Annotated in this window: 58 protein-coding genes (2 of these 58 only partly in view); 27 read left to right on the plus strand and 31 right to left on the minus strand. The window is 62.2% G+C overall.

Features of this window, described 5'->3' with window-relative positions:
* The 7 genes from ACF8O8_RS01895 to ACF8O8_RS01925 all read left to right on the plus strand — a co-directional run.
* Positions 1–2: a 2-nt sliver of a DoxX family protein gene (locus ACF8O8_RS01895; protein WP_392509174.1), read on the plus strand. The gene continues 466 nt to the left of window position 1, outside the view; a 2-nt sliver of its 468-nt coding sequence is all that appears in the window; its start codon lies beyond the left edge, outside the window; only part of the stop codon is in view: it crosses the left edge, with 2 bases visible at positions 1–2.
* Between the two features lie 303 nt (positions 3–305).
* Positions 306–689, plus strand: a complete 384-nt coding sequence (gene gcvH, locus ACF8O8_RS01900) for a glycine cleavage system protein GcvH (protein WP_003255087.1) — start codon at positions 306–308, stop codon at positions 687–689.
* Positions 690–700: 11 nt separating this feature from the next.
* Positions 701–3,556, plus strand: a complete 2,856-nt coding sequence (gcvP, locus tag ACF8O8_RS01905) for an aminomethyl-transferring glycine dehydrogenase (RefSeq protein ID WP_003255089.1) — start codon at positions 701–703, stop codon at positions 3,554–3,556.
* An 81-nt stretch (positions 3,557–3,637) separates the two neighbouring features.
* Positions 3,638–5,014, plus strand: coding sequence for an L-serine ammonia-lyase (locus tag ACF8O8_RS01910; RefSeq protein WP_010952174.1), 1,377 nt, complete (start codon positions 3,638–3,640; stop codon positions 5,012–5,014).
* 27 nt (positions 5,015–5,041) lie between these two features.
* Positions 5,042–6,163 (plus strand): glycine cleavage system aminomethyltransferase GcvT, encoded by a 1,122-nt coding sequence (gene gcvT / locus ACF8O8_RS01915; RefSeq protein WP_010952173.1) that lies wholly within the window; start codon positions 5,042–5,044, stop codon positions 6,161–6,163.
* A gap of 357 nt (positions 6,164–6,520) precedes the next feature.
* Complete coding sequence (locus ACF8O8_RS01920) at positions 6,521–6,730, plus strand: cold-shock protein (protein WP_014589840.1); 210 nt, start codon at positions 6,521–6,523, stop codon at positions 6,728–6,730.
* A gap of 89 nt (positions 6,731–6,819) precedes the next feature.
* A complete protein-coding gene (locus tag ACF8O8_RS01925; protein ID WP_003255094.1) occupies positions 6,820–7,308 on the plus strand; it encodes an RDD family protein in 489 nt (162 codons plus the stop codon).
* A gap of 131 nt (positions 7,309–7,439) precedes the next feature.
* Here ACF8O8_RS01925 and lptG read toward each other — a convergent pair whose 3' ends face one another.
* Together lptG and lptF are read right to left on the minus strand one after the other, a co-directional pair.
* On the minus strand, positions 7,440–8,501 hold the full coding sequence (lptG, locus tag ACF8O8_RS01930; protein WP_010952171.1) for an LPS export ABC transporter permease LptG: 1,062 nt from the start codon (positions 8,499–8,501) through the stop codon (positions 7,440–7,442).
* A complete protein-coding gene (gene lptF, locus ACF8O8_RS01935; protein ID WP_004575655.1) occupies positions 8,494–9,609 on the minus strand; it encodes an LPS export ABC transporter permease LptF in 1,116 nt (371 codons plus the stop codon). Before lptF ends, lptG begins: the two co-directional genes overlap by 8 nt.
* A 301-nt stretch (positions 9,610–9,910) precedes the next feature.
* On the opposite strand from lptF, the gene ACF8O8_RS01940 reads away from it, so the two are divergent.
* The 5 genes from ACF8O8_RS01940 to rlmF all read left to right on the plus strand — a co-directional run bounded on the left by ACF8O8_RS01940 (position 9,911) and on the right by rlmF (position 16,316).
* Complete coding sequence (locus tag ACF8O8_RS01940; RefSeq protein ID WP_010952169.1) at positions 9,911–11,404, plus strand: leucyl aminopeptidase; 1,494 nt, start codon at positions 9,911–9,913, stop codon at positions 11,402–11,404.
* Between the two features lie 50 nt (positions 11,405–11,454).
* Positions 11,455–11,883, plus strand: a complete 429-nt coding sequence (locus ACF8O8_RS01945) for a DNA polymerase III subunit chi (protein WP_010952168.1) — start codon at positions 11,455–11,457, stop codon at positions 11,881–11,883.
* Positions 11,884–11,888: 5 nt separating this feature from the next.
* Positions 11,889–12,254: a hypothetical protein gene (locus ACF8O8_RS01950; protein WP_010952167.1), complete on the plus strand. Its 366-nt coding sequence runs from the start codon at positions 11,889–11,891 to the stop codon at positions 12,252–12,254.
* A gap of 83 nt (positions 12,255–12,337) precedes the next feature.
* Complete coding sequence (locus ACF8O8_RS01955) at positions 12,338–15,184, plus strand: valine--tRNA ligase (RefSeq protein WP_350298259.1); 2,847 nt, start codon at positions 12,338–12,340, stop codon at positions 15,182–15,184.
* Between the two features lie 178 nt (positions 15,185–15,362).
* Positions 15,363–16,316, plus strand: coding sequence for a 23S rRNA (adenine(1618)-N(6))-methyltransferase RlmF (gene rlmF / locus ACF8O8_RS01960; protein WP_392509175.1), 954 nt, complete (start codon positions 15,363–15,365; stop codon positions 16,314–16,316).
* A gap of 47 nt (positions 16,317–16,363) precedes the next feature.
* Here the strand turns inward: rlmF and ACF8O8_RS01965 are convergent, their stop codons facing one another.
* Positions 16,364–16,645, minus strand: coding sequence for an HU family DNA-binding protein (locus ACF8O8_RS01965; RefSeq protein ID WP_003255106.1), 282 nt, complete (start codon positions 16,643–16,645; stop codon positions 16,364–16,366).
* Between the two features lie 369 nt (positions 16,646–17,014).
* On the opposite strand from ACF8O8_RS01965, the gene yejK reads away from it, so the two are divergent.
* A complete protein-coding gene (gene yejK, locus ACF8O8_RS01970; protein WP_010952163.1) occupies positions 17,015–18,022 on the plus strand; it encodes a nucleoid-associated protein YejK in 1,008 nt (335 codons plus the stop codon).
* Here yejK and ACF8O8_RS01975 read toward each other — a convergent pair.
* The 4 genes from ACF8O8_RS01975 to ACF8O8_RS01990 form a co-directional block, all read right to left on the minus strand.
* A complete protein-coding gene (locus tag ACF8O8_RS01975; protein ID WP_021781868.1) occupies positions 17,970–18,311 on the minus strand; it encodes a GIY-YIG nuclease family protein in 342 nt (113 codons plus the stop codon). The genes yejK and ACF8O8_RS01975 overlap by 53 nt on opposite strands.
* A complete protein-coding gene (locus tag ACF8O8_RS01980) occupies positions 18,304–18,780 on the minus strand; it encodes a nuclear transport factor 2 family protein (RefSeq protein WP_010952161.1) in 477 nt (158 codons plus the stop codon). Before ACF8O8_RS01980 ends, ACF8O8_RS01975 begins: the two co-directional genes overlap by 8 nt.
* 109 nt (positions 18,781–18,889) lie before the next feature.
* Positions 18,890–20,170, minus strand: a complete 1,281-nt coding sequence (locus tag ACF8O8_RS01985; protein ID WP_049586471.1) for an MFS transporter — start codon at positions 20,168–20,170, stop codon at positions 18,890–18,892.
* Between the two features lie 13 nt (positions 20,171–20,183).
* A complete protein-coding gene (locus ACF8O8_RS01990) occupies positions 20,184–20,834 on the minus strand; it encodes a FadR/GntR family transcriptional regulator (RefSeq protein ID WP_010952159.1) in 651 nt (216 codons plus the stop codon).
* Positions 20,835–20,973: 139 nt separating this feature from the next.
* On the opposite strand from ACF8O8_RS01990, the gene ACF8O8_RS01995 reads away from it, so the two are divergent.
* Positions 20,974–22,158, plus strand: coding sequence for an alkaline phosphatase family protein (locus tag ACF8O8_RS01995; RefSeq protein WP_392509176.1), 1,185 nt, complete (start codon positions 20,974–20,976; stop codon positions 22,156–22,158).
* Between the two features lie 115 nt (positions 22,159–22,273).
* On the opposite strand, the gene hisC is transcribed toward ACF8O8_RS01995, so the two are convergent.
* The 10 genes from hisC to ACF8O8_RS02045 all read right to left on the minus strand — a co-directional run bounded on the left by hisC (position 22,274) and on the right by ACF8O8_RS02045 (position 30,355).
* Entirely contained in the window at positions 22,274–23,320 is a 1,047-nt protein-coding gene (gene hisC / locus ACF8O8_RS02000; protein ID WP_392509177.1) for a histidinol-phosphate transaminase, read from the minus strand.
* A 2-nt stretch (positions 23,321–23,322) separates the two neighbouring features.
* Positions 23,323–24,648 carry a histidinol dehydrogenase gene (gene hisD, locus ACF8O8_RS02005; RefSeq protein WP_010952156.1) on the minus strand — a complete coding sequence of 442 codons (1,326 nt, stop codon included), beginning with the start codon at positions 24,646–24,648 and terminating at the stop codon, positions 23,323–23,325.
* Positions 24,649–24,934: 286 nt separating this feature from the next.
* Entirely contained in the window at positions 24,935–25,570 is a 636-nt protein-coding gene (gene hisG, locus ACF8O8_RS02010) for an ATP phosphoribosyltransferase (RefSeq protein WP_003255118.1), read from the minus strand.
* Between the two features lie 91 nt (positions 25,571–25,661).
* A complete protein-coding gene (gene murA / locus ACF8O8_RS02015; RefSeq protein WP_003255119.1) occupies positions 25,662–26,927 on the minus strand; it encodes a UDP-N-acetylglucosamine 1-carboxyvinyltransferase in 1,266 nt (421 codons plus the stop codon).
* Positions 26,928–26,950: 23 nt separating this feature from the next.
* On the minus strand, positions 26,951–27,190 hold the full coding sequence (locus ACF8O8_RS02020; RefSeq protein WP_003255121.1) for a BolA family protein: 240 nt from the start codon (positions 27,188–27,190) through the stop codon (positions 26,951–26,953).
* Positions 27,191–27,307: 117 nt separating this feature from the next.
* Positions 27,308–27,610, minus strand: a complete 303-nt coding sequence (locus ACF8O8_RS02025) for a lipid asymmetry maintenance protein MlaB (protein ID WP_003255122.1) — start codon at positions 27,608–27,610, stop codon at positions 27,308–27,310.
* Positions 27,607–28,254, minus strand: a complete 648-nt coding sequence (locus ACF8O8_RS02030; RefSeq protein WP_003255123.1) for a phospholipid-binding protein MlaC — start codon at positions 28,252–28,254, stop codon at positions 27,607–27,609. Before ACF8O8_RS02030 ends, ACF8O8_RS02025 begins: the two co-directional genes overlap by 4 nt.
* Before the next feature lie 9 nt (positions 28,255–28,263).
* Positions 28,264–28,749, minus strand: coding sequence for an outer membrane lipid asymmetry maintenance protein MlaD (gene mlaD / locus ACF8O8_RS02035; protein ID WP_014755441.1), 486 nt, complete (start codon positions 28,747–28,749; stop codon positions 28,264–28,266).
* A complete protein-coding gene (gene mlaE, locus ACF8O8_RS02040) occupies positions 28,749–29,546 on the minus strand; it encodes a lipid asymmetry maintenance ABC transporter permease subunit MlaE (RefSeq protein WP_003255125.1) in 798 nt (265 codons plus the stop codon). The genes mlaD and mlaE overlap by 1 nt, the downstream gene beginning before the upstream one ends.
* Positions 29,546–30,355: an ATP-binding cassette domain-containing protein gene (locus ACF8O8_RS02045; protein ID WP_003255127.1), complete on the minus strand. Its 810-nt coding sequence runs from the start codon at positions 30,353–30,355 to the stop codon at positions 29,546–29,548. Before ACF8O8_RS02045 ends, mlaE begins: the two co-directional genes overlap by 1 nt.
* A gap of 248 nt (positions 30,356–30,603) precedes the next feature.
* On the opposite strand from ACF8O8_RS02045, the gene ACF8O8_RS02050 reads away from it, so the two are divergent.
* From ACF8O8_RS02050 to ACF8O8_RS02095, 10 genes are all read left to right on the plus strand, one after another.
* Positions 30,604–31,578, plus strand: a complete 975-nt coding sequence (locus tag ACF8O8_RS02050; protein ID WP_392509178.1) for an SIS domain-containing protein — start codon at positions 30,604–30,606, stop codon at positions 31,576–31,578.
* Between the two features lie 12 nt (positions 31,579–31,590).
* The gene (locus ACF8O8_RS02055; RefSeq protein WP_161773543.1) at positions 31,591–32,115 is read left to right on the plus strand and encodes an HAD family hydrolase; all 525 of its coding nucleotides are present in this window, start codon (positions 31,591–31,593) and stop codon (positions 32,113–32,115) included.
* Positions 32,116–32,123: 8 nt separating this feature from the next.
* Positions 32,124–32,696, plus strand: a complete 573-nt coding sequence (gene lptC / locus ACF8O8_RS02060; protein WP_012051313.1) for an LPS export ABC transporter periplasmic protein LptC — start codon at positions 32,124–32,126, stop codon at positions 32,694–32,696.
* Entirely contained in the window at positions 32,683–33,207 is a 525-nt protein-coding gene (gene lptA, locus ACF8O8_RS02065) for a lipopolysaccharide transport periplasmic protein LptA (protein WP_003255131.1), read from the plus strand. The genes lptC and lptA overlap by 14 nt, the downstream gene beginning before the upstream one ends.
* Positions 33,208–33,933, plus strand: coding sequence for an LPS export ABC transporter ATP-binding protein (lptB, locus tag ACF8O8_RS02070; RefSeq protein WP_010952146.1), 726 nt, complete (start codon positions 33,208–33,210; stop codon positions 33,931–33,933). It begins immediately after the preceding gene.
* A gap of 175 nt (positions 33,934–34,108) precedes the next feature.
* Positions 34,109–35,602 carry an RNA polymerase factor sigma-54 gene (locus ACF8O8_RS02075; protein WP_003255133.1) on the plus strand — a complete coding sequence of 498 codons (1,494 nt, stop codon included), beginning with the start codon at positions 34,109–34,111 and terminating at the stop codon, positions 35,600–35,602.
* A 79-nt stretch (positions 35,603–35,681) separates the two neighbouring features.
* On the plus strand, positions 35,682–35,990 hold the full coding sequence (hpf, locus tag ACF8O8_RS02080) for a ribosome hibernation-promoting factor, HPF/YfiA family (RefSeq protein WP_003255135.1): 309 nt from the start codon (positions 35,682–35,684) through the stop codon (positions 35,988–35,990).
* A 12-nt stretch (positions 35,991–36,002) separates the two neighbouring features.
* The gene (gene ptsN / locus ACF8O8_RS02085) at positions 36,003–36,467 is read left to right on the plus strand and encodes a PTS IIA-like nitrogen regulatory protein PtsN (RefSeq protein ID WP_003255137.1); all 465 of its coding nucleotides are present in this window, start codon (positions 36,003–36,005) and stop codon (positions 36,465–36,467) included.
* Between the two features lie 2 nt (positions 36,468–36,469).
* The gene (gene rapZ / locus ACF8O8_RS02090; protein ID WP_010952145.1) at positions 36,470–37,324 is read left to right on the plus strand and encodes an RNase adapter RapZ; all 855 of its coding nucleotides are present in this window, start codon (positions 36,470–36,472) and stop codon (positions 37,322–37,324) included.
* A gap of 18 nt (positions 37,325–37,342) precedes the next feature.
* A complete protein-coding gene (locus ACF8O8_RS02095) occupies positions 37,343–37,615 on the plus strand; it encodes an HPr family phosphocarrier protein (protein WP_010952144.1) in 273 nt (90 codons plus the stop codon).
* 27 nt (positions 37,616–37,642) lie between these two features.
* Here the strand turns inward: ACF8O8_RS02095 and ACF8O8_RS02100 are convergent, their stop codons facing one another.
* The 6 genes from ACF8O8_RS02100 to pmbA form a co-directional block, all read right to left on the minus strand.
* Complete coding sequence (locus ACF8O8_RS02100; RefSeq protein ID WP_049586462.1) at positions 37,643–38,536, minus strand: ZIP family metal transporter; 894 nt, start codon at positions 38,534–38,536, stop codon at positions 37,643–37,645.
* Positions 38,537–38,547: 11 nt separating this feature from the next.
* Positions 38,548–39,159 carry a superoxide dismutase gene (locus ACF8O8_RS02105; RefSeq protein WP_014589823.1) on the minus strand — a complete coding sequence of 204 codons (612 nt, stop codon included), beginning with the start codon at positions 39,157–39,159 and terminating at the stop codon, positions 38,548–38,550.
* A 1-nt stretch (position 39,160) separates the two neighbouring features.
* Positions 39,161–39,622 carry a hypothetical protein gene (locus ACF8O8_RS02110; RefSeq protein WP_010952141.1) on the minus strand — a complete coding sequence of 154 codons (462 nt, stop codon included), beginning with the start codon at positions 39,620–39,622 and terminating at the stop codon, positions 39,161–39,163.
* A 27-nt stretch (positions 39,623–39,649) separates the two neighbouring features.
* The gene (locus ACF8O8_RS02115; RefSeq protein WP_104886642.1) at positions 39,650–41,026 is read right to left on the minus strand and encodes a lyase family protein; all 1,377 of its coding nucleotides are present in this window, start codon (positions 41,024–41,026) and stop codon (positions 39,650–39,652) included.
* Positions 41,019–41,420, minus strand: a complete 402-nt coding sequence (locus ACF8O8_RS02120) for a hypothetical protein (protein ID WP_012051310.1) — start codon at positions 41,418–41,420, stop codon at positions 41,019–41,021. Before ACF8O8_RS02120 ends, ACF8O8_RS02115 begins: the two co-directional genes overlap by 8 nt.
* A gap of 244 nt (positions 41,421–41,664) precedes the next feature.
* Complete coding sequence (pmbA, locus tag ACF8O8_RS02125; RefSeq protein ID WP_392509179.1) at positions 41,665–43,011, minus strand: metalloprotease PmbA; 1,347 nt, start codon at positions 43,009–43,011, stop codon at positions 41,665–41,667.
* Positions 43,012–43,120: 109 nt separating this feature from the next.
* On the opposite strand from pmbA, the gene yjgA reads away from it, so the two are divergent.
* On the plus strand, positions 43,121–43,642 hold the full coding sequence (yjgA, locus tag ACF8O8_RS02130; RefSeq protein ID WP_003255152.1) for a ribosome biogenesis factor YjgA: 522 nt from the start codon (positions 43,121–43,123) through the stop codon (positions 43,640–43,642).
* 57 nt (positions 43,643–43,699) lie between these two features.
* Here yjgA and tldD read toward each other — a convergent pair whose 3' ends face one another.
* The 8 genes from tldD to mreB form a co-directional block, all read right to left on the minus strand.
* Entirely contained in the window at positions 43,700–45,139 is a 1,440-nt protein-coding gene (tldD, locus tag ACF8O8_RS02135; protein WP_010952138.1) for a metalloprotease TldD, read from the minus strand.
* 2 nt (positions 45,140–45,141) lie between these two features.
* On the minus strand, positions 45,142–45,993 hold the full coding sequence (locus ACF8O8_RS02140) for a carbon-nitrogen hydrolase family protein (protein WP_010952137.1): 852 nt from the start codon (positions 45,991–45,993) through the stop codon (positions 45,142–45,144).
* An 8-nt stretch (positions 45,994–46,001) separates the two neighbouring features.
* Complete coding sequence (locus tag ACF8O8_RS02145; protein ID WP_392509180.1) at positions 46,002–49,823, minus strand: YhdP family protein; 3,822 nt, start codon at positions 49,821–49,823, stop codon at positions 46,002–46,004.
* Positions 49,824–49,905: 82 nt separating this feature from the next.
* The gene (rng, locus tag ACF8O8_RS02150) at positions 49,906–51,363 is read right to left on the minus strand and encodes a ribonuclease G (RefSeq protein ID WP_010952135.1); all 1,458 of its coding nucleotides are present in this window, start codon (positions 51,361–51,363) and stop codon (positions 49,906–49,908) included.
* Between the two features lie 53 nt (positions 51,364–51,416).
* Entirely contained in the window at positions 51,417–52,028 is a 612-nt protein-coding gene (locus ACF8O8_RS02155) for a nucleoside triphosphate pyrophosphatase (protein ID WP_010952134.1), read from the minus strand.
* A 32-nt stretch (positions 52,029–52,060) separates the two neighbouring features.
* Complete coding sequence (mreD, locus tag ACF8O8_RS02160; RefSeq protein WP_003255161.1) at positions 52,061–52,549, minus strand: rod shape-determining protein MreD; 489 nt, start codon at positions 52,547–52,549, stop codon at positions 52,061–52,063.
* Positions 52,549–53,601 (minus strand): rod shape-determining protein MreC, encoded by a 1,053-nt coding sequence (mreC, locus tag ACF8O8_RS02165; RefSeq protein ID WP_079732573.1) that lies wholly within the window; start codon positions 53,599–53,601, stop codon positions 52,549–52,551. Before mreC ends, mreD begins: the two co-directional genes overlap by 1 nt.
* 166 nt (positions 53,602–53,767) lie before the next feature.
* Positions 53,768–54,805, minus strand: a complete 1,038-nt coding sequence (gene mreB / locus ACF8O8_RS02170; RefSeq protein ID WP_003255163.1) for a rod shape-determining protein MreB — start codon at positions 54,803–54,805, stop codon at positions 53,768–53,770.
* A gap of 205 nt (positions 54,806–55,010) precedes the next feature.
* Between mreB and gatC the strand changes: the two genes are divergently transcribed.
* Together gatC and gatA are read left to right on the plus strand one after the other, a co-directional pair.
* Positions 55,011–55,298, plus strand: a complete 288-nt coding sequence (gene gatC, locus ACF8O8_RS02175) for an Asp-tRNA(Asn)/Glu-tRNA(Gln) amidotransferase subunit GatC (RefSeq protein ID WP_003255165.1) — start codon at positions 55,011–55,013, stop codon at positions 55,296–55,298.
* Positions 55,299–55,313: 15 nt separating this feature from the next.
* Positions 55,314–56,145, plus strand: partial view of an Asp-tRNA(Asn)/Glu-tRNA(Gln) amidotransferase subunit GatA gene (gatA, locus tag ACF8O8_RS02180; RefSeq protein ID WP_010952131.1) — the 5' portion only. 620 nt of this gene lie beyond the right edge of the window; 832 of the gene's 1,452 nt are visible here — the first part of the coding sequence; it begins with the start codon at positions 55,314–55,316; the stop codon falls past the right edge of the window.

Consider the following 56,145-nt stretch of genomic DNA (forward strand, 5'->3'; position numbering starts at 1 on the left):
GACCGAAGGCCATTGGCACCTCGCCAGTCCAGGCACCACATGTATCGTTTTCGCTACGTCGTAGCGAAAACGATACACAGCCTCCTCGCCGTCGGTGCACAAGGGTTTGATGCTCAAACCCTTTTCCTCTCAGAGGCACCTGTAACGATATCATTCCACACGATAAATACGGCTTCTCCGTAAATTTACGTAATCTATTGATAAATAAGAAATTTTATAGGTTGGCCGCATTATTGCTAAGGGAATCCTACCCTAAGAGCGCGGCGCCACCGCGCCCCCAACGCCCTGCTTCCCGAGGATTCCCCATGAGCGAGTTGCGTTTCACTGAAGATCACGAATGGCTGCGCGTCGAAGCCGATGGCAGCGTCACCGTGGGCATCACCGCCTACGCCCAGAATGCCCTTGGCGACGTGGTTTTCGTGCAACTGCCAGAGTTGCAGCAGTATGAGAAAGGCAGCGAAGCGTCCACCGTCGAATCGGTCAAGGCCGCCAGCGGCGTGTACATGCCACTGACGGGTGAAGTGGTCGAGGTCAACGGCCAGCTCGAAGACAGCCCTGAACTGGTCAACGAAGACCCGATGGGCGAAGGCTGGTTCTTCCGCTTCATCCCTGCCGATGCAGAAGCCGTAACCGCTCTGCTCGACCAGGACGCCTACGACCGCCTGCTCAAAGCCAACGACGACGCCTGAGGAATCCCGCCATGACCATCAACCTCGGCACCGCCAACGAATTCATCGCCCGTCACATAGGCCCGCGCGCCGCTGACGAACAGGCCATGCTCACTGCACTGGGCTTCGACTCGCTGGACGCCATGACCGCTGCGGTCATCCCCGACAGCATCAAAGGTACCAGCGTGCTTGGCTCGCACGACGGCCAGAGCGAGGCCGACGCGCTCGCTGCGCTCAAGGCCATCGCTGGCAAGAACCAGCTGTTCAAAAGCTACATCGGCCAGGGCTACTACAACACCCACACTCCGGCACCGATCCTGCGCAACCTGCTGGAAAACCCGGCCTGGTACACCGCCTACACCCCGTATCAGCCAGAAATTTCCCAAGGCCGCCTGGAAGCACTGCTGAACTTCCAGACCCTGATCAGCGACCTCACCGGCCTGCCGATCGCCAACGCCTCCTTGCTCGACGAAGCCACTGCTGCGGCCGAGGCCATGACCTTCTGCAAGCGCCTGTCGAAGAACAAGTCCAGCCATGCCTTCTTCGCCTCCGTGCACTGTCACCCGCAAACCCTCGACGTGCTGCGCACCCGTGCCGAGCCGCTGGGTATCGAGGTTGTGGTTGGCGACGAGCGCGAGCTGGGCGATGTCAGCGCCTTCTTCGGCGCCCTGCTGCAATACCCGGCCAGCAACGGTGAAGTGTTCGACTACCGCGAGGTCGTGCAGCGCTTCCACGCTGCCAACGCTCTGGTCGCCGTAGCGGCAGACCTGCTGGCCCTGACCCTGCTGACCCCACCGGGCGAATTCGACGCCGACGTGGCCATCGGCAGCGCCCAGCGCTTCGGCGTGCCACTGGGCTTCGGTGGCCCGCACGCGGCTTACTTCGCCACCCGCGACGCGTTCAAGCGCGACATGCCTGGCCGCCTGGTCGGCGTGTCGATCGACCGCTTCGGCAAAACCGCCCTGCGTCTGGCCATGCAGACCCGCGAGCAGCACATCCGCCGCGAAAAGGCCACCAGCAACATCTGCACCGCCCAGGTGCTGCTGGCCAACATCGCCAGCATGTTCGCCGTGTACCACGGCCCTGCCGGCCTCAAGCGCATTGCCGAGCGCACCCACGCCCTGACCGCGATCCTCGCCGCCGGCCTGAAGGCGCTGGGCGTACAAGTGGTGGGCGCCAGCGCCTTCGATACCCTGACCCTGGCCACCGGCACTGCCACCGCCAGCCTGCATGACAAGGCACGCGCCCAGGGCATCAACCTGCGCCAGATCGATGCCGCCCATGTGGGCTTGTCTCTGGACGAAACCAGCACTCAGGCTGACGTCGAGTCGCTGTGGCAGCTGTTGGGTGGCGAGCAGGCACAGCCTGATTTCACCGCACTGGCCGCCAGCACCGGTTCCCTGCTGCCTGCCGCCCTGCTGCGCCAGTCGGCCATCCTCGAACACCCGGTGTTCAACCGCTACCACAGCGAAACCGAGCTGATGCGCTACCTGCGCCGCCTGGCCGACAAGGACCTGGCGCTGGACCGCAGCATGATTCCGCTGGGCTCGTGCACCATGAAGCTGAACGCCGCCAGCGAGATGATCCCGGTCACCTGGGCCGAGTTCGGCAACCTGCACCCATTCGCCCCGGCCGAGCAGAGCCAGGGCTACCTGCAGATGACCACCGAACTGGAGGCCATGCTGTGCGCGGCCACTGGCTATGATGCCGTGTCGCTGCAGCCCAACGCCGGCTCGCAGGGCGAATACGCCGGGCTGTTGGCGATCCGCGCCTACCACCGCAGCCGGGGTGAAGGCCACCGCGATATCTGCCTGATCCCGTCGTCGGCCCATGGCACCAACCCGGCCACCGCACACATGGCTGGCATGCGTGTCGTGGTTACCGCCTGTGACGCCCGTGGCAACGTCGATGTCGAGGACCTGCGCGCCAAAGCCATCGAGCACCGCGAGCGCCTGGCTGCAATCATGATCACCTACCCGTCGACCCACGGCGTGTTCGAGGAAGCGATCGGCGAAATCTGCGCGATCATCCACGACAACGGTGGCCAGGTGTACATCGACGGCGCCAACATGAACGCCATGGTCGGACTGTGCGCACCCGGCAAGTTCGGTGGCGACGTTTCCCACCTGAACCTGCACAAGACCTTCTGCATCCCGCACGGTGGTGGTGGCCCGGGCGTAGGCCCGATTGGCGTCAAGTCGCACCTGGCGCCGTTCCTGCCAGGCCATGCACAGCTGGAAAACACCCAGGGCGCGGTATGCGCTGCGCCGTTCGGTAGCGCCAGCATCCTGCCCATCACATGGATGTATATCCGCATGATGGGCGGTGCCGGCCTCAAACGTGCCTCGCAGATGGCAATCCTCAACGCCAACTACATCGCCCGCCGCCTGGAAGAGCACTATCCTGTTCTGTATACCGGCGGTAACGGCCTGGTGGCTCACGAGTGCATTCTCGACCTGCGCCCACTGAAGGACACCAGCGGCATCAGTGTCGACGACGTGGCCAAGCGGTTGATCGACTTCGGCTTCCACGCCCCGACCATGTCCTTCCCGGTGGCTGGCACGCTGATGATCGAACCGACCGAAAGCGAGTCCAAAGAAGAACTGGACCGCTTCTGCAACGCAATGATCCAGATCCGCGAAGAAATCCGCGCGGTGGAGGACGGTAGCCTGGACAAGGACGACAACCCGCTGAAAAACGCACCGCACACTGCGGCTGAGCTGGTTGGCGAATGGACCCATGGCTACAGCCGCGAGCAGGCGGTATACCCCCTGGCGAGCCTGGTGGAAGGCAAGTACTGGCCGCCGGTCGGCCGGGTCGACAACGTGTTCGGCGACCGCAACCTGGTGTGCGCCTGCCCGTCGATCGAGAGCTATCAGGACGCCTGATAGCCCCTCCCCGCCACCTGGCTTGGGTGGCGGGCTCCTACAGGGCTCAATGTCCACCCAACAACCTGGCAGGAGGTCCACATGTCACTGAGCGTCTTCGACCTGTTCAAGATCGGCATCGGACCCTCCAGCTCCCACACGGTCGGCCCGATGCGCGCCGCTGCGCGGTTTGCCGAAGGGTTGCGCCGTGACGGCCTGCTGGCCCGCACCGCCAGCGTCAAAGCCGAGCTGTATGGCTCACTGGGCGCTACAGGCAAAGGCCACGGCAGTGACAAAGCCGTGCTGCTGGGCCTTGAAGGCGAACACCCGGACATTATCGACACCGACAGCATTCCCGCCCGCCTGCAGGTCATCCGCGACAGCGGACACATCAACCTGCTGGGCGAACACAGCATTGCGTTCATCGAAAAGCAGCACCTGGCGATGATCCGCAAGCCGTTGGACTACCACCCCAACGGCATGATATTCCGCGCCTTCGACGACGCAGGCCTGCAAATCCGAAGCCGCGAGTACTACTCGGTAGGCGGTGGTTTCGTGGTCGACGAGGACGCTGCCGGCCATGACCGCATCGTCGAAGACACCACGGTGCTGGCCTATCCGTTCAAGACCGCCAAGGCGCTCCTCGGCCACTGCACCGCGCATGACCTGTCGGTGAGCCAGGTGATGCTGGCCAATGAGTCCGCCTGGCGCCCAGAAGCAGAAACCCGGGCCGGGCTGCTGCGCATCTGGCAGGTGATGCAAGATTGCGTCGCGGCAGGTTGCCAGCATGAGGGCATATTACCGGGAGGGCTCAAGGTCAAGCGCCGCGCGCCGGCCCTGTACCGCCAACTGAGCGGCCACCCGGAAGCCAGCCTGCGTGACGCCCTGTCCGTGCTCGACTGGGTCAACCTCTACGCCTTGGCGGTGAACGAGGAAAACGCCTACGGCGGTCGTGTGGTCACCGCCCCTACCAACGGCGCAGCGGGCATCGTCCCGGCAGTCCTTCACTACTACATGCGATTCGTCCCGGGGGCCAGCGAGGATGGGGTGGTGCGCTTTCTGCTCACCGCCGCAGCCATCGGCATCCTGTACAAGGAAAACGCCTCCATCTCCGGCGCCGAAGTGGGCTGCCAGGGCGAGGTCGGCGTCGCCTGCTCGATGGCCGCCGGGGCGCTGTGCGAAGTGATGGGCGGCAGCGTGCAGCAGGTGGAGAACGCCGCCGAAATAGGCATGGAACACAACCTGGGCCTGACCTGCGACCCGATCGGCGGCCTCGTACAGGTGCCCTGTATCGAGCGCAATGCGATGGGCTCGGTGAAGGCCATCAACGCGGTACGCATGGCCCTGCGCGGCGACGGGCAGCACTACGTGTCGCTGGACAAGGTCATCCGCACCATGCGCCAGACCGGCGCCGACATGAAAAGCAAATACAAAGAGACCGCCCGTGGCGGCCTGGCCGTCAACATCATCGAATGTTGACCCGACAATGACAGTAAGGAGTCATCGATGTCCGAAACACTGCTCAAGACCCCACTGCATGCCCTGCATCTGGAACTGGGTGCACGCATGGTGCCGTTCGCCGGCTACGACATGCCGGTGCAGTACCCGCTGGGCGTGCTCAAGGAACACCTGCACACCCGCGAGCAGGCCGGCCTGTTCGACGTCTCGCACATGGGCCAGATCATTCTGCGTGGCGCTGACGCCGCCAAGGCGCTGGAAAGCCTGGTACCGGTGGACATCATCGACCTGCCAGTGGGTATGCAGCGCTATGCCATGTTCACCAATGAGCAAGGCGGCATTCTCGACGACCTGATGGTTGCCAACCTGGGCGAGGACACCCTGTTCCTGGTCGTCAACGCCGCCTGCAAGGAGCAGGACCTGGCTCACCTGCAAACCCACATCGGCAGCCGTTGCGAGGTGCAGCCGCTGTTCGAGGAGCGTGCCCTGCTCGCCCTGCAAGGCCCGGCTGCAGTCAAGGTGCTGGAACGCCTGGCTCCAGAAGTGGCCGGCATGACCTTCATGCAGTTCCGCCGGGTAAAACTGCTGGGTGTGGACTGCTTCGTCAGCCGCTCGGGCTACACCGGCGAAGACGGCTACGAGATCTCGGTACCGGTCAACGCTGCCGACGCCTTGGCCCGCCGCCTGATGGCCGAGCCGGAAGTACAGCCGATCGGCTTGGGCGCACGCGACTCGCTGCGCCTGGAAGCTGGCCTGTGCCTGTATGGCCACGACATGAACAGCGAGACTACGCCGATCGAAGCCAGCCTGCTGTGGGCAATTTCCAAGGTGCGCCGTGCCGACGGTGCACGTGCTGCCGGCTTCCCGGGTGCCGAGGCGATCTTCGCCCACGTGCGCGATGGTGTTGCGCGCAAACGTGTCGGCCTGCTGCCGCAGGAGCGTACGCCTGTTCGTGAAGGTGCGGACATTGTCGACGCAAACGATAAACCGGTGGGTAAAGTGTGCAGCGGGGGCTTTGGCCCGACACTCGCTGCCCCTGTCGCCATGGGTTATATCGATAGTGAACATGCTGCACTCGACACCGCACTGTTTGCCGTGGTGCGTGGAAAGAAGGTGGCCTTGAAAGTCAGCAAAATGCCTTTCGTGACACCACGTTACTACCGTGGCTGAAACGGCTTTGTGAAGGTTTTGGGCAGCATAGACATATTCGTTTTCGAACCTGCCCAATAACTTTTGAACATGGCGCCAGGCCAGGCGCCATGCCGTTTCCGACAAATCGGTCGGTTATCGGCAAGCCGCCAGTTTTCCATACGACCAAGGGCTTGTTTTTCGCTCGAGAGTTGGCGTAGAGTCACTGCACTGTGTTTGCATGGGTCGCAACAGTTCGTGACCTGGGCCAGTAGCCGAGATTTGCTACAACCCGTTCGACGTCTCTTACTTCCTGCAACCCAGCCCAGTAATCTTTCGCTTACAAAAAAGTGCGAAAGTAACTGTCATCAAAATTTAAGTTTCATAGGAAATAAGACAATGGCTGAGCGTCAGAAGGGTACCGTCAAGTGGTTCAATGACGAAAAAGGTTACGGCTTCATCACCCCAGAAAGCGGTCCGGATCTCTTCGTTCACTTCCGCGCTATCGAAGGCAACGGCTTCAAGAGCCTGAAAGAAGGCCAGCAAGTCACCTTCGAAGCAGTCCAAGGCCAGAAAGGCATGCAGGCTGACAAGGTTCAACCTGTCTGATCCAGCGCCAGACTTTGAAAAGCCCCTGCCAAGTGCAGGGGCTTTTTTTTGCCCGTAGAATAGTGGGCTCGTCTTTTGGAGCGTCCTGCATGTCCAAGCCTCTACTCACTCCCCAAGGGGATTTTCCACCGGTCGGCCTGGGCCGGCGCCTGGCAGCGATGTTCTATGACTTTTTACTGTGCACCGCACTGCTGATCGTGACCGCCGGCGCCTACAAGATGATTCAGATGTCGATCATCGGCGAAGCACGCATGCGCGAGCTGACCGAGGCCGGCGCACTGGATGGCGACCCATTGCTGTCTACGGTATTGCTGTTTGCCCTGTTCGGCTTCTTTGCCAAGTTCTGGACCCACGGCGGGCAGACGCTGGGTATGCAGGTATGGGGCGTTCGGGTGCAGAATGCCGATGGCTCGGCCATCAGCCTGTGGCAGGCGCTGTTGCGGTTCGTCGTGTCGATCGCCTCGTGGCTGTGCCTGGGGCTGGGTTTTTTCTGGGTGCTGATCGACAAGCGCAAGCGCGGTTGGCATGACATCTATTCGGAAAGCCAGCTGGTGCGGGTGCCGAAACAGAAGAAATAAGCCAGAGGATTGGAGTTGCCTTCGGGCCCTTTCCTCATGCCTGCGCGGTACCTGTAGCGAAGAGGTCGGGCCAGATTAATACCCATGAAAAAGCCGACCCTGAGGTCGGCTTTCTTGTGCAGCTCAGGCTATTAACCTGCCCGGCGCAACAACCACACACCGGCCAAGGCACAGATGCCCGCCGGTATCACCACCGCCAGCAGCGGCGGGAAGCCGAATACCTGGCTCGACGGCCCAAGCAGGTCCTGACCAATGCGAAACACGAAGCCTACCAGCACACCCGTGAACACGCGCTGACCAAGGGTAACCGAACGCAGCGGGCCAAAGATGAACGAGATCGCCATCAGCACCAGGGCCGCCGTTACCATCGGCTGCAGCACCTTGGTCCAGAACGCCAGCCAGTAGCGGGAGTTGTTCAGGCCCTGATCAGACAAGTAGTGGATGTAATCCCACAACCCGGTAATCGAAAGCGACTCTGGCGCGAGGATCACGGTATTGAGCAGTTCTGGCGTGAGCGAAACATCCCAGCGCTCCTCCGGCGCGTTGACCACCTCGGTGTGGTCGCCGCGGAAGTAGGTGGTACGCACATCGGCGAGCAGCCAGTGGTCGTTCTGGTACTGCGCACGGCGGGCAAAGCTCGAGGTGACAATCTTGCGCTCGCTGTCGAAGCGGTAGCGGGTCACGCCCAGCAGCAGGCCATCGGGCTGTACGGCGTTGATGTGCACGTACTCCTCGCCCTGGCGGTGCCACATGCCACGTTTGGAGCTTTGTGCTTCACCACCACCCTGGGCCAGGGAACGGTCGGCCTGGGCCTTGTTCTCGGTCACCGGTGCCACATATTCGCCAATCAGCAGCCCCACCAGCATCAGCACCAGCATCGGCTTCATCACCGCCCAGACGATACGGCCAATGGACACGCCGGCCGCACGCATGATGGTCAGCTCGCTGCTGCTGGCCAGACTGCCCAGGCCGATCAGGCAACCGATCAAGGCGGCCATTGGCAGCATTTCATACAGCCGCCGAGGTGCGGTAAGCAGAACAAAGTTACCCGCTTCCATCACCGTGTAGGTGTCGCTCAGGTCGCCCATTTCATCGATGAAGGCGAAAAGCGAAGCCAGGCCGAGGATGATCCCCAGCACGGCCAGGATGGCCAGCAGCACGCTCTGGCCGATGTAGCGATCGAGCTTAGCCATGGGCCACCTCCGCACGGCGGGCGGCACGTTTGAGGCGCAGCGGCTCCCAGTACATCAGGCCAAGGCCGATCAGCAGGAACAGGCCGTGGACCCACCACATGCCCAGGGCGATCGGCAGTTTGCCCTTCTCGAGGGCGCCGCGTACGGAAATCAGCATTGTCAGGTAGGCCATGTACAGAAGAATTGCCGGCAGCAGCTTGAGGAAGCGGCCCTGGCGCGGGTTGACCCGCGACAGTGGCACCGCCAGCAGGGTGACGACGAACACCAGGATCGGCAGCGACAACCGCCATTGCAGCTCGGCGCGCTCACGCAGGCCCTCCTTGCCGATCAGTTCGGAGGTGGGAAGCGCTTCGCGCTCGGTCACTTCCTCGGCGACTTCCGGCTTGGGCAGCAGCACGCCGTAGGTGTCGTACTTGATGGCGCGGTAGTCGGCCTGGCCCGGGTTGCCGTCGTAGCGGTAACCGTTTTCCAGCACCAGGTAGCGGTTGCCGTCGGCCTGGATTTCCTGGTGGCCTTTCTCGGCGACCAGCACCGACGGGGCGCGGTCCTTGGTCTTGTCCTGGTTGAAGCGCTTCTCGGAGATGAACACCCCGCCCAGGTTGATGCGGTCATCCGACAGTTGCTCGGTATAGGTTACCCGCGAGCCATCACGCAAGGTCTGGAAGCGGCCCGGCACCAAGGTGTCGAACTCGGTCAGGGCATCCTGCTGGCTGATGATCTGCTGCACCTGGGCCACGCCCAGCGGGGCCAGGCTCAGGCTCAGCCAGGCCACCAGCAGGGCAACCAGGGCAGCCGGCGCCATGGTCATGCCCAGCAGGCGCTGCTGGCTCATGCCAGTGGCCGACAGCACGGTCATCTCGCTTTCCAGGTACAGGCGCCCGTAAGCCAGGAGGATGCCGAGGAACAGCCCCAGAGGCAGAATCAGTTGCAGGAAGCCTGGCAAGCGGAAGCCCATGATCAGGAACAACACGCCCGGGTCGAGCACGCCCTGGGCAGCCTGGGCCAGGTACTTGATGAAGCGCCCGCTCATGATGATCACCAACAGCACAGCGCTGACGGCGCTCAAGGTGACCAGGACCTCGCGGGACAGATAACGAAAGACGATCAAACCAGACACTCCTGGGTTGTCAGGGCGGACTGCCATGCAATGGCGCCAAACAATGACTTAGTACATCCAAGACCAATGCCGGTTCGCCAAAGGCGAACCTCCATGTAAAGTGCGCGCATTATCCTGTGATTGACCGCCCCTGTCACTTGGCCGCGTACGAAGGCGCACATCGGGGTTGTCAGCACGCTTGCCACAGGCTCAAACTGGCAGCTTTTCCGCTGGTGCGCGACGACGCGGCCAGGCCCGTCCAGAGCGCTGGAACACACAGCGCCATTCGTATCGATCATTCGGGGATCCTGACATGGAACTGGTTGTAAAAAGCGTAGCTGCTGCATCCGTAAAAACCGCCACACTGGTCCTTCCGGTAGGTGAAAACCGCAAGCTCGGCACTGTTGCCCAGGCTGTCGACCAGGCCTGCGAAGGCGCCATCAGCGCCGTGCTCAAGCGCGGCGACCTGGCCGGCAAGCCGGGCCAGACCCTGCTGCTACAGAACCTTTCGGGCCTGAAAGCCGAGCGCGTGCTGCTGGTGGGCAGCGGCAAGGAAGAAGCCCTGGGCGACCGCGCCTGGCGCAAACTGGTGGCCAGTGTCGCTGGCGTGCTCAAGGGCCTGAACGGCGCTGATGCAGTACTGGCCCTGGACGATATCGCGGTCAGCAACCGCGACGCCCATTACGGCAAGTACCGCCTGCTGGCCGAAACCCTGCTGGACGGCGAATATGTGTTCGACCGTTTCAAGAGCCAGAAAGCCGAGCCGCGCGCGCTGAAAAAGGTCACCCTGCTGGCCGACAAAGCCGGCCAGGCCGAAGTCGAGCGTGCGGTCAAGCATGCCAGCGCCATCGCCAGCGGCATGGCCTTCACCCGCGACCTCGGCAACCTGCCGCCCAACCTTTGCCACCCAAGCTACCTGGCCGAACAGGCGAAGGAGCTGGGCAAGGCACACAAGGCCCTCAAGGTTGAAGTGCTGGACGAGAAAAAGATCAAGGACCTGGGCATGGGCGCGTTCTACGCCGTGGGCCAGGGCAGCGACCAGCCGCCACGCCTGATCGTGCTCAATTACCAGGGCGGTAAAAAGGCCGACAAGCCATTCGTGCTGGTGGGTAAAGGCATTACCTTCGACACCGGCGGCATCAGCCTCAAGCCAGGCGCCGGCATGGATGAAATGAAGTACGACATGTGCGGCGCCGCCAGCGTGTTCGGCACCCTGCGTGCAGTGCTCGAGCTGCAACTGCCGATCAACCTGGTGTGCCTGCTGGCCTGCGCCGAGAACATGCCAAGCGGCGGCGCCACCCGCCCAGGTGACATCGTCACCACCATGAGCGGCCAGACCGTGGAAATCCTCAACACCGACGCTGAAGGCCGCCTGGTGCTGTGCGACACCCTGACCTACGCCGAGCGCTTCAAGCCGCAGGCGGTCATCGACATCGCCACCCTGACCGGCGCCTGCATCGTCGCCCTGGGCAGCCACACCTCCGGCCTGATGGGCAATAACGACGACCTGGTCGGGCAGTTGCTCGATGCCGGCAAGCGCGCCGACGACCGTGCCTGGCAGTTGCCGCTGTTCGAGGAATACCAGGAGCAACTGGACAGCCCGTTCGCCGACATGGGCAACATCGGTGGGCCGAAGGCCGGTACGATCACCGCGGGTTGCTTCCTGTCGCGCTTCGCCAAAGCCTACAACTGGGCGCACATGGACATTGCCGGTACCGCCTGGGTCAGTGGCGGCAAGGACAAAGGCGCCACTGGCCGCCCGGTACCTCTGCTGACCCAGTACCTGCTGGACCGCGCTGGCGCCTGAAGCCGTGAAGCCGGTGGTGCCTTGCGCGCCACCGGCCGGCGATTCCCACCATGAGCAAAGTCGACTTCTACATTCTGCCCACCGACTCGCTGTCGGCGCGGCTCGATTTCGCCTGCAAACTGTGCGAGAAAGCTTGGCGCCTCGGCCACCGGGTCTATCTGCACTGCCAGGATGCCGAACAGCGCAGTGAACTGGACCAGCGCTTGTGGCGCTTCAAGGGCGAGGCCTTCGTGCCCCACGACCTCGCCGAGGTGCATGCCGATGCTGACGTGGTTCTGGGCCTGGCTGACAACGCCGGCGAGCACCACGGTCTGCTGATCAACCTCGGCGCCAGCGTGCCGGGCTTTGTCGGGCAGTTCGAGCGGGTGGCCGAAATCGTTGTTGAAGAGCCGGCTATCCGCCAATCAGCCCGTGAGCGATTCCGTTTCTACCGCGAACAGGGCTATGCTCTGCAAGACCACCGCTTACAGCGACTTTGACGACGATGGACAAGCCCTCCTCTTTGCCCGATTCCGCCCATCTGCTCGATGACCTCGAGTCGATCCGTCAGCTGCTTGGCGACGCCGACCTGCAACCGCCACTGCTCACCGAGACGGTAGAGCAGATTCCGTTGCTGCTGGACGAAGCCGCCAGCGATCCCGCGGCGCCCGCAGAACCGGTAGCTGCCGAGCCCGAGGACGACCCGCAGACCCGCCGCCAGGACACCCTGCTGCACCTGGAAAGCGAGCTGCGCGCCGCAGCGCAGATGATCATGCAGGACGTGATCAACGACTTTACCCCGCATATCGAGAACGAAATCAAGCGCCGGCTGGATGCGCGGATCGAGCGGCTGATCAAGCGTTCCGAGTAGAACCGGCAACGGTGTCGCCTGCGGCCCCCAGCTTGGTTATACTTCCCGGCTTTCCCGAATAAATGCACAGGGTCCCGCCGCGCATGGATAAGACCTACCAGCCGCACGCAATCGAAACTTCCTGGTACAACACCTGGGAGTCCGAGAACTATTTCGCTCCACAAGGTGCAGGCGAGTCCTACACCATCATGATCCCGCCGCCGAACGTAACCGGCAGCCTGCACATGGGCCACGGGTTCAACAACGCGATCATGGACGCCCTGATCCGTTTCCGCCGCATGCAAGGCCGCGACACCCTGTGGCAGCCAGGCACCGATCACGCGGGTATCGCCACGCAGATGCTGGTCGAGCGCCAACTTGAAGCCAAAGGCCAGAACCGTCATGACCTGGGCCGCGAAAAGTTCCTGGAAAAAGTCTGGGAATGGAAGGATCAGTCCGGTGGCAACATCAGCCGCCAGATTCGCCGCCTGGGCTCGTCGGTAGACTGGAGCCGCGAGCGCTTCACCATGGACGACGGCCTCTCCGAAGCGGTAAAAGAAGCGTTCGTGCGCCTGCATGAAGACGGCCTTATCTACCGCGGCAAGCGCCTGGTCAACTGGGACACCAAGCTGCACACGGCCATCTCCGACCTCGAAGTGGAAAACCACGACGAGAAAGGCCACCTGTGGAACCTGCGCTACCCACTGGCCGACGGCGCCAAGACCGCCGAAGGCCAGGACTACCTGGTAGTTGCCACCACGCGTCCGGAAACCCTGCTGGGTGACGCTGCCGTGGCCGTCAACCCGAACGACGAACGCTATCAGGCACTGATCGGCAAATTCGTCGAACTGCCATTGGTCGGCCGCCGCATCCCGATCATCGCCGATGACTACTGCGACCCCGAGTTCGGTACCGGTTGCGTGAAGATCACACCGGCCCACGACTTCAACGACTACGAAGTCGGCAAGCGTCATAACCTGCCGCTGCTGAACATCTTCGACAAGAACGCCTTCGTGCTGTCCAGCGCCCAGGCCTTCAACCTCGACGGCAGCGTTAACGAGCAGGTCGACACCCAGCTGCCGGCCCAGTACGCCAACCTTGACCGCTTTGTCGCGCGCAAGCAGATCGTCGCCGACCTGGACGCCCAGGGCCTGCTGGTCAGCATCGACGACCACGCCCTGAAAGTGCCGAAAGGCGACCGCTCCGGCACGGTCATCGAGCCGTGGCTGACCGACCAGTGGTACGTTTCCACCAAGCCGCTGGCAGAGCCTGCCATCGCCGCCGTGGAAGATGGCCGCATCCAGTTCGTGCCCAAGCAATACGAGAACATGTACTTCTCCTGGATGCGCGATATCCAGGACTGGTGCATCAGCCGCCAGCTGTGGTGGGGCCATCGCATTCCTGCGTGGTACGACGAGGCAGGCCAGGTCTACGTTGGCCGCAACGAGGAAGAAGTGCGCGCCAAGCACAAGCTGGGCGCCGACGTGGTCCTGCGTCAGGATGACGACGTACTCGACACCTGGTTCAGCTCGGGCCTGTGGACATTCTCCACCCTGGGCTGGCCGGAGCAGACCGAATTCCTCAAGAAGTTCCACTCCACCGACGTGCTGGTGACTGGCTTCGACATCATCTTCTTCTGGGTTGCGCGCATGATCATGCTGACCATGCACCTGATCAAGAACGAAGACGGCACCCCGCAGGTACCGTTCAAGACCGTGTACGTGCACGGCCTGGTACGGGACGGCCAGGGCCAGAAGATGTCCAAGTCCAAGGGCAACGTGCTGGACCCGCTGGACATCGTCGACGGCATCACCCTCGACGCCCTGCTGGAAAAACGCACCAGCGGCATGATGCAGCCCAAGCTTGCCGAGAAAATCGCCAAGCAGACCAAGGCCGAGTTCCCCGAAGGTATTGCCAGCTACGGCACCGACGCCCTGCGCTTCACTTTCTGCTCGCTGGCCTCGACCGGCCGCGACATCAAGTTCGACATGGGCCGCGTCGAAGGCTACCGCAACTTCTGCAACAAGATCTGGAACGCTGCCCGCTACGTCCTGGACAAGGGCGAAGACTGCGGCCAGAACGGCGAAGCCTACGAGCTGTCGCTGGCCGACCGCTGGATCATCTCGCAGCTTCAGCGTACCGAAGCCGAAGTAACCCGCCAGCTGGAGCAGTTCCGCTTCGACCTGGCCAGCCAGGCGTTGTACGAGTTCATCTGGAACCAGTACTGCGACTGGTACCTGGAGCTGTCCAAACCGGTACTGTGGGACGAAAACGCCCCGGTAGAGCGCGCTCGCGGCACTCGCCGCACCTTGGTGCGCGTGCTGGAAGTGGCACTGCGTCTTGCGCATCCGTTCATGCCGTTCATCACCGAAGAAATCTGGCAGCGCATCGCGCCGCTGGCCGGCATCGACGGCAAGACCATCATGCTGCAGCCATGGCCAGTGGCCAACGAAGCACGTATTGACGCCGCTGCCGAAGGCGACATCGAGTGGCTGAAAGAGTTGATGGTCGGCCTGCGCAATATCCGCGCCGAAATGAACATCGGCCCCGGCAAGCCGCTGCCGCTGTTCCTGAAGAACGCCAACGCCGACGACCAGCGCCGTCTGCAGGAAAACGAAGCGCTGCTGAAGAAGCTGGCCAAGGTCGAGTCGTTCACCGTACTGGGTGATGCCGACGAAGCGCCGCTGTCCGCTACCGCCCTGGTAGGTGACCTGCAAGTGCTGGTGCCAATGGCCGGGCTGATCGACAAGGATGCCGAGCTGGCGCGCCTGAACAAGGAAATCCAGCGTCTGCAAGGTGAAGTGCAACGTGTTGGCGGCAAGCTGTCCAACGCAGCCTTCGTCGACAAGGCCCCGCCTGCGGTGATCGAGAAGGAACGCGCCAAGCTGGCCGAGTCCGAACAGGCCCTGGCCAACTTCACCGAGCAGCATGCGCGGATTGCAGCGCTGTAATCACTAGAGAGACCGTTGGGGCCACTGTACGGCCCTTTCGCGACACAAGGCCGCTCCCACAGGACGGCGCCAACCTTCAAGGCGCCACCCTCCTGTGGGAGCGGCCTTGTGTCGCAAAAGGGCTGCGCAGCAGCCCCAGGTTCTTCAAGCCACCGCTCGTATAGGGCTGGACACTGCCATGACCCCGAACAAACCCACCCTGCACCCGCGCAACCGCCACCAGGGTCGCTACGACTTCCCCAGCCTGATCAAGGCCCACCCTGATCTGGCCCGTTTCACCATCACCAACCCCCACGGCAAGCCCAGCATCGACTTTGCCAACCCCGAAGCCGTCCGCGTGTTCAACCGTGCACTGCTCAAGGCCCAGTACGGCATCCAGCACTGGGACATCCCAGCCGATTACCTGTGCCCGCCCATTCCTGGCCGTGCCGACTACATCCACGTAGCCGCCGATCTGTTGGCCGATGACAATGCCGGCGACGTCCCAAGGGGTGCCCAAGTGCGCGCGCTGGACATCGGCGTGGGGGCCAACTGCATCTATCCACTGCTGGGCTACAGTGACTACCGCTGGCGCTTCCTCGGCTCGGACATCGACCCGGTGGCGCTGGCCTCGGCCAAGGCTATCGTCCAGGCCAATGGCCTGGGCAAAGCCATTACCCTGCGCCAGCAGGCCAACCGAGCGCACATCCTCAGCGGCCTGCTGCAGGAGGGCGAACGCTTCGACCTGACCCTGTGCAACCCGCCCTTCCATGCCTCACGCGACGAAGCCACCCGCGGCAGCCAGCGCAAATGGAAGAACCTCGGCAAACAGGCCCCCAAACGCAAGCTGCCCGTGCTGAACTTCGGTGGCCAGAACAATGAACTGTGGTGCGAGGGTGGCGAAATCCGCTTTGTCACCCAGCTGATCGGCGAAAGCGTGCAGTACGCCGAACGGGTACTTTGGTTCACCAGCCTGGTGTCCAAGGCCAGCAACCTGCCGGGCATCGAAGCCGCGTTGAAGAAGTCCGGCGCCAAGGCCGTACGCATCATTGAGATGGGCCAGGGGCAGAAACAGAGCCGCATGGTCGCCTGGAGCTTCCTTGACGACGCCGCACGCCAAGCCTGGCACGCCCAGCGTAAATCACAGGCATGAAAAAACCGCGCCCGGGCAAGCCGGGCGCGGTTTCGTCAAAGCAACAATTACTTGTTGATGGCGTCGGTCAGCACTTTGGCTGGAACGAACTTGACGACTTTCTTGGCAGCGATTTCGATGGCAGCGCCAGTCGAAGGGTTGCGGCCGGTACGGGCAGGACGCTCGGAGACTTTCAGCTTGCCGATGCCTGGCAGAGTGATTTCAGCGCCGTTTTCCAGTTGGTCAGCAACGATCTGGCCCAGTTGCTCCAGAGCGTTCTTGGCGGTGGCTTTTGGCGCGGCGATCGATTCGGCGATGTCGGCAATCAGTTGGTCTTTGGTCAATGCCATGGTGGTGTTCCTTCCCTATCAAATTCGATGGTTAAGCAGCGGACTACGACGTTATCGGGCCAGCCCCTTGAAATGGAGGGCCGCGCCAATTGCGTATGTAGATACGAAAATCGGCGTTTGGTTCGACACGACGAAAGCTTGCTGCCAGCAATGCGCACACGAGGGGCGCAAGACCGCGCAAAACTACCACATGAATGGATAAATATCCGCTTCGCACTTTGATTAAATGCAGGTTTTTCGGGGGTTTCAGCTGAAAACACAGAAAATTGAACAAAAAACGAACAACCGACATATCTGCCAACATACGGCCACTGCATCACCTCAGGTCTAGGTTAAACTTGGCAACTTTTGCAGCTCGCCGAGAATTCCATGCCAATCCGTCATTGCATCGTTCACCTGATCGACAAAAAGCCCGATGGCAGCCCCGCCGTGCTGCATGCTCGCGACTCCGAACTGGCTGCCTCCGATGCCATCGAAAACCTCCTGGCCGACCTCAATGACAGCTACAACGCCAAGCAAGGCAAGGCCTGGGGCTTTTTCCACGGCGAATCGGGCGCCTACCCGCTGAGCGGCTGGCTGAAGCAGTACCTGGATGAAGAAAAAGACTTCACCGCCTTCAGCCGCGTAGCTGTCGAGCATCTGCAGAAGCTGATGGAAGAGTCCAACCTGTCCACCGGCGGCCACATCCTGTTTGCCCACTATCAGCAAGGCATGACCGAGTACCTGGCGATCGCCCTGCTGCACCATAGCGAAGGCGTGGCGGTGAATGCCCAGCTCGACGTGACCCCTTCCCGTCACCTCGACCTTGGCCAGTTGCACCTGGCAGCACGCATCAACCTGTCGGAGTGGAAGAACAACCAGAACTCCAGGCAGTATATTTCGTTCATCAAGGGCAAGAACGGCAAGAAGGTGTCGGATTACTTCCGCGACTTCATAGGCTGCCAGGAAGGCGTCGACGGCCCGGGCGAAACCCGCACCCTGCTCAAGGCCTTCAGCGATTTCGTCGAAAGCGAAGACCTGCCGGAAGAATCCGCCCGCGAAAAGACCCAGACCCTGGTCGAGTACGCCACCACCCAGACCAAGCTGGGCGAGCCGGTGACGCTCGAAGAGCTGTCCAGCCTGATCGACGAGGACCGCCCCAAAGCGTTCTACGACCACATCCGCAACAAGGACTACGGCCTGTCGCCGGAAATTCCTGCTGACAAACGCACCCTCAACCAGTTCCGCCGTTTCACCGGGCGTGCCGAGGGGCTGTCGATCAGCTTCGAGGCGCATCTGCTGGGGGACAAGGTGGAGTATGACGAAGCAGCGGGGACCTTGATCATCAAGGGGCTGCCGACAACCTTGGTGGATCAGCTGAAGCGCCGCAAGGACTGATTTCCCCCAAGCCGCCAAAGGAGGCCACCAGTGCCTCCTTCGCCGACTTGCGCAGCCGTTTCACCAACCGCTCCTGGCGCAGCGCCGCGCTCTTGTCCGGCCACTGCTCCACATACACCAGCGCCTGGGCCGGGCTGGTCTTGAAATAGCGGGCGCCCTGCCCTTTCTGATGCGCGGCGAACCGACGCTGCGGGTCATCGCTGATGCCGCAATACAACGAGCCATTGGCAGCCCTTACCAGATAGACAAACCAGGGCTTACCAACGGCAGGTTCGACGACTTCACTCACCCTGGGCCTGCTGGAATGCGCGCAACCCCTTGAATGCCTGCAGGCGGACCTTGTTCTGCATCAGCGGCGACCACCCCAGCAGCATTCCAGGAACACCCAACGCTTGCCGCGACCAGCGCCACAGGTCAAAGGTGTCGTCATGCTGGCAAATCAGCCCATCACGAATGACAAAGCGTGCCTGGATATCGTTGACCACAACACGGCCGGTCTGGCTGAACAGGTAGGTAGCCACCCAGTGCGCGCTGCCACTGTGCTCATCTGCGCGTATGCTGTCGAATGTCAGGGTGAAGTTCTTGGCGCGGGTGGTGAGCATCCGCCACATATCGCCTGCGTCCTTGCCGCGCAGGGTGCCGAACACCGGGTCGCTGAAAACGATATCATCGCTGTAGCAGGCCAGCATGGCGTCGGCATCCAGGCGCTGGAAAGCCTGGTAGAAACGGGTGATCAGGGCGCGGTTGGCATCACTCATTGGGGGCTGGTCCGTCCTAGGTTCGAAAACTGCACGATAATCTGCCCCGGTGGCTTATGCCAGTCCCGCCCTCTTGGCAGGCACGAGGACGGGACTGCTAAAACAGGCCTCAGACTTTTTCGCAGGTCACCTGCACATGCAGCGCCCGCCCGGCACCCAGCCCGAACACCACGGCGCCAACGCCCAGCACCGCAAAAATCCAACCCAGTGCCGTCCAGCCGCCGGTCAGGTCATGCACCAGCCCCACCGCAAAAGGCCCCATCGAGGCCAGGGTATAACCCACCCCTTGGGCCATGCTCGACAAGTTCGCCGCCACGTGGGCGTCCTTCGACCGCAGCACGATCAAGGTCAGCGCCAGGGCAAAGGTACCGCCCTGCCCCAGGCCCAGCACAATGGCCCACCCCCACAGTCCGGAAAGTGGCGCATACAGGCAACCGAACAGCCCCGCCAGCGTGCCCGACATGACCACCACGATTGCCAGCCGCTGGTCCTTGCCGCGGGTGGCCAGCCAGGGGGCGCTGAGCGAACTGATCAACTGCACGATTACCGACCCTGACAGCACCAAACCTGCCTCGGTAGGGGTGAGGCCGCGGCCGATCAGGATCGATGGCAACCAACCGAACACGATGTAAGCCAGTGATGACTGCAGGCCCATATACAGGGTCACCTGCCAGGCCAGTGGGTCACGCCACAAGCCTCGCACGCGATAGGCCACCTTGTGCAGCCCATGCCCCTGACGGGCCTGTGGCAGCCACACCAGCATGGCCAGCAAAGCCGGCAGCACCCAGAAGCCCAACCCCAGTGCCCAGCTGCCGTCGAAATGCTGGGCCAAAGGTACGGTGGCACCTGCGGCCATGGCCGCGCCCAGGCATAACGCCATGGTGTATACACCGGTCAGCGTGCCAGCGTGCTGTGGAAAGTCGCGCTTGACGATACCGGGTAACAATACGCCGATAATGCCGATGCTGGCCCCCGCCATCAGGCTGCCGAGGAACACCCCGATTGCCCCAAAGGTACTTCGTACCACGAGGCCAAGTGCCAGGGTGAGGAGGATGCCAAGAATCACCCGCTCGCTGCCAAAGCGCCGCGCCAGCACCGGCGCCAAGGGAGCAAACAGGCCCAGGCAGAGCACCGGCAAGGTGGTCAGCAAGCCAGCCTGCGAAGCATTCAGCCCCAAGCCTTCAGATACTTGGCCCAGCACCGGCGCCATGCTCGACAATGCCGGGCGCAGGTTCAAGGCCACCAGCACCAGGCCCAGCAGCAACAGCCAGGGCCGCCGCAACACCACAGCCTGCTGCTGGACCTGTTCGTCGTCAGCTTCAGCGTCGATCAGCAGCTCATCGAGATCCCGCTCGTTCGACGGGGAATTACGGGTGATGGATTCAGCCATGGCCTTCTCGGTCTCAGGATTCAATGAGGATACGGGTCAGGCGCTTGGCCCGTTCAGCGTCACGTTGCTCGATGGCGTCGAGGATCTGCCCATGCAAGTCGAACGTGGCCTGGCAGCGCGGAACGGTGGCCATATTGTGTTGCAGAGCGGCAGCCACGACCCCGGAAAAGTAACGGTACAGCTCGCTTAATGCCGGGTTGTGGGCGGCATCGACCAGCCGCTGGTGGAACACCAGGTCGCAGGCCACATAGGCATCGACATCGCCGTGAAAATGCCCGGCACTGCCTTCCAGGGCATCCCGTAGCGCTTGCAGGTCGGCATCGGTACGGCGCAAGGCCGCCAGCCCGACGGCCTCCGCCTCGAGAATATGGCGGGTTTCACGGGCCTGCTCGGGCGTACACCGGGACATCGCGTGCACCGCCTGCAGCGGGTCCTGGGCAGTGCGCAGGTAGCTGCCGTCGCCCTGGCGAATTTCCACCAGGCCACTGAACGCCAGCACGCGCATGGCCTCACGCACGGTGTTGCGGCTGATGCCCAGCTGCAAGGCAAGCTCTGGCTCGGTAGGCAGGCGCTGACCGACCTGCCAATCGCCCAACACGATGCATTCGCGCATGCGCTCTACCGCCAACTCCACCAGGGAGCGCTTGGTCAGCTCTGTATTCATGCCACTCAACCAATCATCCGACGAATTGAGGCAGCTTACTGGATTGCAGGCAAAGAGGTAAACCACCTGGTATTTCTGCCAGTTGTGGGCATGCCACTTTGTTGCAACGCTCGTTGCGTGCTTTCAAGGATGCGACCCCATGCGACTGGCAAGTTTGCTGTTATTGCTGTTCCTGGCCCTGCAGCCGGGCTGTGACCCGGCCCGGCACCCGAGCCGCCCTAAAACCTTGCTCATCGGCCTTGACGGCGTGCAATTGCAGCAGTACCTGCAATTGGGCGATGCGACCAACCTGAAACAGCGGCTGCACTACGGCAAGGCTTACGCCGGGGGGATCAATGGTAAAGCCAGCGAGCAACCCACCTTGAGCGGCCCAGGCTGGATCACTTTGCTGACCGGCGTGTGGAGCGACAAGCATGGCGTTGAATCGGACGACGACTCGCAACGGATAAACCCGGCGTTTCCTAGCCTGTTCAAGCGGCTACGCCTGGCCTACCCCAATGCCTACCTCTCCAGCATCGTCAACTGGTCGCCCATCAACACGGCATTTCTGCTGGAGGACGCCCATGGCGCCGATGTACGCGAAAGTGGCTTGCCAGATGAACAGGTGATCGAACGAACGTTGCGGATCCTCGGCGACACACCCGCTGATTTCACGTTCATTCAACTGGACGAACCTGACCAGATTGGCCATCACAGGGGTTATGGTGAGCGCTATGCGCAGGCGTTGCGCAAGGCCGACAGCGAGATCGGACGGCTATTGGACAAGGTAGACCAGCGGCGTCGCATGTTCCCACAGGAAGACTGGCTGGTACTCGTCAGTACCAACCATGGCCGGGACTATTGGGGCAAAGGCCATGGCGGCGCTTCGGAGCAGGAAAAGAGCATTTTCATCGCCAGCAACAAACCGTTGAATCAGGAACTGACCGAGCTGAGCATTCCTGTGGAAATGCCTGGGCCCGGCGGTCTGTACGGGCTTCCCGCGCAGACCTCGGTAGCGCCCACGGTGCTGCGCCACATGGGCCTCAAGCTGCAGCCGGAATGGCTATTGGACGGCACGCCTTTACTGGGTGATACCGGCGTGCGCAAGGCGCGGGCAGATGAAAACAAAGGACGGCTACGCTGGAACAGTAACGCCAAGGGTTATCTGACCATTATCAAGAACGGCCATGTGGTTGCCCAGGTTGCGGCCAGAGACGAGCAATGGACCGATCCGGAGGGGATGGACAAGCAGAACGATTATGCACTGGTACTGGATGGTACACCGGCGGCAGTGCGCAACAGGCCGGCAGCCAAGCCGTTTGTAATCGAAGACCGCCGCTATTGAGCCCCCCGGTAGGAGCGGGTTCACCCGCGAATGGGCCGGGCCTGCTGGCCAATTTCCACCGGCCGTTCGCCGCTGCCGCCGCTACCGTATTCGCGGGTAAACCCGCTCCTACACGTCAGCTCAACGCATCCAGCAGTGCCTGGTTCATTTCCGGCGTACCGATGGTAATCCGCAGGAACTGGGCAATACGCGGCTGCTTGAAGTGACGCACGATCACGCCCTGCTCGCGCAAGCGTGCCGCCAGCTCGCCGGCATCCTGCTGCGGGTGGCGGGCGAAGATGAAGTTGGCAGCCGACGGCAGCACCTCAAAACCCTTGGCCTGCAGCTGACCGACCAACTCCTCGCGGCTGTTTATTACCTTGCGGCAGGTTTCCTCGAAGTACTCACGGTCTTCGAACGCCACCGCCGCGCCGACGATAGCTGCACGGTCCAGTGGATAGGAGTTGAAGCTGTTCTTGATCCGCTCCAACGCCTCGATCAGGTCCGGGTGCCCCACCGCCAGGCCCACTCGCAGCCCCGCAAGCGAGCGCGACTTCGACAGCGTCTGGGTAACCAGCAGGTTATCGTAGCGGTCCACCAGGCTGATCGCCGTTTCACCACCGAAATCGATGTAAGCCTCATCCACCACCACCACCGAATCACGGTTGGCCTGCAGCAACTCCTCCACCGCCTGCAACGGCATCAGGCAACCGGTCGGCGCGTTGGGGTTGGGGAAGATGATGCCAGCGTTGGGCTTTTTGTAGTCCTCAATGCGGATCTGGAACTGCTCATCCAGCGCCACCTGTTCGAAGGCAATGCCGTACAGGCCACAGTAGACCGGGTAGAAGCTGTAGCTGATGTCCGGGAACAGCAGCGGCGCATCGTGCTGGAACAGGCCGTGGAAGATGTGCGCCAGCACCTCGTCCGAGCCGTTGCCGACAAACACCTGCGCCGGGGTCACGCCGTAGTACTCGGCCACCGCTTGCTTGAGACGGTCACCGTTCGGGTCCGGGTACAGGCGCAGGTTATCGTTCAGCTCGCCGCGCATGGCCTCCAGCGCCTTGGGCGACGGGCCATAGGGGTTTTCGTTGGTGTTCAGCTTGACCAGGCGGGCCAGCTTGGGTTGCTCGCCCGGCACGTAAGGCACCAGGTCCTTGACGAAGGGGCTCCAGAATCGACTCATGCTCAGTTCCCCTTCTCTTGGGTCAAAATACGGTATTCAGCGCTGCGGGCGTGGGCGGTCAGCGACTCGCCACGGGCCAGGACCGAGGCAGTGTGGCCCAGTTCGGACGCGCCCTGTTCGGAGCAGAAGATGATCGACGAACGCTTCTGGAAGTCATACACCCCCAGCGGCGACGAAAAACGCGCGGTACCTGAAGTGGGCAGCACGTGGTTAGGGCCAGCGCAGTAATCGCCCAGCGCTTCGCTGGTGTGGCGGCCCATGAAGATCGCGCCAGCGTGACGAATGTGTGGCAGCCAGGCTTGAGGGTCGGCCACCGACAGCTCCAGGTGCTCCGGTGCGATGCGGTTGGCCACGTCCATGGCCTGCTGCATGTCACGCACCTGGATCAGCGCACCACGGCCATTGATCGACTTCTCGATGATATCGGCACGTTCCATGGTCGGCATCAGCTTGTCGATGCTGGCAGCCACGCGATCGAGGAAAGCAGCATCCGGGCTGACCAGGATGGCCTGGGCGTCTTCGTCGTGCTCGGCCTGGGAGAACAGGTCCATGGCGATCCAGTCCGGGTCGGTCTGGCCGTCGCACACCACGAGAATTTCCGAGGGGCCGGCGATCATGTCAATGCCTACCTGGCCGAACACGTGGCGCTTGGCGGTGGCAACGTAGATGTTGCCCGGGCCGACGATCTTGTCCACCTGCGGCACGCTTTCAGTCCCGTAGGCCAGCGCAGCCACGGCCTGGGCGCCACCGACGGTGAACACCCGGTCGACACCAGCGATGCAGGCAGCCGCCAGTACCAGCTCGTTGACCTCACCCCGCGGGGTCGGCACCACCATCACCACTTCAGTCACGCCGGCAACCTTGGCCGGGATGGCGTTCATCAGCACCGACGACGGGTACGACGCCTTGCCGCCCGGCACATACAGGCCAGCACGGTCCAGCGGGGTGACCTTCTGGCCGAGCACGGTGCCGTCGGCCTCGGTGTACTGCCAGGAATCCTGCTTCTGCCGCTCGTGATAAATGCGCACACGGTTGGCGGCCTTTTCCAGGGCCTCGCGCTGGACCGGGGTAATACGGGTCAGCGCCAGTTCCAGGCGCGCGCGATCGAGGATCAGGTCGTCAATCGACTTGGCGTCAACACCATCGAAACGCTGGGTGAATTCCACCAGCGCCGCATCACCGCGTTCACGCACGGCCTTGATGATGTCGAGCACGCGCTGATTGACCGCGTCATCGGACACACTTTCCCAGCTCAGCAGATGATCCAGATGTCGGGCGAAATCCGGATCAGCGGCGTTGAGACGGGCAATTGCAGTGGACACGGTCATGGCGAGGGCCTCGTAATATTAGCGAATGCTCAGGCGCCCTAGGGGATTGTGCGAAAAGTGCCTGCGCGACGATCATGCTACGTTAAAAACAGGCTCGGTATGCTCATTTGCAACCAGCAAAGTCGGGCGCGACCCCGGCCGTTCCTCGCCTGTTTTCGTTCTTGCATGATCGCCGCTCGGCGACTTTTCGCACTATCCCAAGCTACCAGTCCATCCGCGCGGGCACCCGAGAAAAATGGCTATGACGCGGATAGACGGGCGCGACAGCGAAGGTCGCGCGCAGGAGTCAACCGCGGTGTCGCGATTCGACCGCTTGACGCAGCGTGTCGATCAGGCTCTGGATACGGGCGTGCTGCATTTTCATGGAGGCTTTGTTGACCACCAGGCGCGAGCTGATCGTGGCGATCAGTTCCTGGGGTTCCAGGCCGTTGGCACGCAGGGTGTTGCCGGTGTCGACCACGTCGATGATCTTGTCGGCAAGGTTGATCAGCGGCGCCAGCTCCATCGAGCCATACAGCTTGATGATGTCGACCTGGCGACCTTGTTCGGCATAGTAACGCTTGGCTACGTTGACGAACTTGGTGGCCACACGCAGGCGCCCCTTGGGCTCGGCTGCGCCGACTACGCCCGCGGTCATCAGCTTGCATTGGGCAATCTGCAGGTCCAGGGGCTCATACAGGCCCTGGCCGCCGTACTCCATCAGCACGTCCTTGCCGGCCACACCCAGGTCGGCAGCGCCATGCTCGACATAGGTCGGCACGTCGGTGGCACGCACGATCAGCAGGCGTACATCGTCCTGCGTGGTGGGGATGATCAGTTTGCGGCTCTTGTCCGGGTTTTCGGTCGGCACGATGCCGGCCTCGGCGAGCAACGGCAAGGTATCGTCGAGAATACGGCCTTTGGAAAGCGCGATGGTCAACATTGGAACGTCGGTCCTTAAGCGGCTGCTGCCGGCCAGGTCATCGACCTGGCCGCATTCAATTCAAAAGGTGCGTCCTTGCACCCGCGGGGTACTAGCCCGGTACGCGGCGGATTTTCGCGCCGAGCATCTGCAGTTTTTCCTCGATGCACTCGTAACCACGGTCGATGTGGTAGATGCGATCGATCAGGGTATCGCCTTCGGCAACCAGCGCCGACAGCACCAGGCTGGCGGAAGCACGCAGGTCGGTGGCCATGACCGGGGCACCCTTCAGCGCCTTGACGCCAGTGACGATGGCGGTGTTGCCTTCAACCTGGATCTGCGCGCCCATGCGGTGCATTTCGTAAACATGCATGAAGCGGTTTTCGAAGATGGTCTCGATTACCGCGCCAGTGCCTTCGGCAATGGCATTCAGCGAGATGAACTGCGCCTGCATGTCGGTCGGGAACGCCGGATACGGGGCAGTACGCAGGTTCACGGCTTTCGGCCGCTTGCCATGCATGTCCAGTTCGATCCAGTCCTCGCCGGTGTTGATGTCGGCACCCGCTTCCTTGAGTTTTTCAAGCACGGCTTCAAGGATGGTAGGGTCGGTGTCCTTGACCTTGACGCGGCCACCGGTCACGGCAGCGGCAACCAGGTAGGTACCGGTCTCGATGCGGTCCGGCATCACGCGGTAGTTGGCCGAATCCAGTCGTTCGACACCATCGATGGTGATGGTGTCGGTACCGGCGCCCTGAATGTTCCCGCCCATGGCGTTGATGAAGTTGGCCAGATCGACCACTTCAGGCTCACGCGCGGCGTTCTGCAACACGCTGCGGCCCTTGGCCAAGGCAGCGGCCATCATGATGTTCTCGGTACCGGTCACGCTGACGGTGTCGAAGAAGAAGTGCGCGCCACGCAGGCCACCTTCAGGCGCCTTGGCCTTGATGTAGCCGCCCTCCACTTCGATCTTCGCCCCCATGGCCTCAAGGCCACGGATGTGCAGATCGACCGGGCGCGAGCCAATGGCGCAACCGCCAGGCAGGGCCACTTCGGCTTCGCCGAAACGGGCAACCATCGGGCCCAGCACCAGGATCGAGGCGCGCATGGTCTTGACCAGCTCGTACGGCGCGACCAGGGTCTTGATGGTGCGTGGATCGATCTCCACCGACAGCTTTTCGTCGATCACAGGCTCGATGCCCATGCGCCCGAACAGCTCGATCATGGTGGTGATGTCGTGCAGGTGCGGCAGGTTGCCCACGGTGACCGGGCCATCGGCCAGCAGGGTCGCTGCCAGAATCGGCAGGGCTGCGTTTTTCGCGCCCGAAATGCGGATCTCGCCGTCAAGGCGAGCGCCGCCAGTAATAATCAGTTTGTCCATTGGAGTCTCGCCGCCAAGTTGGCTCAGGTGCGCTCAGCCCAGGCTGCGCTGCTGAAAAATTTCATGGTTACCGCATGGATGCTGCCATTGGCGATCCACGGATTCAGGTGAGCATAGATCGCCTGCTGGCGTTTGACCGGACTCAGGCCAGCCAACTCGTCGCTGATCACGTTCAACTGGAAGTTGCAGCCTTCGCCTTCAACTTCGACCCGGGAACCCGGCAATTTCTCTTCAAGGAAGCTTTTAACTTCTACGGCCTGCATGCTCAACCTCAATCGGCGCCCGATGCGCACGGGTCGGCCATCATACAAAAAAGCCCCTCGCCTGCGAAGCCCAACGAAGGCTTCGCTGACCGAGGGGCCATCATCCGTGCCGGGCCACTAGCTTGCCAGCACTTCATCGAGATCATAGACCTCGGCAATTTCCCGCATGTCGTCAGGCATGCCACGCACTTCGCACGCCTTGCCAGTGGCCTGAGCATCACGCATGTACGCAAGCAATAACGACAAGCCGACACTCGACGACTTCTCGACAGCCGAGCAATCAAGCACCAGTCGCGGCTCGCGCGAGCCATCGATCAGCACCTTGCCTTGCTTGCGCAAGGCCGGGCCGCTGCGGTAATCCAGCACGCCAGCCAGACGCAGCACGCCCGGCTCTGCCATGCTTACAGCGGCCTCGCTCATTTGACGGTCTTCTCTGGCGAGTTGTCGGCAGCCTGCTTGGCCTTGGCCACTTCGCCAGCCCAGCCGTCGATGGTCTTGTCCAGGTCATTGCCGTTGCGCTGCATGGCATCGGCGAACTGGTCACGGAACAGCTTGCCGATGTTGATGCCGTTGACGATCACGTTACGCACCTTCCACTCGCCGCCAATGTTCTCCAGGGTGTACTGCACGGGGTACACGGCACCGTTGTTGCCGGTAACCTTCATGCCGACACTGGCGCGCTTGCCGTCATCGGCTTTAGCCGGGTCGACAGTGATGCCCTGGTTGTTGTACTCGAGCAAGGCATTGCCATAGAACTGCATCAGGCTGCGCTTGAAGTTTTCCTGGAAGCGCTGCATCTGCTCCGGGGTCGCCTTGCGCGAGTACTTCACGGTCATGATGCTACGCGAGATACCGTCGGCATCCACCACCGGGCCGAGAATGCGGTTGAGCGAGTCATAGAAGGCGTTGGGGTTGGACTTGTACTGTTCCTTGTTGGCCTTGAGGTCGCCGAGCAGTTCATTGGTGGTGCTTTGAACCACTTCGTGCGGTGTCTGCACAGCCAGGGCCAGCAGGGGGAAGGCCGCCAGCAGCACCAGCAAGCCACGTCGCAGGATCGAAATCATGGGTACTCCTTAATTAGCCGGTTGCGCTTCTTTCGGTTCCTTGCCAACAGAGTTGAGCAGGAACTTGCCAATCAGATCCTCCAGCACCAGTGCCGACTGAGTGTCATGGATGGTTGCACCATCCTTGAGAACGTCGTCTTCACCGCCAACGCTGATGCCGATGTACTTCTCACCAAGCAAACCGGCGGTCAGGATCGAGGCAGTGGAGTCGGTCGGCAGGTTATCGACCGACTTGTCCAGCTGCAACGTCACCCGACCGGTGTAGGAATCACGGTCCAGATCGATGGCGGTGACCTTGCCGATGGTCACACCGGCCATGGTCACTTTAGCTCTGACCGTCAAACCGGCGATATTGTCGAAGTAAGCATAAACTTTATAGGTATCGCTGCTCGGGCTGGCCGACAGCCCGCTGACACGCAGGGCCAGCAGCAGCAGCGCCAGGATCCCGGCCAGGAGGAACAGGCCGACACCGATTTCCAGGGTGCGGTTTTGCATCAGAAATCTCCAAACATCAAGGCGGTCAGAATAAAGTCCAGACCCAGCACTGCCAACGAGGCATAGACCACGGTCTTGGTGGTTGCACGACTGATCCCTTCTGAGGTGGGCTCACAGTCGTACCCCTGGAATACGGCGATCCAGGTCGAGACGAAAGCAAACACCAGGCTCTTGACCAGCCCGTTGAGCACGTCGTCAGTGAAAGAAACACTGTTCTGCATGTTGGCCCAGAACGAGCCCTCGTAGACACCCAGCCAGTCCACCGCCACCCACGAGCCACCCCAGATACCGACCACGCTGAAGATCAGCGCCAACAGCGGCAGCGAGATGAAACCGGCCCACAGGCGTGGCGCAACGATGTACTTGAGCGGGTCGACACCGATCATTTCCAGGCTCGACAACTGCTCGGTGGACTTCATGTTGCCGATTTCGGCGGTCAACGCGGAACCGGCACGCCCGGCAAACAGCAACGCCGTTACCACCGGGCCAAGTTCACGCAGCAGGGTCAGGGCGACCATCTGCCCTACCGCCTGCTCCGAGCCGTACTTGGTCAGGATGCTGTAGCCCTGCAGCGCCAGCACCATGCCGATGAACACACCGGACACGACGACGATCGCCAGCGACAGCACACCCACCGAGTACAACTGCTTGGTCAGCAGCTGGAAGCCGCCGCCAATACCACCGCGACCGACCAGCGCATGGAACAGGAACAGGCACGAACGCCCGAGCACGGCCAGCACGTCGATTGCCGAGCGGCCCAGCAGGCGGACACGTTCGAGTAAGGATTTTCTGCGCATCAACGCGCCCCCAGCAGGTCGGCGCGGTAGTCAGGCGCGGGAAAGTGGAAGGGAACCGGGCCATCCGGGTCGCCTTTCATGAATTGGCGGATCCGTGGATTGTCCGAACCCATCAGCTCATCAGGCGTCCCCTGGCCCAGCACTTGGCCGTCACCTACCACGTAAATGTAGTCGGCGATGCTGGCGGTTTCTGCCAGGTCATGGGAAACCACGATGCTGGTGATGCCCAGGGCATCGTTGAGCAGGCGAATCAGGCGCACCAGTACCCCCATGGCGATCGGGTCCTGGCCGACGAACGGTTCGTCGTACATGAGGATCTGCGGGTCCAGGGCAATCGCCCGGGCCAGTGCCACACGGCGCTTCATGCCACCGGACAACTCGTCGGGCATCAGGTCGATGGCACCGCGCAGGCCCACGGCCTGCAGCTTCATCAACACGATGTCACGGATCATTTCGTCCGACAGCTGAGTATGCACGCGCAGCGGGAACGCGACGTTCTCGAACACATCGAGGTCGGTGAACAACGCGCCGCTCTGGAACAGCACGCCCATCTGCTTGCGGGCGTCGAACAGGTCGCTGCGCGACAGCGTCGGCAGGTTCTGCCCGGCAACCCATACCTCACCGCTCGCGGGGCGCAACTGTGCACCCATCAGGCGGAGCAACGTGGTCTTGCCGCACCCCGATGGCCCCATGATGCCGGTGACCTTGCCGCGCGGGATGCTGATGTCCACGTTGCTGAAAATGCTGCGCGAACCACGTTTGAAGGTTACACCCTTCAACTCGACCGCGTAGGCGCTATCCACACTCATCTAGACTCCTTGCTAATGCAGCCTCGTCCTAATGGACGCCGGCCTCCATCTGGAAGGCACACGCACCCCTGACAGGCCGAATAGCGGCGAACTATAGCACCGCTGACAGCCCCGCCCCAAGGCCGGGCAAGCAGTCGTTCAGCCCAGGGACAGGCTTTGGTGGTATTCACTGCAGCAATCGAGGAGGTGAGGGTTTTCATCATTGCGCGTATAATCGTCGCCCTTTCATCAGGCATTGCTTTTTCGACATGAGCCAATCCAGCGAGCTGATCCAATCCGCCCAACGCACTCTGCGCCTGGAACTCGAGGCCGTAGAGGCCCTTTTGGCGCGCATCGACGACAATTTCGTCAAAGCCTGCGAACTGATTCTGACCAGCAAGGGCCGGGTCGTCGTGGTCGGCATGGGCAAGTCCGGGCACATCGGCAACAAGATCGCCGCGACCCTGGCCAGCACCGGCACACCGGCGTTTTTCGTGCATCCGGCCGAAGCCAGCCATGGCGACATGGGCATGATCACCCGGGATGATGTCATCGTTGCGCTGTCAAACTCCGGCAGCACCGCCGAAATCGTCACCCTGCTGCCGTTCATCAAACGCCTTGGCATCAAGCTGATCAGCCTGACCGGCAACCCGGACTCGCCGCTGGCCCAGGCCGCCGAGGTCAACCTTGACGCACGTGTCGCACAAGAGGCCTGCCCGCTGAACCTGGCCCCCACCTCCTCCACCACGGCAGCGCTGGTACTGGGCGACGCCTTGGCCATCGCCTTGCTCGAAGCCCGCGGCTTCACCGCCGAGGACTTCGCCTTCTCGCACCCGGGAGGCGCGCTGGGCCGCCGCCTGCTGCTGAAGGTCGAGAACGTGATGCACGCCGGCGACGATCTGCCTCAAGTTCCACGCGGCACCCTGCTCAAGGACGCGCTGCTGGAAATGTCCCACAAAGGTTTGGGCATGACCGTGATCGTCGAAGCCGATGGCAAACTGGCCGGGATCTTCACCGACGGTGACCTGCGCCGCAGCCTGGACCGCAATATCGATGTGCACACCACCCTGATCGACCAGGTCATGACCGTTCATGGCAAGACTGCGCGTGCCGACATGCTCGCCGCCGAAGCCCTGAAGATAATGGAAGACCACAAGATCAACGCCCTGGTGGTGGTGGACCGTGAAGACCGCCCGACTGGCGCCCTGAACATGCATGACCTGCTGCGCGCCGGCGTAATGTAAAGGAGCGATGGAATGAACCAGGACCTCATGCAACGCGGCAAAGGCATCAAGCTGGCAGTCTTCGACGTGGACGGCGTGCTCACCGACGGGCGCCTGTACTTCCTCGAGGATGGCAGCGAATTCAAGACGTTCAATACCCTCGACGGCCAGGGCATCAAGATGCTCATGGCCTCGGGCGTGACCACCGCGATCATCAGCGGGCGCAAGACCCCAGTGGTCGAACGCCGGGCCAGTAACCTCGGCATCCCGCACCTCTACCAAGGCCGGGAGGACAAATTGGTGGTGCTTGACGGCCTGCTCGCCGAACTGGGCCTAAGCTATGATCAAGTGGCTTATCTGGGCGACGACCTGCCCGACCTGCCGGTGATTCGCCGAGTGGCTCTGGGCATGGCCGTAGCCAGCGCCGCACCGTTCGTACGCCAGCACGCCCACGGCGTGACCCAGGCACGTGGCGGCGAAGGCGCGGCCCGTGAATTCTGCGAATTGATCATGCAGGCCCAGGGCACCCTGGACGCTGCCAACGCCAACTACCTGTAAGGCTGCCCATGCTCAGCAAGAAAGCCCGAAACATTGTGCTGCTGGGGGCGATAGCCGCCCTGTTGGTAGCCATTGGCTACTGGAATGTCAGCCCGGAAAGCTTCCTCGACAAGCCCGTGGCCCAAGTCGACGAAAGCGCCATCGATTACTACGCGATCAACGCCCACAGCGTGCAGTTCTTGCCCGACGGCAAGCTGCAATACGAAATGACCGCCGACAGGATCGAACACCTCAAGACCAGCGAAGTCACCCAGGTGACCACTCCGGACCTGCACCTGTACCGCGGCACCGAGTACCCGTGGCATGTGCAGAGCACGCGCGCCGAGGTCAATCCTGACGGTACCGAGGTCGAACTGATCGACAAGGTACGGATTGCCCGCACCGATGAAAAGCAGCGTGAAACCATCATTACCAGCTCACGCATGACCGTGTTCCCGCAGAAGCAATATGCGCAGACCGAGCAAGCCGTTAGAATCGACGGCGCCGGAGGCACCACTACGGGCAAAGGCATGAAAGCGTATTTGAAAGAAGGCAAGATGGACTTGCTCTCTAACGTAAGAGGACAGTATGAGGCTCGTTAAAACCCTCCCCCTTTTGCTCAGCCTGAGCGCAGCACTGGGAAGCGCGAGCGCCCTCGCCCTGCCGAACGACCGTGACCAGCCTATCCGCATCCAGGCCGACAACGCTCACCTGGATGACAAACAAGGCGTGGCCACTTACACCGGCGACGTGATCATCACTCAGGGTTCGATGATGATCAAAGGCAACACCGTGACCATTACCCGCTCCGCCTCTGGCGATATCGACGTAGTGACCTCGGTGGGCAACCTGGCCTACTTCGAGCAGCAGCAGAGCGCAGCCAAGCCGGACAAGATGAAAGGCTGGGGCGTAACCATCCAGTACCAGTCGCAGAAGGACTTGGTCATTCTCACCGACCGCGCCAAGGTCGAGAGCGAAGGCAATACCACCGAAGGCGAAAAGATCGTCTACAACACTCAGACCCAGGTGGCGACCGCCGGCCGTGGTGGCAATGTGACAACACCCCGTCAGCGCATCGACATGGTGATCCAGCCCAAGAAGAAGGCCGAGTAAATGGCAACCCTCAAAGCCCAGCACCTGGCAAAGAGCTACAAGGGGCGGCAGGTAGTACGTGATGTCAGCCTGTCTATCGACAGCGGCCAGATCGTCGGCCTGCTCGGCCCCAACGGCGCCGGCAAGACCACTTGCTTCTACATGATTGTCGGGCTGGTCCAGGCCGAACAGGGCCGGGTACTGATCGACAACCTCGATGTCAGCCACCAGCCCATGCACGGCCGCGCCCGTGCCGGAATCGGCTACCTGCCGCAGGAAGCCTCGATCTTCCGCAAGCTGTCGGTCGCCGACAACATCATGGCCATCCTCGAGACCCGCAAGGACCTCGATCGGGACGGCCGCCGCAAAGAGCTGGAAAGCCTGCTGCAGGAGTTCCACATCAGCCACATCCGGGACAACCTCGGCATGAGCCTGTCTGGTGGTGAACGCCGCCGCGTCGAAATTGCGCGCGCCCTGGCGACCGCACCCAAGTTCATCCTGCTGGACGAACCGTTCGCCGGTGTCGACCCGATTTCGGTCGGCGACATCAAGCAGATCATCCACCACCTCAAGGCCAAAGGTATCGGCGTACTGATTACCGACCACAACGTGCGTGAAACCCTGGATATCTGCGAAACCGCTTATATCGTCAACGATGGCCGACTGATCGCCGAAGGTGACGCTGAAACCATCCTGGCAAACGAACTGGTCAAAGAAGTTTACCTGGGTCACGAGTTCCGCCTCTGACCCGGCACGCGCCTGAAGTACTGGCAAACAGCCCTGAAACTGCGGGTAAAGTTGTTACGGTACTCTAGGCAAACGCTACAATTTAAGGCATAAAACTTGCTTGATCTGGCGCTTCGGCGCCCTCGTGTAGTGGATGGCGCATGCGCGCCGGCGAACAAGGTATTAAGCCCCTGCCATGAAACCATCGCTCGTCCTAAAAATGGGCCAGCAACTGACGATGACACCTCAGTTGCAACAGGCCATCCGCCTGCTCCAGCTTTCTACCCTGGACCTCCAACAGGAAATCCAGGAAGCGCTGGAGTCGAACCCGATGCTCGAACGTCAGGAAGACGGCGAAGACTTCGACAACAGCGACCCGATGGCCGACAACGCCGAGAACAAGCCGGCCGCCGAAGTTCAGGACAACAGTTTCCAGGAAAGCACCGTCAGCGCCGACAACCTGGAAGACGGTGAGTGGAGCGAGCGCATCCCCAACGAGCTCCCGGTCGATACCGCTTGGGAAGACATCTACCAGACCAGCGCCAGCAGCCTGCCGAGCAACGATGACGACGAATGGGACTTCACCACGCGCACATCGGCCGGCGAAAGCCTGCAAAGCCACCTGCTGTGGCAGTTGAACCTGGCACCGATGTCCGACACCGACCGCTTGATTGCCGTGACCCTGATCGACAGCATCAACGGCCAGGGCTACCTGGAAGACACACTCGAAGAAATCTGCGCCGGTTTCGACCCGGAGCTGGATATCGAACTGGACGAGGTCGAAGCGGTACTGCACCGCATCCAGCAGTTCGAGCCGGCTGGCGTTGGCGCCCGCAACCTCGGCGAATGCCTGTTGCTGCAACTGCGCCAGCTGCCCGCTACAACTCCGTGGATGACCGAAGCCAAGCGCCTGGTCACCGATTTCATCGACCTGCTCGGCAGCCGTGACTACAGCCAGCTGATGCGGCGGATGAAAATCAAGGAAGACGAGCTGCGCCAGGTCATCGAACTGGTGCAAAGCCTTAACCCGCGCCCTGGTTCGCAGATCGAGTCCAGCGAGCCCGAGTACGTGGTGCCCGACGTCATCGTGCGCAAGGACAGCGACCGTTGGCTGGTAGAACTGAACCAGGAAGCCATTCCACGCCTGCGCGTCAACCCACAATACGCCGGCTTCGTGCGCCGTGCCGACACCAGCGCCGACAACACCTTCATGCGCAACCAGCTGCAGGAAGCGCGCTGGTTCATCAAGAGCCTGCAAAGCCGTAACGAAACCCTGATGAAGGTTGCCACGCAGATCGTCGAGCACCAGCGCGGCTTCCTCGACCACGGCGACGAAGCGATGAAGCCGTTGGTACTGCATGACATTGCCGAAGCCGTAGGCATGCACGAATCGACCATTTCGCGGGTTACCACGCAGAAATACATGCACACCCCGCGTGGCATCTACGAACTGAAATACTTTTTCTCCAGCCATGTCAGCACCTCCGAAGGCGGAGAATGCTCGTCCACGGCGATCCGCGCGATCATCAAGAAACTGGTTGCGGCGGAAAATCAGAAAAAGCCATTGAGTGACAGCAAGATCGCTGGTTTACTGGAGGCACAAGGCATCCAGGTAGCCCGTCGCACCGTCGCCAAGTATCGCGAGTCCCTCGGCATCGCACCGTCGAGCGAACGCAAGCGACTGATGTAGCCCCTGAGATGTGCCACAGCGTTTTCGTGGCAGGTGCAAGACCTGCCTCTTTATGCACGGGCAACAAAGGAGAAGCTGTATGCAAGTCAATATCAGTGGACAGCATGTAGAAGTCACCCAGCCACTGCGCGATTACGTGCTTGAAAAGCTCGCCCGCGTGGAGAGTCACTTCGACAAGATCACCAACGTGCAGGTAATCATGAAAGTCGAGAAGCTTCAGCAGAAGGTCGAGGCGACCCTGCAGATTCCCGGCGGTGAAGTGGTAGCCAACGCCGAACACGAAGACATGTATGCAGCGATCGACGCCCTGGCCGACAAGCTCGACCGCCAACTGAAAAAACACAAGGAAAAACAGCAAAGCCTGCTGCAAGGTGCAGCTGCCCGCTGATCCCCCTCATCCATGATCCGACTTGAAACCATCCTGACCCCCGGCCGTTCCCTCGTGAACGTGCCGGGCGGCAGCAAGAAGCGCGCCCTGGAAAAGGTCGCCACTGTCATCGCCGACCAAGTGCCAGAACTGGAGATGCAGGACGTCTTCGAAAAACTGGTAGCCCGGGAAAAGCTCGGTTCTACCGGTTTCGGCAATGGCATCGCCATCCCACACTGCCGGCTTGAAGGATGCTCCGCGCCAGTCAGCGCCCTGCTGCACCTGGAAGCGCCTATCGACTACGACGCCATTGATGGCGCGCCGGTGGACCTGCTGTTTGTGCTGCTGGTGCCCGAAGCAGCCACCGATGCCCACCTTGAACTTCTGCGTCAGATCGCCAGCATGCTCGATCGCAAGGAGGTCCGTGATCGACTGCGTGCGGCCACCAGCAACGAGGCCCTGTTCCAGGTTGTCCTGGACGTACAGAACGAGCACTGAACATGCGCCTGATCATCGTCAGCGGCCGGTCCGGCTCCGGCAAGAGCACCGCCCTCGATGTCCTGGAAGACAGCGGTTTCTATTGCATCGACAATCTGCCAGCCGGGCTATTGCCGCAGTTGGCGGAAAATGCACTGATCAACACCGAATTGCTGCAGCCCAAGGTGGCGGTTTCGATCGACGCGCGCAACCTGCCCAGCCACCTGATGCGTTTTCCCGAGCTGCTTGAAGAAGCCCGCGCCCGGCACATCCAGTGCGACGTGTTGTACCTGGATGCCGATGAAGAGGTCCTTCTCAAGCGTTTCTCGGAAACCCGCAGGCGGCACCCCCTGACCAACGCCAACCGCTCGCTCGCGGAAGCGATCCGCGTGGAAAGCGATTTGCTGGGCCCCATTGCCGACCTGGCCGACCTGAAGATCGACACCACCAACCTGAACCTGTACCAGTTGCGTGACTCGATCAAGCTGCGCCTGCTCAACCAGCCCGAGCCTGGCACAGCGTTTCTGGTCGAGTCGTTCGGCTTCAAGCGGGGCATGCCGGTCGACGCCGACCTGGTTTTTGACGTGCGCTGCCTGCCCAACCCCTACTGGAAACCGGAACTGCGTGAGCACTCGGGCCTCGATCAACCCGTGATCGACTACCTGGCCGCACAACCGGATGTCGAAGATATGTACAACGACATCTCCAGCTACCTGCTCAAATGGTTGCCCCGCTTCGCTGCCAGCAACCGCGCCTACGTAACCATTGCCATCGGCTGCACTGGCGGACATCACCGTTCGGTGTACATCACCGAGCGCCTTGGTCGACAGCTGCAGCAAACCCTGAAAAACGTCCAGGTCCGCCATCGCGACCTCTAGCCCAAGGATCCGCCCCAGATGCCCGCCCGCGAAATCACCATCATCAACAAGCTGGGTCTGCATGCCCGGGCGGCAGCCAAGTTCGTCGGTGTGGCCGGCCGCTTCCCCTGCCAGGTACGGGTGGGTCGCGCCCCGGACAAGCTGGTGGATGGCAAGAGCATCATGGCGGTGATGATGCTGGCCGCAGGCAAAGGCACCCAGGTGCACCTGCATACCGAGGGCGAGCAGGACAGCGACGCCATGGACGCGCTGGTCGAGCTGATCAACAATTTCTTTGACGAAGGCGAATAGGCCTCGCAAACCTGCGCTTGCACCAGGTCAGGACATCGCGGTATCCATCACCATCATCAGACAGAAGCCTGTACACAGCCCAAGGCTGGCCAGACGATGATGGCCGTTGCTGCGCGATTCGGGGATGATTTCCTGGGTGACCACCAGCAACATCGCCCCCGCTGCACAGGCCAGCCCCAGCGGCAGCAGCAGTTCGGCAACATTCACCAGCCAGGCACAGATCAACGCCGCCAGCGGCTCGACCAAGCCTGAGGCTGCGCCGATCAGGAAGGCCTTGAAGCGCGGCATGCCCGCCCCTGCCAGCACCAGCGCGATCACCAGCCCCTCAGGCACATCCTGCAAGGCAATGCCCATGGCCAGGCTGTCGGCGTCGGCCATGCCACCCCCGGCCGACACACCAATGGCCATACCTTCGGGGATGTTGTGGGCAATGATGGCAATCACGAACAGCCAGATGCGCGCTGCAATCACCGGTTGGTTTGCCGTGCCCACCAGCGCTTCCGGCGAAGCCCAGGATACCTTGAGGTCGACCAGGAACAGGCACAACGCCCCGAACATCAGGCCAAAACTGACCAGGCCACCTGCCCCCCAAGGGCTGAAGCCAATAGACTGAGCCGCCGCCAGGCCCGGCATGATCAGGGAAAACGCGGTGGCCGCCAGCATCACGCCAGCACCGAAGCCCAACAGCGTATCCGCCAGCGCCACGGGCATATTGCGAATGACCAGTACCGGTACTGCGCCCAGTGCCGTACCCAGTGCGCATAAAGCACCGCCCTCCAGGGCGCGCAGCATGCGCGGGTCGAGGTCTAACCAGGCGAGGCCGCGCGCCACCAGTAACGCGGCGCCAGCCAGCAAAAGCAAAGTACCAAGCGCCAGGCGGAACAGGCGCACACTGCTGACAGACATCACCTCAGAGCGCATACCGATCCGACTCACTTCAGGGCTTCAAGGTAACGACGTTCAACTTCCACCCAGTCAATGACGTTGTAGAAGGCACCGATGTATTCCGGACGACGGTTCTGGTACTTGAGGTAGTACGCGTGCTCCCACACGTCCAGGCCCAGGATCGGCGCATTGCCGTGCATCAGCGGGCTGTCCTGGTTGCCGCTACTCTCCACCATCAAGGTTTTTTGCGGCGTCACGCTGAGCCAGGCCCAACCGCTGCCGAAGCGGGTCAACGCGGCTTTGGTGAAAGCCTCCTTGAAAGCCTCGAAGCCGCCAAGTTGTGCAGTGACGGCTTGCGCCAGCTGGCCCACAGGCTCGCCACCGCCCTGAGGCGACATGACAGTCCAGAACAGGCTGTGGTTGGCGTGACCACCGCCGTGGTTGGTCACGGCGCCACGCAGGTTTTCCGGCAGTTGCTTGACGGCAGCGACCAGTTTTTCCACCGGCCATTCGGCCCACTCGGTACCTTCGAGGGCGGCATTGAGGCCGTTCACGTAAGTCTGGTGATGCTTGGTGTGGTGGATTTCCATTGTCTGGGCATCAATGTGTGGTTCCAGCGCATCGTAGGCGTATGGCAATGCAGGCAAGGTATGGGGCATGTCAGTGAATTCCGTAGGCATGGGTTCTAGGTGTTACATCCGGCTTGGCAGCGAGCTCGCTGGCCCCGGCGCTGTGGCGATTGAGCAAGCGCTCGGTACGCGGGTACTGGCCATACTCGGCAATGAAACTCAGCAGCTCGGTGTAAGTGCGCGCACTGTGGCGCAAGGCTGCATCACGCAGCCCCTGAGGCAGGCGCACTTCCTGGCAGGCCTGCAGCAGTCGCTGGTGAGCAGCGCACAGGTAGTCGGCGCTTTCATGCGGCTGGTCAAGGCGCAGGTGCAGGTCAGCCAGGTTGTGGTGGGCGATGACGAATGCAGCCACCGCTTCGTCCACGTCATGCCAGCGCTCGAACAGCACCTGGGCCAACGCCAAGGCTTGCAGGTAGTGTTCCCGGGCGTCCACCAGTTCGCCTTGTTCGAATAGGCGGTTGGCGGTTTCCGTGGTGCGTTTCCAGTGCTGCATGGTTGTCTCCTGGGCGGTGACGCAGTGTCAGATACCGCCGGCGGTGAGTTTTTCCGGGTCCAGCAGCGCTTCAAGCTGGTCGCGGGACAGGTCGGTGTGCTCCAGCGCCACATCGATGATTGGACGACCCTGCTTGTAGGCGGTCTTGGCGATTTCGGCGGCCTTGAGGTAGCCGATGATCGGATTCAACGCCGTGACCAGAATCGGGTTGCGCGCGAGGGCTTCCTTGAGTTTGTCTTCGTTGACCTTGAAGCTGGCGATGGCTTTGTCGGCCAGCAAGCGGCTGACATTGGCCATCAGCTCGATGCTTTCCAGCAGGTTGCGGGCGATCACCGGCAGCATCACGTTCAGCTCGAAGTTACCGGCTTGACCTGCGACGGCGATGGTCGCGTCGTTGCCAATCACTTGGGCGGCGACCATGGCAGTGGCCTCCGGGATCACCGGGTTGACCTTGCCTGGCATGATCGAAGAGCCCGGCTGCAGAGCTTGCAGCTCGATTTCGCCCAGACCGGCCAGCGGGCCGGAGTTCATCCAGCGCAGATCGTTGGCGATTTTCATCAACGCCACAGCGGTGGTCTTGAGCTGGCCAGACAAAGCCACGGCAGTGTCCTGCGAGCCGATCAGTGCGAACAGGTTCTGGCCGGGCGTGAACTCGACCTTGGTCAGGCCACTGAGCTGGCGAGCGAAACCGACAGCGAACTGCGGATGGGCGTTGATGCCGGTACCCACGGCGGTTCCGCCCTGGGCCAGCGCCTGCAAGTGCGGCAGCACACCTTCGATGTGCGACTTGGCAGCATTGATCTGCGCAGCCCAGCCATCCAGCACCTGGCTCATGCGCACGGGCATCGCGTCCATCAGGTGAGTACGACCGGTCTTCACGAATTGATGTACTTGTGCCGACTTGACCTCGATCACCTGTACCAGGTGCGCCAGGGCTGGCAGCAACTGCTCGTGCAGGGCCAACGCGGCGCTGACATGGATGGTGGTCGGAATGATGTCATTGCTGCTCTGGCCACAGTTGACGTGGTCATTGGCATTGACCGCCTCACCCAGTACATGGGTAGCCAAGGTGGCGATCACCTCATTGGCGTTCATGTTCGAACTGGTGCCAGAACCTGTCTGGAACACATCCACCGGGAAGTGCTGGATGAAGTCCTCGGCCAGCAGTTGCTCGACAGCCTTGACGATAGCCTGGCCCTGCCCGGCAGACAGTTGCTCCAGTTCGACGTTGGCCTTGGCCGCAGCGGCCTTGGCCAGCAACAAGGCACGAATGAACTGGGCCGGCATACGCTGGCCGCTGATCGGGAAGTTGTCGACCGCGCGCTGGGTCTGGGCGCCGTAGAGGGCCTGGGCCGGCACCTGCAGCTCACCCATGCTGTCACGCTCGATACGGGTATCACTCATCATCAAATCCTTGCATCAGTTCATCGGGAGAAATCGAAGGCAGCAGGCGGCAATTGGCCAACTGCAAGGCGTAGGGTTGCCAGCGTTGGTTCTGTTCCTGGCGGTCGAGGTTGCGCAGGTCCAGCAGAGGGCGCCACGCCTGGTCCAGGCACAGACAACGCCAATGCCAGGGGAGCATGCGATCGCAGGCGGTATCCAGCAGCAGGCGAAACGCTGTCAGCGCCACCGTCCATGGCGAGGTTTCGGTGCAGCACACCAGATAGCGGCCTTCGGCCAGGTAATGCTCGATCAGGCGCGGCTCGTCGGGGTCGAGCGCACAGCGAATGCGCCGGCTGAGCCAGCGCCAGTTTTCCAGGTAGGGCAGTTCGCGGAGGACGGATTTCATGAACATCATCGCCGGGTTACTGGATAATGATATTCATTATTAAGTGATAAATAGAATCACTTCAAGAAAAAGGTGATGAAATAAAAACCCGGCGCGAGGGCCGGGTCTTCGGATTTGCAGGGAAAGGTGTAGTGCTGTTCCGGCCTCTTCGCGGGTGAACCCGCTCCTACAACGGCCTGTGTCCAACCCCGATGTACGTCCACCACCGTGTAGGAGCGGGTTTACCCGCGAAAGGGCCGGCGCAGGCTAAAGATCAGCTACCAGCAACGGTCATCCGCTCGATCAACACCGAGCCCGTATGAATATTGCTACGGGTTTCAAGATCGCTACCGATCGCGACAATCTGCTGGAACATGTCCTTCATGTTTCCGGCGATGGTGACTTCCTGTACGGCATGCTGAATCTCGCCATTCTCGACCCAGAACCCCGCCGCACCACGGGAATAGTCCCCCGTCACCATGTTCAAGCCATGCCCCATCAGTTCGGTCACCAGCAGCCCGCGCCCCATACGGCGAATCAGCGCGGCCTGATCTTCGACACCGTGGCTGACGAACAGGTTGTGCACGCCACCGGAATTGGCCGTACTCGGCAAACCCAGCTTGCGCCCCGAATAGGTACCCAGCAAGTACGACACCAGCTCGCCTTTGTCGACAAACGGTTTGGCATAGGTGGCCAGGCCATCACCGTCGAAGGCGGCACTGCCCAACGCGCGCGGAATATGCGGGCGTTCGTCGAGGGTCAGCCAGGAAGGGAACAGGCGCTGGCCAATGGTACCCTCCAGGAAAGACGACTTGCGGTACAGGTTGCCGCCGGAAATGGCCGACAGGAAGCTGCCGAACAGGCCACCGGCCAATTCGGCCGAAAACAGCACCGGTACCTCACAAGTCGGCACCGGCCGGGCGCCAAGGCGGCTGGCGGCACGCTGGGCAGCGCGCAGGCCGATGCTGCTCGGGTCGGCCAGCAGGTTGCCCTGGCGGTTCACGTCGTACCAGTAGTCACGCTGCATCTGCCCGTCGCCTTCGGCAATCATCACGCAGCTCAGGCTGTGCCGGGTCGAGGCGTAACCACCGATGAACCCATGGCTGTTGCCATACACGCGGCAGCCCTGGTGGGTATTGAGGGTGGTGCCATCGGCGTTGAGGATGCGCCGGTCGGCGTCGAACGCCGCCGCCTCGCAGGCCAGGGCCATTTCGATGGCCTTCTCGGGCTCGATATCCCAGTCGTGGTACAGGTCCAGGTCCGGGATTTCACGCGCCATCAGCGCTGCGTCGGCCAAGCCCGAGCATTCATCCTCGGAGGTATGCCTGGCAATTGCCAACGCTGCGGCGACGGTCTCGCGAATCGCCTCCGGTCCACTGGCCGAGGTGCTGGCCGAACCTTTGCGCTGGCCAACATAAAGGGTGATACCAAAGCCCTGGTCGCGGTTGAACTCGACCGTTTCGACCTCACGCTGGCGTACGGTGGTGGACAGCCCTTGCTCCAGCGACACCGCCACTTCACAGGCACTGGCCCCCTGACGACGCGCCTCGGCGATGATCGCCTCGACCTGTTCCTGCAATGCTGGCAAGTCTCTCGGACCTACGCTCTGGACTGCACTCATGGTTCTCTCCACTCAAATTCTGCGTTCGGCTTGGGGTCATTCTACGACCGGGCCGGACAAGCGGCCCCCGACTGGTTATCATGGCGGCGATTTCTAGCGGACTGCCACCATGGTTGATTCAAACGACGACGCCTTCGACGGCGAAAAAAGCAAAACCCAGATCAAGCGCGAACTGCATGCGCTGGTCGAACTCGGCGAGCGGCTTACCACGCTCAAGGCCGATACCTTGGCGCGCCTGCCTTTGACCGACGAGCTGCGCAAGGCACTGGCTGAGGCCAGCAAGCACACCGCTCATGGCGCCCGTAAACGCCACATGTCGTTCGTCGGCAAGCTCATGCGCGTGCAAGACCTCGATGCCATCCATGCCTTGCTCGAACAGATGGACAGCTCGACTCGCCAGTACAACGAACGTTTCCACAGCCTGGAGCGCTGGCGTGACCGGTTGATCGACGGTAACGACGAAGACCTCGAGCGCTTCGTCAACGAGTACCCCGACACCGACCGCCAGCAGCTACGCTCGCTGGTGCGCCATGCCCAGCACGAGAAGGCGCGGAACAAGCCGCCTGCCGCCGCGCGCAAGGTGTTCAAGTACATCCGCGACCTCGACGAGTTGCAGCGCGGGTTGCGCTGACGGACTGGGGCCCTGTGGGAGCGGACGTGCCCGCTCCTGCAAGGGTCCCCGAAGCCATCAAGCCCCGGTACCGCCCACGGTAATCGCATCCAGTTTCAAGGTAGGCTGCCCCACCCCGACCGGCACCGACTGCCCGTCCTTTCCGCACGTTCCTACCCCGCTGTCCAGTGCCAGGTCGTTACCGACCATCGAAACCCGGCTCATCGCCTCGGGACCATTGCCGATCAGGGTTGCGCCCTTCACTGGCGCGGTAATCTTGCCGTCTTCGATCAGGTAGGCCTCACTGGTGGAGAACACGAACTTGCCGCTGGTGATATCCACCTGTCCACCACCGAGGTTGGCGCAGTAGATACCCTTCTTCACCGACGCGATGATCTCCTGTGGGTCGCTTTCGCCGGCTCGCATGTAGGTGTTGGTCATGCGTGGCATCGGCAGGTGCGCGTAGGATTCACGGCGGCCGTTGCCGGTCACAGCCATGCCCATCAGGCGCGCGTTCAGCTTGTCCTGCATGTACCCCTTGAGCACGCCATTCTCGATCAGCGTGGTGCATTCGGTCGGGGTGCCTTCGTCATCCACGCTCAACGAGCCGCGGCGGCCTTCGAGGGTGCCATCGTCGACGATGGTGCACAGGCTCGACGCCACCTTCTCGCCAATGCGGCCACTGAACGCCGAACTGCCCTTGCGGTTGAAGTCGCCTTCCAGGCCATGGCCGACCGCTTCGTGCAACAGCACGCCCGACCAGCCCGAGCCCAGCACCACCGGCAAGGTACCGGCCGGTGCCGGGATCGCTTCAAGATTCACCAGGGCCTGGCGCAGGGCCTCGCGCGCATAGCCCATCACCCGCTCTTCGGTAAAGAAACGGTAGTCGGTACGGCCGCCACCGCCCTGTCCGCCACGTTCGCGACGGCCATTCTGCTCGACGATGACACTGACATTGAAGCGCACCAGCGGGCGTACGTCGGCGGCCAGGCTGCCATCGGCCGCGGCAATCAGAATGCGTTCCCAGACCCCGGCCATGCTCACGCTGACTTGCTGAATGCGCGGGTCCAGGGCACGGGTGGCGGCATCGACACGCTTAAGCAGCTCGACCTTTTCGGCACGGCTGAGCACGTCCAGCGGATTGTCCGCGGTATACAGGGCGGCCACTTCCTGGCTGCGGAAGGCTTGCACCGTGCCGTTTTGCCCGGCACGGGAAATCGAACGGGCGGCACGGGCTGCCGAGGTCAACGCTTCGAGGTTGATCGCGTTGCTGTAGGCGAAGCCGGTTTTTTCGCCGGACTGGGCACGCACGCCCACGCCCTGGTCGAGGTTGAAGCTGCCCTCTTTGACGATGCCGTCTTCCAGCGCCCAGGTTTCCGAGATCTGGCCCTGGAAATACAGGTCGGCGGCATCGATGCCGGGGCCAGCCAACTCACCCAGCACGCTCTGCAGGCTGTCCAGGGTCAAGCCGCCTGGGGCCAGGAGCTGCTCACTGACGGTGGATAACATCTGGCTCATAGTCACTCCGAGGTATGCGCAGGCCGCAACGCGCCCTGCGAAAAAAAGCGCCGGTGCGATACCACCGGCATGCGCGTCCGAATGGACGCTTGTTCTTCAATGTCGCGCTCGGCAAGCAGTACCGCTTCACCTTGCGCCTGTTCTGCGAGAATGCGCCCCCAAGGGTCGACGATCGCCGCATGGCCATGGGTTTCCCGTGGGCCAGGGTGGGCACCGCCCTGTGCCGCAGCCAGCAGGTAACACTGGGTTTCGATGGCCCGGGCACGCACCAGCACCTCCCAATGTGCTGCACCGGTCACTGCGGTAAAAGCTGCCGGTGCGGTGATCAGCTCCGCGCCGGCCGCGCGCAGCGCGCTGTACAGTTCGGGAAAGCGCAGGTCGTAACACACGCTCAGCCCCAGCCGACCGACCGGCGTATCAGCCACCACCACCTGAGCACCCTGTGCGTAGTCATCCGACTCGCGGTAACGGCCCCGGTTGTCGGCCACGTCCACATCAAACAAGTGCAGCTTGTCATACCTTGCCGCCACCTCGCCGTGTTCATCGACCAGCAGCGAGCACGCATGGGCCTTGGCATCGGGATGGCCGAACGGCGGCAAGGGCAAAGTACCGGCAACAATCCATAACTTGAGGTCGCGGGCGGTGCGTTTCAACCACGGCAGGATGGGCCCTTCCCCCAAGGCTTCGGCACGGCCGATGGCAGCAGCGTCCTTGCGCCCCATGGCGGCAAAGTTTTCCGGCAGCACCGCCAACCGTGCGCCGCCCAATGCGGCCTGCTCCAACAGGGCACCGGCACGCTGCAGGTTGGTCTGCACGTCGTCCTGGCTGACCATCTGGATTACCGCTGCCTTCATGGGTACTCCTAGCGGGATTTCTCGAAAGGTTTCACAAATGTGATTCTAGGCTCTTTCCACGGCCCTTCGACACGGTAGTGCACGCTGGCAAAGCGTGACACGCGGTCACCGATCAGCCGATCGACCAGGAACAGCGCACCGCCCACCGCCGGCGCGCCGACGATCAACGCCGCCAGCGGCAGGTTGTTGGTCACCGGCAGGCTCACCTGCAAGTCAGCATCGACCCGGTCGCTGACCATGTCCAGCGTGCCGTCGAGCTCGAAGTTGCTCGACGGGCCGGTCACAGTAATCGGTTCGCGGGTCACGTACACGCCACTGCTGGCCACCAGCAAGCCCTTGACCCGGTCATAGGCCAGGCCCTTGTCAAACAGGTCGGAAAAGTCCAGACGCAGGCGCCGGCCAATCGAGTTGAAGTTGAGCAGGCCGAACACCCGCAGTGCCTGTGCGCTGCCTTCGACCTCGACGAACTGGCCGGTGCGCAGCGCCGCATCCATGCTGCCCGAGAAGCGCTTCAGGCCCACTGCGGCCGGCGAACCCGGCCAGCGGCCATCCACGTCCAGGCGGAAGTCGCGGCTGGTCACCGTCGGGGCAAAGCCCCAGGCGCTGAGCACATCCGCCAGGTTCTTGCCGTCAAGGCGCCCTTTGTACCAACTGCTGGTTTTACCCGTTTCCCCCTCCCAGCCACCACCGCCATCGATGCGCAACCCCTTGAGGTCGAGGTCGATATCACTGGCTGTAACGCCACGTGGGGTCGGCCGCAGCTTGATCGCGGCACTACCGTAAAGATCGTCACCGCGATAGAGCTTGTCGATGCTCAGGTCCAGTGCCGGGACTTTGCGCGGATCGAACGAGGCCAGCGGGTCGGGGCCGTCTTCAGCCTGCTGTTCAGCGGCGCTGGCGGCAGGCAGCCGCAAGGTCTGCATGCGCACGACCACGGGCGCGCCCTTGGCATCCGGTACGCGCGCATTACCAATGACTTCCTTGCTGTCGAGGCGCAAATCCCAGGCCGGGCCGCCCCGGGCCAGGCGGACCACGGCCTGGTTCAGGTCCATGCCGAAGGCTTTCAACTGGCCGATGCTCAGGTCGACGCTTTGCAGGTTCTGCCGCGCGCTGCCACCGGGGTCGTCCCCAGCCAGCCGGCCCGCCTGCTCTTGCCAAGGGGCCAGGTCCAGGGTCTCCAGGCGCCCGCGCACCCTCAGCCCCTGGCTGGCAGGTACCCGGGCGTCGCCTGTGCCCAGCACTAGCTCGCCGCGGCCCTGGGTCAAGTTTTCAGCCGGTGCAGCATAGGCAAAGCGGGCAAGGTCGGCGTAGGCAGCATCGAATTGCCGCTCCGGGCCCTGAAGGCTCATGCTGAAACGGCTGTCACGGGTATCAGCTGCCGCTTTGCCGAACGGAGCCGGCAGGTCGATGGCCAGCCCCTTGAGGCTGGAAGTGACACTCAGGCGGTTGTCCCGGCTCCCCAGACTGAGCTGCAACTGATAGGGCAGGTCACCGGAGGCCGGCAAGGCCTGCTTGAACTGCAGCCAGTCAGTCAGCGTCTTGAGCGATACCTGGCCATTGGCATTGATGCGGGTCTGCATCTGCCCAGCCTGACCTTCAGCGGTTATTTGCGCCGTTACCGGCTTGCCAAAGGCCTGCAGGCTGATGCCCTTGCCACTCAGGCCCTTGTCGAAGTCGAAGCTGAAGTCGCCCTTCAGGCGATTCAACTCCAGGCTTGGCGGGGCAACTTTCAGGCGCGCATCGTGGGTGGCGAAGTCCACCTGCACCTTTGGGCGCTGCCCATGGGCCAGCGGGATATCGAGCTTGACCTTGCCCTTCAGCGGCCCCTCACCTTCCCAGCCGGCGAAAATCTCCCCGGTGCCGATTGGCGCTTCCTTGAGAATCTTCAGGCCATCACCCAGGCTACCGTCGAAGTCGCCATCCAGGTAGAGATGGCTGTGCTGGTCGCCGTCGACATGCGGGATATCGACATTCACATCGCTGACCTTGGTGTCGAGCAGCACGCCCTGCTGAGCCTTGATGCGCACACCACTGTCCTCGATGAACACATCGCCATCGACATGCTGCACCTGTGGCCAACCGGGCTGGAAGTCCAGCGCGGCGTCATGCACCTTGAAGAACAGGCTGATGCTGCGCGCTTGCGGGGATGCGCCATGGTTCAGCGAGCCCTGATACTGGAAGTAGCCTTCATCCACAGCGCCTTTGACGATAGCGCTGCGCAGCCACTCGTCGAGGGCCGGGCTGAGCACCTCGGGCAGATACTTGGCAGTATAGCGGCCATCGCCTTCGGTCAGGCCGACGCGCAGGTCCATGTAGTCCTCGCGGCCTTCCTCGAACAACAGGCGAATCAGGAAGTCACCGGCGATCTTGCCCTCCTCGCCCAGCACCTTGAGGTAGGGCGCAATCAGGGTGAAACCGTCTTTGTCCAAGGTCCAGGTCAAGCGCGCATTCGCCTTCTGGTAATGCCAGGGCTTGGCGAAGATCGGGTACAGATGCAGCATGAACGCATCGGTATCCAGGCGCAGTTCGCCGTGGCCCAGGTCACCACTGATGCTGCCACTGACGTTACCGGCCGCCGGGGCGTTGTGATAAGCATCGAAGCCTACCTTCTCCAGGTTGGCTGCGAACTGCAGCCGCTGGTCACCCTCGGCCTTGGGCCTGGCCTCGAGGCGCACATTGCGCAACGCACCGGTCACCTTCAAGCCATCGACCACATCCTTGACCTTGTCCGACAGGGGGGCGAGGGCATCGATCAGCGGAGTCAGCGGGGTGAGGTCGAGGCGGTCGGCCTGTAACTGCCAGCTTTCATCGGCTGCATTCTGGCCAGGGCGCTGCTGCAACTGCAGGTGAGACTCCCAGCGGGCCTTGCCGAGGTCCATGGCCAACGAGTCGACGACCACATCGAAGCCTTGCTCCCGGCGCTGGAACCAGGCGCCCAAAGCCAGATTATTCAGGTTGGCAGCCTTGCGCCCGGCATAGGCCCCCTCCAGCCTGGGTGCATTGAGCCTTACGACGGCCCGTTGCAACTGCCCCTTGCCCCAGCCGATCCAGAACTCACCGCCCGCCCGCAGGGTGTCAGCATGCCACTGCCCCAACACCCTGGGCGGCAACCAATGTGCCCAGTCACTTTGCGGCAGGCTCACATAGGCTTCTACCTCGCCATCACGCCAGGCCTCGGCCGACATACGGCTGTTCAGGCTCAACGCCAGGGGCTGGCCGTCAGGCAGGGTCGCACGCAAATCCAGGGCCTGGCGTTTAGCACCGGCCTGCAGGCCGGCACTCACATATGTCAGGGTCAGCGGGTCGCGCTGCCAGGGGTGCAGGGTGACCAGACTGTCGAACACATCGATGCGCCCCAGCTGGCGCAGGCGCTGCAGCAAGTCGGCAGGGTCCAGCGGCGCGTCGTCCTTCTTCGGCAGGCCTTCCAGGTTCCAGGCGCCCTGCTCGTTCTCGCGAAGGATCAGTTGCAGCCCGCCCAGCTGGATGCGCGCCAGGCGCACTTCGCGGGCGGTGAGGCTGGCCCAGATGTCGGGCACCACCATGACGTCATCCAGCCGGAGCGCCTTGGTGCCTTCGCCCAATTGCAGGTCGCGCACCCGCAGCACAGGGGCCAGTCCGCTCCAGTGCCCTTCCAGGGCACCGACATGCACGGGCAGGCCCAGCGCCTGCTCGGCCTTGCTTTCTACGTCAGCACGGTACTCGGCTACCAGCGGCACCAGTTCACGACCAAGGCTGACATACAGCGCCACCAATACGGCCAGCAGGGCACATATGCCCAACCCCCAGCGGGTCAGAGCAACAAGAACGCGGTTCAGACGTCCCATGGCCATGGCCCTCCAAGTCGTTTATCCATGATGGCCCGTCGTGCCGGTTTTGCCAGCGCGACAATGCAGTGGCGTGTTTCGGAAGACCTCAGAGCAGCACCACGTCGTATTGTTCCTGCGAATACATCGACTCGACCTGGAAGCGAATGGTTCGACCGATGAAAGCTTCCAGTTCCGCCACGTTGCCTGACTCTTCATCCAGCAGGCGGTCGACCACCTTCTGGTTGGCCAGCACACGGTAGCCTTCAGCCTGATAGGCACGGGCCTCACGCAGGATCTCGCGGAATATTTCGTAACAGATGGTCTCGGGCGTTTTCAGCTTGCCGCGGCCCTGACAGGCCAGGCACGGCTCGCAAAGCACCTGTTCCAGGCTTTCCCGCGTGCGCTTGCGGGTCATCTGCACCAGGCCCAGCTCGGTGATGCCGATGATGTTGGTCTTGGCGTGATCGCGCTCCAGCTGTTTTTCCAGGGTACGCAGTACCTGGCGCTGGTGATCTTCGTCTTCCATGTCGATGAAGTCGATGATGATGATGCCGCCAATGTTGCGCAGGCGCAGTTGTCGGGCGATGGCGGTAGCAGCCTCGAGGTTGGTCTTGAAGATGGTTTCTTCGAGGTTGCGATGGCCGACGAAAGCCCCGGTATTGACATCGATGGTGGTCATCGCTTCGGCCGGGTCGACCACCAGGTAACCGCCGGACTTCAACGGCACCTTGCGCTCCAGAGCCCGCTGGATCTCGTCTTCGACGCCGTACAGGTCAAAGATTGGGCGCTCGCCCGGGTAGTGTTCGAGGCGGTCGGCAATTTCCGGCATCAACTCGCCGACGAACTGCGTGGTCTTCTGGAAGGTTTCCCGCGAGTCGATGCGGATCTTCTCGATCTTCGGGTTGACCAGGTCGCGCAGGGTACGCAGGGCCAGGCCAAGGTCTTCGTAAATGACCGTGGGCGCGCCGCAGGTCTTGATCTGGGTGCCAATCTGCTCCCACAGGCGGCGCAGGTAACGGATGTCCTGCAAGATCTCCTCGGCACGCGCGCCTTCGGCGGCGGTGCGCAAGATGAAGCCGCCGGCATCCTTGATGTTTTCGCCATCCATGCAGTCGCTGACCACTTGCTTGAGGCGCTCACGCTCGGCTTCGTCCTCGATTTTCAGCGAAATACCGACATGGCTGCTGCGTGGCATGTACACCAGGTAACGCGACGGAATCGATAGCTGGGTGGTCAGGCGTGCACCCTTGGTGCCGATCGGGTCCTTGGTCACCTGCACCACCAGGGCCTGGCCTTCATGTACCAGTGCGGTGATGTTCTCTACCGCCGAGCCTTCGCGCTGGGAGATTTCCGAGGCATGGATAAACGCTGCGCGTTCGAGGCCAATGTCGACGAAGGCCGCCTGCATGCCTGGCAGCACACGCACCACCTTGCCCTTGTAGATATTGCCGACGATGCCACGGCGCTGGGTGCGCTCGACGTGCACCTCCTGCAGCACCCCGTTTTCCACCACCGCCACACGTGACTCCATCGGGGTGATGTTGATCAGGATCTCTTCACTCATGGCAGGCTCTCGTCAAAGGTTCTTCTAATGATGGATGGCGTATGCACTGCTGGCTACTGCGGGTTTGTTACCTCTGGCGTATGCGCGAGCGACTGCCAGCAGGCGATGCCGAACTGGCCAAGCAAATCGGCCGTTTCACAGAGTGGCAAGCCGACCACCGCCGAATAGCTGCCGGAAAGGCCGCTGACGAAGACCGCACCCAGCCCCTGGATGGCATAGCCGCCAGCCTTGTCAGATGGCTCGCCGCTGGCCCAATAGCGTTGCGCTTCATCAGTGCTGATGGCGCGAAAGCGCACCGTGCTGGTCACGCAAAAACTGTGCACACGCTGGCCATCGTCCAGGGCGACAGCGGTCAGCACCTGATGCTCACGGCCTGACAGGTCAGCCAGCATGGCCAAGGCATCTTCACGGTTTTCCGGTTTGCCGAGAATACGACCATCGAGCACCACGGCAGTGTCTGCGCCGAGCACTACAGCCGGGCCGTCGACACTGACCAGGCCGGCGGCGGCCTTTGCCCGGGCCAGGCGCTCGACGTAGGCAGGGGCGCTTTCGCTGGGTAGCGGAGATTCATCGACCGGGGCACTGATGACAATGAACGGCACGCCGATCTGCGTCAGCAGTTCACGACGACGGGGCGAGCCTGAAGCCAGGTATAGCGGGGTCATGCAGACATCTCCCTGTCAGTGGCGCGTTGCCGTCAGTTGATGTGCAAGCGTCGACGCAGGTCGCGCAAGGCAAAGCTGATCCAAGGCCAGAGCAAGGCGCTGATCACCGCCGACCAGACCAGCGCCAGGGTGGGCAGTCGGTTGCCGGTCAGTGCACTGAGCCACAGCTGGATCAACTGGGCGATACCGAAGATCACCAGAATGACCAGGCTTTGCTGCCACATGGGGAACATGCGCAGACGCTGCTGCAGGGACAGCACCAAGAAGGTGATGAGGGTAAGGACCAGCGCATTCTGCCCCAGCAGCGTGCCATACAGCACGTCCTCGGCAAGGCCCAGCACGAATGCCGTGGTCATGCCGACCTTGTTCGGCACGGCAAGGGTCCAGAACGACACCAGCAAGGCCAGCCACATGGGCCGGAACACTTCCATGAACTGCGGCATGGGGGAAACGCTGAGCAGCAGGCCGATGGCGAACGTAAGCCAGATGACCCAGCCGTTATTGCGGCGTGATGCAGCCATCATTGCCTCCGGGGTTGAGCGGGTGCGGCCGGCGTGGCAGGTGCAGCAGACGGGGCTGCTGGCTGCGCGACCGGAGTGGCCGGTGCTGCCGGTGTGACCGACGCAGCAGGCGTGCCAGCGGCGGGTGCGACCTGATCACGGGTAGCGGCCGGCTGGCCAGCAGGTGCAGCGCCCTTGCGGTCAGCCTCTTCCTGGGCAATGGCGGCATCGGTGGCGCGCTGCTCCGGGCTACGCCGGTCACTGAACACCAGCAACATATAGCGGCTGCGGTTGAGCGCGGCGGTGGGGATGGCACGGACGATGGCAAAGGGTTGGCCGGAATCGTGGATCACTTCGTTGACCGTGGCCACCGGGTAGCCGGCAGGAAAGCGCTGCCCCATGCCGGAACTGACCAGCAGGTCGCCTTCCTTGATGTCGGCAGTGTCGGCCACATGCCGCAACTCCAGGCGCTCCGGGTTGCCAGTGCCGCTGGCGATGGCACGCAGACCGTTGCGGTTGACCTGCACCGGAATGCTGTGGGTGGTATCGGTCAGCAACAGCACCCGCGCGGTATAGGGCATCAACTCTACGACCTGGCCCATCAGGCCGCGGGCATCGAGCACCGGCTGGCCCAGGAACACACCATCACGCTCACCCTTGTTGATCAGAATGCGGTGGGTAAACGGGTTGGGGTCGACACCGATCAGCTCGGCCACTTCAACCTTTTCGTTGACCAGCGCCGAAGAGTTGAGCAACTCGCGCAGCCGCACGTTCTGCTCGGTCAGGGCCGCCAGCTTCTGCAGGCGCCCCTGCAGCAGCAGGGCTTCGGTCTTGAGCTTCTCGTTTTCGGCAATCAGCTCGGTGCGGCTACCGAACTGGCCGGCAACACCTTGCCAGGCACGCTGTGGCAAATCGGTGATCCAGTACGACTCCATCAGCACCAGGCCCATCTGGCTGCGCACGGGTTTGAGCACGTCAAAGCGCGCGTCGACAACCATCAACGCGACCGACATCACCACCAGAACGAGCAGGCGAACGCCCAGCGAAGGGCCCTTGGAGAAAAGCGGTTTAATGGGCCGTTCCTCGTGGACGACTCAGGAGGTCATTGGACATGGAACAACGCACCAGCCTGGTTGCGGGTTGACGGATACGGCGCCCCAAACGGGCGCCAGCCCAGCGCATACAGGTAGCACTGTACGTACTACCTGTAAACCGGGCGCTCGTGAACAGCGAGCGGGATCACTCGCTGGAGAGCAGGTCCATCGCGTGCTTGTCCATCATCTCCAGGGCGCGACCGCCGCCACGGGCGACGCAGGTCAGCGGGTCCTCGGCGACGATCACCGGCAGGCCGGTTTCCTGGGCCAGCAGTTTGTCGAGGTCACGCAGCAGCGCACCACCACCGGTCAGCACCAGGCCGCGCTCGGCGATGTCCGAGGCGAGTTCCGGCGGCGATTGCTCGAGGGCGCTCTTGACCGCCTGGACGATGGTCGCCAGCGATTCCTGCAGCGCTTCGAGCACTTCGTTGGAGTTCAGGGTGAAGGCACGCGGTACACCTTCGGCCAGGTTACGACCACGCACGTCGACTTCACGTACCTCGCCACCTGGGTAGGCAGTGCCGATTTCCTGCTTGATACGTTCGGCGGTGGATTCGCCGATCAAGCTGCCGTAGTTGCGGCGCACGTAGGTCACGATGGCTTCGTCGAAGCGGTCACCGCCAACGCGGACGGACTCGGCATAGACCACGCCGTTCAGCGAAATCAGGGCGATTTCAGTGGTACCGCCACCGATATCGACGACCATCGAACCGCGGGCCTCTTCAACCGGCAGGCCGGCACCGATGGCAGCGGCCATTGGCTCTTCGATCAGGAACACTTCACGGGCACCCGCACCGAGGGCCGACTCGCGGATGGCGCGGCGCTCGACCTGGGTCGACTTGCACGGCACGCAGATCAGCACGCGCGGGCTCGGCTGCAGGAAGCTGTTCTCGTGAACCTTGTTGATAAAATATTGCAACATTTTTTCGCAGACGCTGAAGTCGGCAATGACGCCGTCCTTCATCGGACGAATGGCTGCAATGTTGCCGGGCGTACGGCCCAGCATGCGTTTGGCTTCGGTACCGACGGCGACGACGCTTTTCTGGTTGCCATGGGTACGGATGGCAACAACCGAGGGCTCATTCAGGACGATACCGCGCTCACGCACGTAAATAAGGGTGTTGGCAGTACCCAGGTCGATAGAAAGATCGCTGGAAAACATGCCACGCAGTTTCTTGAACATGGGAAAGTGACCCTGGGGAAAGCGTGGGTAAAAAAGTGCGGCAAACTCTAACAATGGCAGGGATTTTGGGCAAGGAGCCAATATGTTAAATTGGCTGTTTTTCCGAGCACGCCAGCAGAATTTCGCGGCCGTTAGACCGCCAGAAAGCTGACATGTTCCTCACCGCGGACCCAAATTCCGTTCTTTGTTTCCCTTGGAGATCCTCATGGCGCTTGAACGCTGCGACGTGGAAAAGATCGCCCATCTGGCCCGCCTGGGCCTGAATGATGGCGAACTGCCACGCATTACCGACGCCCTGAACAGCATTCTCGGCCTGGTCGACCAGATGCAAGCGGTCGATACCACTGGCATCGAGCCCCTGGCCCACCCGCTGGAGGCCAGCCAGCGCCTGCGTCCTGACCAAGTCACCGAAAGCAACCAGCGCGATGCCTACCAGGCCATCGCGCCGTCGACCGAAAGCGGTCTGTACCTGGTTCCCAAAGTCATCGAGTAAGGGATAGAGCCTGCCATGCATCAATTGACCCTGGCCGAGATCGCCCGCGGACTCGCCGACAAATCGTTTTCTTCCGAAGAGCTGACCGGCGCCCTGCTGGCGCGCATCAAGCAGCTCGACCCACAGATCAACAGCTTCATCAGCGTCACCGAAGACCTGGCCCTGGGCCAGGCGCGTGCCGCCGATGCCCGTCGCGCCGCGGGCGAAACCAGCGCGCTGCTGGGTGCACCGATCGCCCACAAAGACCTGTTCTGCACCAACGGCGTACGCACCAGCTGCGGCTCGAAGATGCTCGACAACTTCAAGGCGCCCTATGACGCCACCGTGGTCGCCAAGCTGGCGGAAGCCGGCATGGTCACCCTGGGCAAGACCAACATGGACGAGTTCGCCATGGGTTCGGCCAACGAATCCAGCCATTACGGCGCGGTGAAGAACCCGTGGAACCTCGAGCACGTTCCGGGCGGGTCGTCCGGTGGTTCGGCCGCTGCCGTGGCCGCGCGTCTGCTGCCCGCCACCACGGGCACCGACACCGGCGGCTCGATCCGCCAGCCAGCGGCACTGACCAACCTCACCGGCCTCAAGCCGACGTACGGTCGTGTGTCGCGCTGGGGCATGATCGCCTACGCCTCCAGCCTCGACCAGGGCGGCCCACTGGCCCGCACCGCCGAGGACTGCGCGCTGCTGCTGCAAGGTATGGCCGGTTTCGACGCCAAGGACTCCACCAGCATCGAAGAACCGGTGCCGGACTACAGCGCCAGCCTGAACGCTTCGCTGCAGGGCCTGCGCATCGGCCTGCCGAAAGAGTACTTCGGTGCCGGTCTAGACCCACGCATCGCCGACCTGGTCC

Source organism: Pseudomonas sp. TYF_14, from assembly GCF_043105275.1.
GTDB classification, from domain to species: domain Bacteria; phylum Pseudomonadota; class Gammaproteobacteria; order Pseudomonadales; family Pseudomonadaceae; genus Aquipseudomonas; species Aquipseudomonas alloputida.

Coding starts and splice junctions, on each gene's coding strand:
- gatC (WP_003255165.1), top strand. CDS start 55,011: ATGGCGCTTGAACGCTGCGACGTGGAAAAGATCGCCCATCTGGCCCGC.
- ACF8O8_RS01925 (WP_003255094.1), top strand. CDS start 6,820: ATGTCCAAGCCTCTACTCACTCCCCAAGGGGATTTTCCACCGGTCGGC.
- ACF8O8_RS01940 (WP_010952169.1), top strand. CDS start 9,911: ATGGAACTGGTTGTAAAAAGCGTAGCTGCTGCATCCGTAAAAACCGCC.
- hisC (WP_392509177.1), bottom strand. CDS start 23,320: ATGAGTCGATTCTGGAGCCCCTTCGTCAAGGACCTGGTGCCTTACGTG.
- ACF8O8_RS02155 (WP_010952134.1), bottom strand. CDS start 52,028: ATGACCCCGCTATACCTGGCTTCAGGCTCGCCCCGTCGTCGTGAACTG.
- ACF8O8_RS02100 (WP_049586462.1), bottom strand. CDS start 38,536: ATGCGCTCTGAGGTGATGTCTGTCAGCAGTGTGCGCCTGTTCCGCCTG.
- ACF8O8_RS02030 (WP_003255123.1), bottom strand. CDS start 28,254: ATGATTTCGATCCTGCGACGTGGCTTGCTGGTGCTGCTGGCGGCCTTC.
- yjgA (WP_003255152.1), top strand. CDS start 43,121: ATGGTTGATTCAAACGACGACGCCTTCGACGGCGAAAAAAGCAAAACC.
- lptB (WP_010952146.1), top strand. CDS start 33,208: ATGGCAACCCTCAAAGCCCAGCACCTGGCAAAGAGCTACAAGGGGCGG.
- ptsN (WP_003255137.1), top strand. CDS start 36,003: ATGATCCGACTTGAAACCATCCTGACCCCCGGCCGTTCCCTCGTGAAC.
- ACF8O8_RS02115 (WP_104886642.1), bottom strand. CDS start 41,026: ATGAGTGATACCCGTATCGAGCGTGACAGCATGGGTGAGCTGCAGGTG.
- lptC (WP_012051313.1), top strand. CDS start 32,124: ATGCTCAGCAAGAAAGCCCGAAACATTGTGCTGCTGGGGGCGATAGCC.
- ACF8O8_RS02110 (WP_010952141.1), bottom strand. CDS start 39,622: ATGCAGCACTGGAAACGCACCACGGAAACCGCCAACCGCCTATTCGAA.
- rapZ (WP_010952145.1), top strand. CDS start 36,470: ATGCGCCTGATCATCGTCAGCGGCCGGTCCGGCTCCGGCAAGAGCACC.
- ACF8O8_RS01990 (WP_010952159.1), bottom strand. CDS start 20,834: ATGAATACAGAGCTGACCAAGCGCTCCCTGGTGGAGTTGGCGGTAGAG.
- ACF8O8_RS02105 (WP_014589823.1), bottom strand. CDS start 39,159: ATGCCCCATACCTTGCCTGCATTGCCATACGCCTACGATGCGCTGGAA.
- ACF8O8_RS02145 (WP_392509180.1), bottom strand. CDS start 49,823: ATGGCCATGGGACGTCTGAACCGCGTTCTTGTTGCTCTGACCCGCTGG.
- ACF8O8_RS01985 (WP_049586471.1), bottom strand. CDS start 20,170: ATGGCTGAATCCATCACCCGTAATTCCCCGTCGAACGAGCGGGATCTC.
- tldD (WP_010952138.1), bottom strand. CDS start 45,139: ATGAGCCAGATGTTATCCACCGTCAGTGAGCAGCTCCTGGCCCCAGGC.
- ACF8O8_RS02055 (WP_161773543.1), top strand. CDS start 31,591: ATGAACCAGGACCTCATGCAACGCGGCAAAGGCATCAAGCTGGCAGTC.
- mreB (WP_003255163.1), bottom strand. CDS start 54,805: ATGTTCAAGAAACTGCGTGGCATGTTTTCCAGCGATCTTTCTATCGAC.
- ACF8O8_RS02140 (WP_010952137.1), bottom strand. CDS start 45,993: ATGAAGGCAGCGGTAATCCAGATGGTCAGCCAGGACGACGTGCAGACC.
- ACF8O8_RS02120 (WP_012051310.1), bottom strand. CDS start 41,420: ATGATGTTCATGAAATCCGTCCTCCGCGAACTGCCCTACCTGGAAAAC.
- rlmF (WP_392509175.1), top strand. CDS start 15,363: ATGACCCCGAACAAACCCACCCTGCACCCGCGCAACCGCCACCAGGGT.
- mlaE (WP_003255125.1), bottom strand. CDS start 29,546: ATGCGCAGAAAATCCTTACTCGAACGTGTCCGCCTGCTGGGCCGCTCG.
- hisG (WP_003255118.1), bottom strand. CDS start 25,570: ATGTTGACCATCGCGCTTTCCAAAGGCCGTATTCTCGACGATACCTTG.
- hisD (WP_010952156.1), bottom strand. CDS start 24,648: ATGACCGTGTCCACTGCAATTGCCCGTCTCAACGCCGCTGATCCGGAT.
- ACF8O8_RS02045 (WP_003255127.1), bottom strand. CDS start 30,355: ATGAGTGTGGATAGCGCCTACGCGGTCGAGTTGAAGGGTGTAACCTTC.
- lptA (WP_003255131.1), top strand. CDS start 32,683: ATGAGGCTCGTTAAAACCCTCCCCCTTTTGCTCAGCCTGAGCGCAGCA.
- yejK (WP_010952163.1), top strand. CDS start 17,015: ATGCCAATCCGTCATTGCATCGTTCACCTGATCGACAAAAAGCCCGAT.
- rng (WP_010952135.1), bottom strand. CDS start 51,363: ATGAGTGAAGAGATCCTGATCAACATCACCCCGATGGAGTCACGTGTG.
- pmbA (WP_392509179.1), bottom strand. CDS start 43,011: ATGAGTGCAGTCCAGAGCGTAGGTCCGAGAGACTTGCCAGCATTGCAG.
- ACF8O8_RS02020 (WP_003255121.1), bottom strand. CDS start 27,190: ATGCAGGCCGTAGAAGTTAAAAGCTTCCTTGAAGAGAAATTGCCGGGT.
- ACF8O8_RS01910 (WP_010952174.1), top strand. CDS start 3,638: ATGTCACTGAGCGTCTTCGACCTGTTCAAGATCGGCATCGGACCCTCC.
- lptG (WP_010952171.1), bottom strand. CDS start 8,501: ATGGCTAAGCTCGATCGCTACATCGGCCAGAGCGTGCTGCTGGCCATC.
- ACF8O8_RS01920 (WP_014589840.1), top strand. CDS start 6,521: ATGGCTGAGCGTCAGAAGGGTACCGTCAAGTGGTTCAATGACGAAAAA.
- gcvP (WP_003255089.1), top strand. CDS start 701: ATGACCATCAACCTCGGCACCGCCAACGAATTCATCGCCCGTCACATA.
- gcvT (WP_010952173.1), top strand. CDS start 5,042: ATGTCCGAAACACTGCTCAAGACCCCACTGCATGCCCTGCATCTGGAA.
- ACF8O8_RS01950 (WP_010952167.1), top strand. CDS start 11,889: ATGGACAAGCCCTCCTCTTTGCCCGATTCCGCCCATCTGCTCGATGAC.
- ACF8O8_RS02075 (WP_003255133.1), top strand. CDS start 34,109: ATGAAACCATCGCTCGTCCTAAAAATGGGCCAGCAACTGACGATGACA.
- ACF8O8_RS01955 (WP_350298259.1), top strand. CDS start 12,338: ATGGATAAGACCTACCAGCCGCACGCAATCGAAACTTCCTGGTACAAC.
- ACF8O8_RS02095 (WP_010952144.1), top strand. CDS start 37,343: ATGCCCGCCCGCGAAATCACCATCATCAACAAGCTGGGTCTGCATGCC.
- mlaD (WP_014755441.1), bottom strand. CDS start 28,749: ATGCAAAACCGCACCCTGGAAATCGGTGTCGGCCTGTTCCTCCTGGCC.
- ACF8O8_RS02025 (WP_003255122.1), bottom strand. CDS start 27,610: ATGAGCGAGGCCGCTGTAAGCATGGCAGAGCCGGGCGTGCTGCGTCTG.
- ACF8O8_RS01980 (WP_010952161.1), bottom strand. CDS start 18,780: ATGAGTGATGCCAACCGCGCCCTGATCACCCGTTTCTACCAGGCTTTC.
- ACF8O8_RS01945 (WP_010952168.1), top strand. CDS start 11,455: ATGAGCAAAGTCGACTTCTACATTCTGCCCACCGACTCGCTGTCGGCG.
- hpf (WP_003255135.1), top strand. CDS start 35,682: ATGCAAGTCAATATCAGTGGACAGCATGTAGAAGTCACCCAGCCACTG.
- ACF8O8_RS01995 (WP_392509176.1), top strand. CDS start 20,974: ATGCGACTGGCAAGTTTGCTGTTATTGCTGTTCCTGGCCCTGCAGCCG.
- murA (WP_003255119.1), bottom strand. CDS start 26,927: ATGGACAAACTGATTATTACTGGCGGCGCTCGCCTTGACGGCGAGATC.
- gcvH (WP_003255087.1), top strand. CDS start 306: ATGAGCGAGTTGCGTTTCACTGAAGATCACGAATGGCTGCGCGTCGAA.
- ACF8O8_RS02050 (WP_392509178.1), top strand. CDS start 30,604: ATGAGCCAATCCAGCGAGCTGATCCAATCCGCCCAACGCACTCTGCGC.
- mreD (WP_003255161.1), bottom strand. CDS start 52,549: ATGGCTGCATCACGCCGCAATAACGGCTGGGTCATCTGGCTTACGTTC.
- ACF8O8_RS01965 (WP_003255106.1), bottom strand. CDS start 16,645: ATGGCATTGACCAAAGACCAACTGATTGCCGACATCGCCGAATCGATC.